This window comes from Nocardia puris (assembly GCF_003315035.1).
Taxonomy (GTDB): Bacteria; Actinomycetota; Actinomycetes; order Mycobacteriales; family Mycobacteriaceae; genus Nocardia; species Nocardia puris.
This window is the reverse complement of record NZ_QNRE01000016.1, coordinates 57,672-113,978: the sequence shown is the minus strand read 5'-3', so window position 1 is coordinate 113,978 and position 56,307 is coordinate 57,672. Positions and strand designations below refer to the sequence as shown.

The 56,307-nt window shown below is 67.3% G+C and carries 55 protein-coding genes and 3 pseudogenes (2 of these 58 running past the window's edge); 24 read left to right on the top strand and 34 right to left on the bottom strand.

All coding sequences use genetic code 11. The features are described 5' to 3' along the window. The 3 genes in view from mrf to rpmF are tightly spaced (at most 1 nt apart) and all read left to right on the top strand, a layout consistent with a single transcriptional unit that may run on beyond the window. Nucleotides 1–1,242, top strand: partial view of a ribosome hibernation factor-recruiting GTPase MRF gene (gene mrf, locus DFR74_RS29710; protein WP_411720311.1) — the 3' portion only. It extends 78 nt beyond the left edge of the window; only the last 1,242 of its 1,320 coding nucleotides appear in the window; its start codon lies off the left edge, out of view; its stop codon occupies nt 1,240–1,242. Continuing rightward, a complete protein-coding gene (locus DFR74_RS29705) occupies nt 1,239–1,505 on the top strand; it encodes a type B 50S ribosomal protein L31 (RefSeq protein WP_067510725.1) in 267 nt (88 codons plus the stop codon). The genes mrf and DFR74_RS29705 overlap by 4 nt, the downstream gene beginning before the upstream one ends. A 1-nt stretch (nt 1,506) precedes the next feature. Next, entirely contained in the window at nt 1,507–1,680 is a 174-nt protein-coding gene (rpmF, locus tag DFR74_RS29700) for a 50S ribosomal protein L32 (protein ID WP_067510726.1), read from the top strand. Nucleotides 1,681–2,387: 707 nt separating this feature from the next. Here rpmF and DFR74_RS29695 read toward each other — a convergent pair. The 6 genes from DFR74_RS29695 to DFR74_RS29670 all read right to left on the bottom strand — a co-directional run bounded on the left by DFR74_RS29695 (nt 2,388) and on the right by DFR74_RS29670 (nt 8,182). Beyond that, the gene (locus DFR74_RS29695) at nt 2,388–2,801 is read right to left on the bottom strand and encodes a hypothetical protein (protein ID WP_067510727.1); all 414 of its coding nucleotides are present in this window, start codon (nt 2,799–2,801) and stop codon (nt 2,388–2,390) included. Nucleotides 2,802–3,262: 461 nt separating this feature from the next. Next, entirely contained in the window at nt 3,263–4,081 is an 819-nt protein-coding gene (locus DFR74_RS29690) for an MHYT domain-containing protein (RefSeq protein ID WP_067510728.1), read from the bottom strand. Between the two features lie 10 nt (nt 4,082–4,091). Next, nucleotides 4,092–4,709 carry a GTP-binding protein gene (locus DFR74_RS29685; protein WP_067510729.1) on the bottom strand — a complete coding sequence of 206 codons (618 nt, stop codon included), beginning with the start codon at nt 4,707–4,709 and terminating at the stop codon, nt 4,092–4,094. Between the two features lie 28 nt (nt 4,710–4,737). Beyond that, nucleotides 4,738–5,112 (bottom strand): DUF742 domain-containing protein, encoded by a 375-nt coding sequence (locus DFR74_RS29680; protein ID WP_067510730.1) that lies wholly within the window; start codon nt 5,110–5,112, stop codon nt 4,738–4,740. 8 nt (nt 5,113–5,120) lie between these two features. Then, a complete protein-coding gene (locus DFR74_RS29675; protein ID WP_067510731.1) occupies nt 5,121–5,531 on the bottom strand; it encodes a roadblock/LC7 domain-containing protein in 411 nt (136 codons plus the stop codon). Next, the gene (locus DFR74_RS29670; RefSeq protein ID WP_067510732.1) at nt 5,528–8,182 is read right to left on the bottom strand and encodes a sensor histidine kinase; all 2,655 of its coding nucleotides are present in this window, start codon (nt 8,180–8,182) and stop codon (nt 5,528–5,530) included. The genes DFR74_RS29675 and DFR74_RS29670 overlap by 4 nt, the downstream gene beginning before the upstream one ends. 354 nt (nt 8,183–8,536) lie before the next feature. Between DFR74_RS29670 and DFR74_RS29665 the strand changes: the two genes are divergently transcribed. From DFR74_RS29665 to DFR74_RS29635, 7 genes are all read left to right on the top strand, one after another. After that, entirely contained in the window at nt 8,537–9,223 is a 687-nt protein-coding gene (locus DFR74_RS29665) for a response regulator transcription factor (RefSeq protein ID WP_067510733.1), read from the top strand. A gap of 9 nt (nt 9,224–9,232) precedes the next feature. Then, nucleotides 9,233–10,696 (top strand): HAMP domain-containing sensor histidine kinase, encoded by a 1,464-nt coding sequence (locus DFR74_RS29660; protein ID WP_067510760.1) that lies wholly within the window; start codon nt 9,233–9,235, stop codon nt 10,694–10,696. Nucleotides 10,697–10,763: 67 nt separating this feature from the next. Next, nucleotides 10,764–12,065: a S1C family serine protease gene (locus tag DFR74_RS29655; protein ID WP_084537807.1), complete on the top strand. Its 1,302-nt coding sequence runs from the start codon at nt 10,764–10,766 to the stop codon at nt 12,063–12,065. After that, entirely contained in the window at nt 12,065–12,631 is a 567-nt protein-coding gene (locus DFR74_RS29650) for a MogA/MoaB family molybdenum cofactor biosynthesis protein (protein ID WP_067510734.1), read from the top strand. Before DFR74_RS29655 ends, DFR74_RS29650 begins: the two co-directional genes overlap by 1 nt. A 68-nt stretch (nt 12,632–12,699) precedes the next feature. Next, nucleotides 12,700–12,822: a hypothetical protein gene (locus DFR74_RS38140; protein ID WP_407675187.1), complete on the top strand. Its 123-nt coding sequence runs from the start codon at nt 12,700–12,702 to the stop codon at nt 12,820–12,822. A 509-nt stretch (nt 12,823–13,331) separates the two neighbouring features. Further along, nucleotides 13,332–14,006, top strand: a complete 675-nt coding sequence (locus DFR74_RS29640; RefSeq protein WP_067510736.1) for an MspA family porin — start codon at nt 13,332–13,334, stop codon at nt 14,004–14,006. A gap of 65 nt (nt 14,007–14,071) precedes the next feature. Further along, nucleotides 14,072–14,749 (top strand): MspA family porin, encoded by a 678-nt coding sequence (locus DFR74_RS29635; protein ID WP_067510737.1) that lies wholly within the window; start codon nt 14,072–14,074, stop codon nt 14,747–14,749. 262 nt (nt 14,750–15,011) lie between these two features. Here the strand turns inward: DFR74_RS29635 and mscL are convergent, their stop codons facing one another. The 3 genes from mscL to DFR74_RS29620 form a co-directional block, all read right to left on the bottom strand. Next, the gene (gene mscL / locus DFR74_RS29630) at nt 15,012–15,419 is read right to left on the bottom strand and encodes a large conductance mechanosensitive channel protein MscL (RefSeq protein ID WP_067510738.1); all 408 of its coding nucleotides are present in this window, start codon (nt 15,417–15,419) and stop codon (nt 15,012–15,014) included. A gap of 547 nt (nt 15,420–15,966) precedes the next feature. Further along, nucleotides 15,967–16,653, bottom strand: coding sequence for a TetR/AcrR family transcriptional regulator (locus DFR74_RS29625; protein ID WP_067510739.1), 687 nt, complete (start codon nt 16,651–16,653; stop codon nt 15,967–15,969). Between the two features lie 334 nt (nt 16,654–16,987). Continuing rightward, a complete protein-coding gene (locus DFR74_RS29620) occupies nt 16,988–17,383 on the bottom strand; it encodes a RidA family protein (RefSeq protein WP_067510762.1) in 396 nt (131 codons plus the stop codon). 116 nt (nt 17,384–17,499) lie between these two features. On the opposite strand from DFR74_RS29620, the gene DFR74_RS29615 reads away from it, so the two are divergent. Beyond that, the gene (locus DFR74_RS29615; RefSeq protein WP_067510740.1) at nt 17,500–18,462 is read left to right on the top strand and encodes a helix-turn-helix transcriptional regulator; all 963 of its coding nucleotides are present in this window, start codon (nt 17,500–17,502) and stop codon (nt 18,460–18,462) included. Nucleotides 18,463–18,691: 229 nt separating this feature from the next. On the opposite strand, the pseudogene DFR74_RS37415 reads toward DFR74_RS29615, so the two are convergent. Then, nucleotides 18,692–18,993, bottom strand: a pseudogene (locus tag DFR74_RS37415) (ABC transporter); the annotation flags it as partial. 224 nt (nt 18,994–19,217) lie between these two features. Here DFR74_RS37415 and DFR74_RS36320 point away from each other — a divergent pair. From DFR74_RS36320 to DFR74_RS29580, 5 genes are all read left to right on the top strand, one after another. Then, complete coding sequence (locus tag DFR74_RS36320; RefSeq protein ID WP_157115844.1) at nt 19,218–19,838, top strand: hypothetical protein; 621 nt, start codon at nt 19,218–19,220, stop codon at nt 19,836–19,838. Between the two features lie 287 nt (nt 19,839–20,125). Then, nucleotides 20,126–20,599: a helix-turn-helix domain-containing protein gene (locus DFR74_RS29595; protein WP_198161766.1), complete on the top strand. Its 474-nt coding sequence runs from the start codon at nt 20,126–20,128 to the stop codon at nt 20,597–20,599. Between the two features lie 401 nt (nt 20,600–21,000). Continuing rightward, on the top strand, nt 21,001–22,476 hold the full coding sequence (locus DFR74_RS29590; protein WP_043736662.1) for a hypothetical protein: 1,476 nt from the start codon (nt 21,001–21,003) through the stop codon (nt 22,474–22,476). A gap of 126 nt (nt 22,477–22,602) precedes the next feature. Further along, the gene (sbcD, locus tag DFR74_RS29585) at nt 22,603–24,105 is read left to right on the top strand and encodes an exonuclease subunit SbcD (RefSeq protein ID WP_113975353.1); all 1,503 of its coding nucleotides are present in this window, start codon (nt 22,603–22,605) and stop codon (nt 24,103–24,105) included. 55 nt (nt 24,106–24,160) lie between these two features. Beyond that, nucleotides 24,161–24,772: an AAA family ATPase gene (locus DFR74_RS29580; RefSeq protein WP_051047265.1), complete on the top strand. Its 612-nt coding sequence runs from the start codon at nt 24,161–24,163 to the stop codon at nt 24,770–24,772. A gap of 12 nt (nt 24,773–24,784) precedes the next feature. Here the strand turns inward: DFR74_RS29580 and DFR74_RS29575 are convergent, their stop codons facing one another. Both DFR74_RS29575 and DFR74_RS29570 read right to left on the bottom strand, forming a co-directional pair. Beyond that, nucleotides 24,785–25,696 (bottom strand): dihydrodipicolinate synthase family protein, encoded by a 912-nt coding sequence (locus DFR74_RS29575; protein WP_157227590.1) that lies wholly within the window; start codon nt 25,694–25,696, stop codon nt 24,785–24,787. An 86-nt stretch (nt 25,697–25,782) separates the two neighbouring features. Further along, entirely contained in the window at nt 25,783–26,556 is a 774-nt protein-coding gene (locus DFR74_RS29570; RefSeq protein ID WP_067510743.1) for a class I SAM-dependent methyltransferase, read from the bottom strand. 112 nt (nt 26,557–26,668) lie between these two features. On the opposite strand from DFR74_RS29570, the gene DFR74_RS29565 reads away from it, so the two are divergent. Next, a complete protein-coding gene (locus DFR74_RS29565; RefSeq protein ID WP_043736653.1) occupies nt 26,669–27,172 on the top strand; it encodes an HIT family protein in 504 nt (167 codons plus the stop codon). Nucleotides 27,173–27,409: 237 nt separating this feature from the next. After that, nucleotides 27,410–27,769: a hypothetical protein gene (locus DFR74_RS29560; protein WP_043736650.1), complete on the top strand. Its 360-nt coding sequence runs from the start codon at nt 27,410–27,412 to the stop codon at nt 27,767–27,769. Between the two features lie 156 nt (nt 27,770–27,925). Here DFR74_RS29560 and DFR74_RS29555 read toward each other — a convergent pair whose 3' ends face one another. The 15 genes and pseudogenes from DFR74_RS29555 to DFR74_RS35660 form a co-directional block, all read right to left on the bottom strand. Next, nucleotides 27,926–28,627, bottom strand: a complete 702-nt coding sequence (locus DFR74_RS29555) for an HAD family hydrolase (RefSeq protein ID WP_043736648.1) — start codon at nt 28,625–28,627, stop codon at nt 27,926–27,928. Beyond that, the gene (locus DFR74_RS29550; RefSeq protein WP_051047264.1) at nt 28,624–29,994 is read right to left on the bottom strand and encodes a GDSL-type esterase/lipase family protein; all 1,371 of its coding nucleotides are present in this window, start codon (nt 29,992–29,994) and stop codon (nt 28,624–28,626) included. The genes DFR74_RS29555 and DFR74_RS29550 overlap by 4 nt, the downstream gene beginning before the upstream one ends. Continuing rightward, on the bottom strand, nt 29,991–31,715 hold the full coding sequence (locus DFR74_RS29545) for a carbamoyltransferase family protein (protein WP_170160820.1): 1,725 nt from the start codon (nt 31,713–31,715) through the stop codon (nt 29,991–29,993). The genes DFR74_RS29550 and DFR74_RS29545 overlap by 4 nt, the downstream gene beginning before the upstream one ends. 4 nt (nt 31,716–31,719) lie before the next feature. Then, nucleotides 31,720–32,871, bottom strand: coding sequence for a glycosyltransferase family 9 protein (locus tag DFR74_RS29540; RefSeq protein WP_043736645.1), 1,152 nt, complete (start codon nt 32,869–32,871; stop codon nt 31,720–31,722). Continuing rightward, nucleotides 32,868–34,142 carry a PLP-dependent aminotransferase family protein gene (locus tag DFR74_RS29535; protein ID WP_051047262.1) on the bottom strand — a complete coding sequence of 425 codons (1,275 nt, stop codon included), beginning with the start codon at nt 34,140–34,142 and terminating at the stop codon, nt 32,868–32,870. Before DFR74_RS29535 ends, DFR74_RS29540 begins: the two co-directional genes overlap by 4 nt. Further along, the gene (locus tag DFR74_RS29530; RefSeq protein WP_138456836.1) at nt 34,139–35,263 is read right to left on the bottom strand and encodes a cytochrome P450; all 1,125 of its coding nucleotides are present in this window, start codon (nt 35,261–35,263) and stop codon (nt 34,139–34,141) included. The genes DFR74_RS29535 and DFR74_RS29530 overlap by 4 nt, the downstream gene beginning before the upstream one ends. A 152-nt stretch (nt 35,264–35,415) precedes the next feature. Then, nucleotides 35,416–36,525, bottom strand: coding sequence for a hypothetical protein (locus tag DFR74_RS29525; RefSeq protein ID WP_138456835.1), 1,110 nt, complete (start codon nt 36,523–36,525; stop codon nt 35,416–35,418). A gap of 14 nt (nt 36,526–36,539) precedes the next feature. After that, on the bottom strand, nt 36,540–37,517 hold the full coding sequence (locus tag DFR74_RS29520; RefSeq protein ID WP_067510746.1) for an NAD-dependent epimerase/dehydratase family protein: 978 nt from the start codon (nt 37,515–37,517) through the stop codon (nt 36,540–36,542). Then, nucleotides 37,514–37,927, bottom strand: a complete 414-nt coding sequence (locus tag DFR74_RS38135) for an adenylyltransferase/cytidyltransferase family protein (protein WP_371852373.1) — start codon at nt 37,925–37,927, stop codon at nt 37,514–37,516. Before DFR74_RS38135 ends, DFR74_RS29520 begins: the two co-directional genes overlap by 4 nt. Nucleotides 37,928–38,044: 117 nt before the next feature. Beyond that, nucleotides 38,045–38,869, bottom strand: a pseudogene (locus DFR74_RS38130) (bifunctional heptose 7-phosphate kinase/heptose 1-phosphate adenyltransferase); the annotation flags it as partial. Between the two features lie 105 nt (nt 38,870–38,974). Continuing rightward, nucleotides 38,975–39,517, bottom strand: a pseudogene (locus DFR74_RS38125) (D-sedoheptulose-7-phosphate isomerase); the annotation flags it as partial. A gap of 92 nt (nt 39,518–39,609) precedes the next feature. After that, the gene (locus tag DFR74_RS29510; RefSeq protein ID WP_170160819.1) at nt 39,610–40,506 is read right to left on the bottom strand and encodes an SAM-dependent methyltransferase; all 897 of its coding nucleotides are present in this window, start codon (nt 40,504–40,506) and stop codon (nt 39,610–39,612) included. 153 nt (nt 40,507–40,659) lie between these two features. Then, complete coding sequence (locus DFR74_RS29505) at nt 40,660–41,637, bottom strand: nucleoside hydrolase (protein ID WP_054814844.1); 978 nt, start codon at nt 41,635–41,637, stop codon at nt 40,660–40,662. Continuing rightward, nucleotides 41,606–41,887, bottom strand: a complete 282-nt coding sequence (locus tag DFR74_RS36315; RefSeq protein ID WP_068048176.1) for a hypothetical protein — start codon at nt 41,885–41,887, stop codon at nt 41,606–41,608. The genes DFR74_RS29505 and DFR74_RS36315 overlap by 32 nt, the downstream gene beginning before the upstream one ends. 6 nt (nt 41,888–41,893) lie before the next feature. Further along, a complete protein-coding gene (locus tag DFR74_RS35660; protein ID WP_043737910.1) occupies nt 41,894–42,097 on the bottom strand; it encodes a hypothetical protein in 204 nt (67 codons plus the stop codon). A gap of 200 nt (nt 42,098–42,297) precedes the next feature. Between DFR74_RS35660 and DFR74_RS29500 the strand changes: the two genes are divergently transcribed. Beyond that, a complete protein-coding gene (locus tag DFR74_RS29500; RefSeq protein ID WP_043737908.1) occupies nt 42,298–43,077 on the top strand; it encodes an aminotransferase class IV family protein in 780 nt (259 codons plus the stop codon). A 66-nt stretch (nt 43,078–43,143) separates the two neighbouring features. Further along, the gene (locus DFR74_RS29495; protein WP_084537811.1) at nt 43,144–44,079 is read left to right on the top strand and encodes an SUMF1/EgtB/PvdO family nonheme iron enzyme; all 936 of its coding nucleotides are present in this window, start codon (nt 43,144–43,146) and stop codon (nt 44,077–44,079) included. Between the two features lie 29 nt (nt 44,080–44,108). Here the strand turns inward: DFR74_RS29495 and DFR74_RS29490 are convergent, their stop codons facing one another. Then, nucleotides 44,109–44,402, bottom strand: coding sequence for a hypothetical protein (locus DFR74_RS29490; RefSeq protein WP_043737905.1), 294 nt, complete (start codon nt 44,400–44,402; stop codon nt 44,109–44,111). A 38-nt stretch (nt 44,403–44,440) separates the two neighbouring features. Continuing rightward, nucleotides 44,441–45,259 (bottom strand): hypothetical protein, encoded by an 819-nt coding sequence (locus DFR74_RS29485; RefSeq protein WP_147265986.1) that lies wholly within the window; start codon nt 45,257–45,259, stop codon nt 44,441–44,443. Between the two features lie 480 nt (nt 45,260–45,739). Here DFR74_RS29485 and DFR74_RS29480 point away from each other — a divergent pair, with 480 nt between their 5' ends. Together DFR74_RS29480 and DFR74_RS29475 are read left to right on the top strand one after the other, a co-directional pair. Then, the gene (locus tag DFR74_RS29480) at nt 45,740–46,621 is read left to right on the top strand and encodes a helix-turn-helix domain-containing protein (RefSeq protein ID WP_198161767.1); all 882 of its coding nucleotides are present in this window, start codon (nt 45,740–45,742) and stop codon (nt 46,619–46,621) included. Nucleotides 46,622–46,623: 2 nt separating this feature from the next. Continuing rightward, nucleotides 46,624–47,034 (top strand): DUF397 domain-containing protein, encoded by a 411-nt coding sequence (locus tag DFR74_RS29475; RefSeq protein WP_051047393.1) that lies wholly within the window; start codon nt 46,624–46,626, stop codon nt 47,032–47,034. Between the two features lie 116 nt (nt 47,035–47,150). Here DFR74_RS29475 and DFR74_RS29470 read toward each other — a convergent pair whose 3' ends face one another. From DFR74_RS29470 to DFR74_RS29460, 3 genes are read right to left on the bottom strand one after another with little or no spacing between them, the layout of a single operon-like run. Next, nucleotides 47,151–50,198, bottom strand: coding sequence for a glycine--tRNA ligase (locus DFR74_RS29470; RefSeq protein WP_051047389.1), 3,048 nt, complete (start codon nt 50,196–50,198; stop codon nt 47,151–47,153). Continuing rightward, nucleotides 50,195–51,589, bottom strand: coding sequence for a radical SAM protein (locus tag DFR74_RS29465; protein WP_067510747.1), 1,395 nt, complete (start codon nt 51,587–51,589; stop codon nt 50,195–50,197). The genes DFR74_RS29470 and DFR74_RS29465 overlap by 4 nt, the downstream gene beginning before the upstream one ends. Nucleotides 51,590–51,615: 26 nt before the next feature. Next, entirely contained in the window at nt 51,616–52,620 is a 1,005-nt protein-coding gene (locus tag DFR74_RS29460) for a PqqD family peptide modification chaperone (RefSeq protein WP_067510748.1), read from the bottom strand. A gap of 401 nt (nt 52,621–53,021) precedes the next feature. Between DFR74_RS29460 and DFR74_RS29455 the strand changes: the two genes are divergently transcribed. Beyond that, entirely contained in the window at nt 53,022–54,242 is a 1,221-nt protein-coding gene (locus DFR74_RS29455; RefSeq protein WP_084537812.1) for a hypothetical protein, read from the top strand. Continuing rightward, entirely contained in the window at nt 54,239–54,973 is a 735-nt protein-coding gene (locus DFR74_RS29450; RefSeq protein ID WP_067510749.1) for a glycosyltransferase family 25 protein, read from the top strand. The genes DFR74_RS29455 and DFR74_RS29450 overlap by 4 nt, the downstream gene beginning before the upstream one ends. A gap of 13 nt (nt 54,974–54,986) precedes the next feature. Here the strand turns inward: DFR74_RS29450 and DFR74_RS29445 are convergent, their stop codons facing one another. Both DFR74_RS29445 and DFR74_RS29440 read right to left on the bottom strand, forming a co-directional pair. Next, on the bottom strand, nt 54,987–55,604 hold the full coding sequence (locus tag DFR74_RS29445; protein ID WP_232110915.1) for an acyltransferase: 618 nt from the start codon (nt 55,602–55,604) through the stop codon (nt 54,987–54,989). Between the two features lie 41 nt (nt 55,605–55,645). Next, a protein-coding gene (locus DFR74_RS29440) for an alpha/beta hydrolase (RefSeq protein WP_232110914.1) crosses the window boundary here: on the bottom strand, nt 55,646–56,307 show its 3' portion. The gene runs 103 nt beyond the window's last position; only the last 662 of its 765 coding nucleotides appear in the window; its start codon lies off the right edge, out of view; the stop codon is at nt 55,646–55,648.

Here is a 56,307-nt window from a genome sequence, read left to right as displayed (position 1 = left end):
CCCGCCGCGGCGGGCGTCGACCACGTCGCGGCGGCGCTGCTCGGCGACGGCACCGTCGTGGTCCGCCACGAGCTGAGCGAGCTGCGCGAAGGCATCGTGCGCCGCACGGTGCGCACCGCGACCCACACCTCCAGCGCTGTGCTGGAACTGGCGCACGGCTGCGTCTCCTGCACGCTGCGCGCCGATCTGCTGCCGCTGCTGTGCACGCTGGCCGCGCGGGATTCGGTGCGCCGCATCGTGCTCGCGCTGGATCCCGCCTTCGAGGCCGAGGCGATCTGTCAGGCCATCGAGGACGTGGTGGTCTCCGGTGTGGTGGGTCGCGTCGACGGCCCGGCCGGGCGCGACGTGCGCGTCGAGGCCGTGGTGACCTGCGTGGACGGCCAGGAGTGGCTCACCGACGCGACCGGTGAGGACACGCTGGCCGAACGCGGCCTGGCCACCGCCGACGACGACCGCACGGTCGCGCAGGTGGCCGTCGGTCAGGTCGACTTCGCCGACGCCCTGGTGGTCGCCACCCCCGCCGACCCGCTGGAGCGCGAACGGCTCGGCGCGGTGCTGAGCCGTCTGGCGCCGGAGGCGCCGGTCGGCTGGTTCGACGACTTCACCGCGCTGGGGGCTGCCGAAGCCGAGTCCCTGCTCGCGCGCATCCCCGCGCACGCGCGCCGCGGCCGCATCTTCGACGCGCACGCGCCGCTGCTGCGCGGCCAGCCGCCGCTCGGGTCCGAGTGCGGCGTCACGCTTTTCGAGTTCGCGGCGAGCAGGCCGTTCCACCCCGCGCGCCTGCACGACGCCCTGGACGTGCTGTTCGAGGGTGTGATCACCGCGCGCGGGCGCCTGTGGCTGGCCACCCAGCCCGACGAGGTGGTGTGGCTGGAGTCGGCGGGCGGCGGGCTGCGCGTGGGCTCGGCGGGGCGCTGGCTGGCCGCGATGGACGCCGAGGAGATCGAGGCGGCCGATCCGGATCGGCGCGCGCTGGCCGCGCTGCGCTGGGACGACACCTTCGGCGACCGCGACATCTCGCTGGTGATCCTGGCCCACGACGCCGACCCCGGCGAGATCCGCCGCGCCCTGCACTGGGCGCTGGTGGAGGACGACGAGCTGCGGCTGGTGGAGCGCGCGCCCGAGCGTGTCGCGCTGTGGGAGGACCCGTTCGGCGAGTGGCACGCCGACCCGTGCGAGGACGCGCCCGACCTGTTCGACGAGGTCGCGCCGCCGAATCATCAGAGAGGAGAAGGAAAGTGAAGGCAGGGATCCACCCGGACTACCGCCCGGTGGTGTTCGAGGACTCGAGCACCGGCAAGCGGTTCCTCACCCGGTCCACCGCGACCGGTGACCGGACCGTGGAGTGGGAGGACGGCAACACCTACCCGCTGCTGGTCGTGGACGTGACGTCCGATTCGCACCCGTTCTGGACCGGCGCGAACCGCCTGCTGGACACCCAGGGGCGCGTGGAGAAGTTCGAGCGCAAGTACGGCAGGCGCGTGCGCGCCGGGAAGGAGTCCTGAGATGGCGGTGCCCAAGCGCAGGATGTCGCGGTCCAACACCCGCAGTCGCCGGTCGCAGTGGAAGGCGCAGGCCCCGGACCTGGTGCCGGTCACCGTGGGCGGTGTGGTGCACAAGGTGCCGCGCCGTTTGGTGCAGGCCGTGCGCCGCGGCCTGATCGATCTGGACCGTCTCTGAATCGCGGACGGGCGGAGCGACTCACGGGCCGGCGGGTACACCCGCCGGCCCGTCGTCGTGTCCAGCCCTCCTGCCCGGCCGGTGCGGCCAGCGCGGCGGCGAGCTTGACGTACTCGTTGTTCGCCGGCTCGGCGATGGTCTCGATCTTCAGCTCGGCACCTCGTCGTGCTTCGCGGTGAGCCCCGCCGGCGCCGACGGCGGGGCGGCCAGGATCTCCGACAGCGACTTGTCCTCATGGGTCTTGTCGAGTACCACGTTGACTGCCGTGCGATCGTCCTTCGAGACGAAATTTGATGGGTGCCGCCGGGCGGACGAGGCCCGGCTCGCCTCCTACCGGGCGACGACAACTGCGCCGGTTCGTCGCGGGCGCCGAACGCGCGCAACGATCCTCGGGGCGTCGGGCGGGTCGGGGCAACCGACTGGCAATCGGTGTGTCGGGCGTCACATGCGAGGATGTGGTTATGATCGCGCGCCCCCGATTTGCCGTACTGTGAAATACATACTGAGAGTTGGTTTTTAAGCCGATTAAAAGTCTTCGTGCACTGATGATTTCGCGCGAGCGTGCCGGTACCCTCATCTGCGAGGGCGGGTTCCCCGGGTTTCCGGTGGAACCCGCTCATCGCCATTTCTCGGGCCTCTCGCCGAAATGTTTTCTGCCGGAACGTTATCGTGCCGACAGCCCCGGCCGGAATTCCGGCACGCGCGTGTCAATTCTCCGAGTTTCGCCCATTCGGCGCCGACGCCGCCTCGGCCCGGCCCGGCAGGTCCGGCAGCAGCGCCTCCAACCGCGCCAGCTGCGCCCCGATCAGCTCGGCGGGCCCCTCCACGAGCGACAGCGGCCACGGCCACCGCCTGCCCTCCAGGCGCCCGACCTCGGCCGCCAGCTCGGCCGCCGTGGCCTCCAGTTCGCTGATCTCCGTGCGCAGTTCGGCCACCTCCGCGCGCAGGGCCTCGGTATCGCCCTCCAGCTCGCCGATCCGGCGCAGCGCCGCCGCCAAACCCTCCACCAGGGTCAGGTGCCGCCCTTCGGCATCGGTGCCCAGCTGCGGCCAGCCCGCCAGTCCGGGGCCGCGCAGCTGGACCTGGATATCGCGCAGCACCGCGTCCTGCTCCGGCGTCATGTCCGGTTCCTCTCCTCGGAAGTTCTCACCGGCCGAAATCCGCTGTCCCGGCCACGTTCACAGCGCAGCAAGGCGCCTGCTGAATATTGCGCCGCGCCTGGCGTGTTTCGCCCGCCGAGCGTCGGTCCGCCGAGCGAGCGTTGTGCCGCGGGCGTCGGTCCGCCGGGCGGGGTGTTCCGCCCGCTGTCGGTCGGTCGCGGTGTTCCGGGTGCCAGGCGCGGTCTGCCGAGTGGAGCATTCCGCTCGCCCGGCATCGGTCTGGCGGGCAGCGCCCGCCCCTGTGTCCGGCGAACGGCTCACCGGCCGGACACCGCCGCAGTAGCGCACATTCGCGCGTTCGAGCACGGTGGCGGCGTCGGCGAGGTGGGCATCAAGGGGATGCGAACCCGCGGTACGGCGCCGAATCGGCCGTACCGCGCCCTGAAACGCATGGGCCCCAGTCCAATCCGCCGGAATCTCGATCAGCGGGTGAACTGCGGCTGACGGTCGCGCGCCGGGAAGGGCGCCGACTGCCGCGGGGGCTCGGGTTGCCGCGCGGGCGCGGCGACCGGGTCGGTCGCGGTGCGCCGGTCCGGCGCGACGAGCACCGCGGTGATCGGCACCGAGAGCGAGAGCGTGCCCACCACGAACATCGGCACCAAGAACGAGAAGAGGTCGTCACCCTCCGGGGTGGCGGCGCGCGGGTCCAGCACCATCTCCACACCGGCCATCCGCACGAAATGCGTTCCGGCGACGGCGAGGCCGAACAGCGCCGCGGCGCCCACCACCGTGAGCGCGGAACGCCTGCCCAGCGCGAACCACAGTGTGGCCACGGCGATCCCGATCGCCAGCAGGGTGGCGGCCAGGATCGCGAACACGTTGGTCTCCAGCTCGCCGCGGATCCGCACCGCGCTCATCCCCAGGGCCATGGCCAGACTCGACCCGACGCCGATCAGCACGCCGCTGCCCACCAGCCGCAGCAGCGCGGGGGCGCGGCCCGCCGTCACCAATCCGGCGAACACCGACACCACGGCCAGCACGGCCGCGGCGGTGAGCCGGGTGACGTCGTAGCGGATCAGCGTGTCGCCGGAGGGTTCGACGCCGAGCATCGAGACGAAGACCGCCAGCCAGGTGCCGATGCCGCCGATCGACACCGCGGCCGAGGCCAGCCACACCATCCGGAACTTTGCCGTCACCGACTTGGTGGACTGGCGCACGCAGATCAAGCCCATCAGGGCACCCGCCATCGACACCAGGATCGACAGGCCGAGCACCCAATAGCCCATGGAGAAGTAGATCAACTGCGAACCCTCACACCTGCCCGACCGGCTGGGCACCCTGCTCGGCCGCCAGCCGCTGGATCGCGTATTCCGTGACGGCGGCCAGAGACTGGCGCACCTCCATGGCGTTGCGCGCGTCGATGTCCACGATCGGCACGCCAGGGCGCACCGACAGCGCCTCGCGCAGCTCGGCCACCGGGAACCGGGGCGCGTCGGGGAATCGGTTGACCGCCACCAGGAACGGCAACCCCCGCGCCTCGAAGAAGTCCACCGCCGCGAAGCTGTCCTCGATGCGCCGGGTGTCCACCAGCACCACCGCGCCGATGGCGCCGCGGATCAGGTCGTCCCACATGAACCAGAAGCGGCGCTGGCCCGGCGTGCCGAACAGGTACAGCGTCAGGTTGCCCGGCAGCACGATCCGGCCGAAATCCATGGCGACCGTGGTGGTCTCCTTGCCCGGCGTGGCGGCCAGGTCGTCGATGCCGTCGGAGAAACCGGTCACCATCGCCTCGGTGCGCAGCGGGACGATCTCCGACACCGCGCCGACGAAGGTGGTCTTGCCCGCGCCGAACCCCCCGGCGACGACGATCTTGGTCGAGGCGGTCCGGTTGTCCTGCGGTGCGCCTGGGGCCTGCGGCGCCGGATGCATCGCGGGCGCCGAACCGTACGGCTGGGGGTTATAGGGCGCGGAGTCCACGCAGAGTCCTCTCCATCAGGGACCGGCGCTCGTCGTAGGTCGCCTGGTCGCTCAGGGTCGAATGCACACGCAGCGTCCCGGCGACGACGAGATCGCCGATCACGACCCGGACCAGGCCGAGCGGCCGCTGTAGCTGAGCCGAGATCTCGGCGACCGACAAGCGCGCGGTCGCGAGCCGCACGATATCGGTACGGATATCGCCGACCGGCCAATCGAAATGGGCAGTGTAGGAGATGGTCTCGATGACCGCCTCCAGGGGTAGGTCGACCGCGGGCTCGGTACGCCCCGAGGTCAGGGCGTACGGTCGAACACGCGTGGGTGGAGTGACCGGCCCCCCGCCGGCTGGGTTGGACATGGCACGCTCTAGACGGCGGTGCGGGCGGTGGCTTGGACCACCGAACCGACCCGGTCGACCAGCAGCGCCATCTCGTATCCGATGCGGCCGATGTCGTGCGTCTTGTTCGCGAGCACGGCCAGGTGCGAGCCGTTGCCGACCGTCATCACCAGCAGGTAGCCGCGCTGCATGTCGACGATCGATTGCATCACCTTGCCGCCGTTGAACAGCTGGGCCGCGCCCGCCGACAGGCTCGCCAGACCCGCGGTGACGGCGGCCAGCTGTTCGGCGCGATCGCCGGGCAGGTGCGGGCTGGTGGCCTGCAGCAGGCCGTCGGCCGACACGAGCACGGCGTGCGTGACACCCGGGACGTCCCGGGTGAAACGGGTGACCAGCCAGTTCAGGTTCTCGTCCGTCGTAGTGCCTGGTTTCTCGGTCATGCAAGCCCTCCGTCGTTGTACTGGGCGTCGGCCCGCCCGCTGCGGACCCCGCTGAGATGCCTGGTCAAGCTGTTGCGGATCTCGTCAGGATTCCGCTGGTTGGATTCGGTGGCCGGGGCGAGCCCGCCGGGGACCAGCTGGGCGCCGGGCTGGCGGATCGGCAGACCTCCGGACGTGCGTCCGGAGGTAGCCGGGTTGCTGGCCTCCGCGGCGGCGGCCCAGCCCACGTCGGCGGGGGAGGTCCAGGTGCCTTCGCTGTGCTCCGCGGCGGCGGTGGCGGGTTCGACCAGCCACTCCGACACCATGCGCTGGTAGATCGGCGTCGGCGATTCGCCGTTGACCGGTCGCAGCCCGGTGACCGTCGGCTGCGCGGCCGTCGCGGTGGGCGCCGCGGGGGCGGGAGCGGGCGGTTCGGGGATCGCGTAGGTCTCGGTCTCGGCCCACACGTCCACCTTCGCCTCTTCTTGCGCCGGGGCGGGCAGGGCGAGCGGTTCGGCTTGGGAGGCAGCGCCGTTGCCGGTGCGGTTGCGCAGCGGCCGCATGCCGCCGCGGCCGGGATCGGTGGTCTCCACGTCGAGGATGGCGGGTTCGCGCTCGGCCGGGCCCGCCACCCGGATGGCCGGGCGGCGCTGCGGCAGGCCGCTGGCGCTGGTCTCGAACGACGAGGTGTGCTCGGGCAGCGCCAGACTCGGCACCGGTACCAGCATCCGCGGCGGCGCGATCGTCGGCTCGGCGGGCAGCTCGTGCGGCGGCTGCGGCGCGGTGAGCTGCGGCGTCTTGTCCGACACCGGCACCGGCGAGACCAGCGTGCCCGGCAGGTGCACGCTCGCCGTGATGCCGGGCTGCTGCGCCATCGCCGAGGTGCGGCGCAGGTTGACGGTGATGTTGTGGCGCTTGGCGAGGCGGCCGACCACGAAAAGACCCATGCGGCGGGCGGTCTCGACGGTGACCTCACCACCGGAGGCGAGGTGCTCGTTGACGGTCTGCAGGTCCTCGGCCGACATGCCAAGGCCGCGGTCGATGATCTCGATCAGGTAGCCGCCGTCCACCGCGCGCGCCACCGACACCGCGACCGGGGTGGTGGGCGGCGAGTAGCGCAGCGCGTTGTCGATGAGCTCGGCGAGCAGGTGCTCGACGTCGACGGCGGGCTCACCCGGCACGATGCCGTCGGGCGCGGTGCCGATCTCGACGCGCTGGTAGTCCTCGACCTGGGAGACCGCGCTCCACAGCATGTCCGACAGCGGCACCGGCGGCAGGTGGCCGCGGCGCAGCGCGGTGCCGGCGAGCACCAGCAGGTTGTCGCCGTTGCGGCGCATGCGGGTGGCGAGGTGGTCCAGGCGGAACAGGCTCTGCAGGCGCTCGGAGTTGTCCTCGTCGTGCTCGAGTTCCTCGATGAGGGTGAGCTGCTGCTCCACGAGGGACTGGCTGCGCCGCGACAGGGTCTCGAACATGCTGCCGATCTGAAGGCGCAGACGGGCCTGCTCACCGGCGAGATGCAGCGCGGCGTCGTGGATGTCGTCGACGGCGCGGGCCAGCTGGCCGATCTCCTCGGTGGTGTGCACGTCGACGCGGGTGGCCTCGGGGGTGGCGCCGCCCGAGCGCACCACTTCGAGCTCGTTGGGGAGGTCGACGTGGGCGACCTGGAGGGCGCCGTGGCGCAGGCGGCGGATCGGCACGACGAGCGAGCGGGCGACCGCCAGCGCCAGCGCGAGACCGGCGAGCAGGGTGGTCACCACGATCGCGATATCGCGCAACACCACGCCGCGCACTTCGGCGGTTCGCGCGGCCAGCCGTTCGTCGATGGTGTCGACCAGGCTCAGCGTGGTCTGGTCGTAGGCGGTGGCGCTGGTGCGCAGCGAATCCGCGACGGGCTGGCTGCTGGCGGGCTCGCCGAGGTTCTGGCTGAACGCGCCGAGGCGCACGTTCACCGAGTCGATCAGCACGCTGGCGTTGAGCGCGGAACTCGGTTGCAGCTGGGCGAACTGGGCGAGCAACACGAGTTCGCCACCGGCGGTGGTGAGTACCGTGGGGCGCACCGCGGGGTTGCGGTCGGCGCCGGGCGAACCGATCAGCAGGTACTGCTGGGTGTGCAGCCGCCGCGCGTTGGTGGTCACACCGAGCTGCAGGAAGTACCGCTGGATGGTGATCTCCTCCAGCGAGGTCGAGCGCGCGATGGCGTTGCCGATGCGGGCGGCGACCTCGTCGGCCTGCTGGCCGATGGCGACGGGGGAACTGTTGCGTAGGCCGTTGCGCATGGCGCGGCCCGCGGTGAGCGCGGCGTCGAGTTCGTTGGTGACCTCGGTGGAGGCGCCGGTGGAGCGCAGCGCCGTCTGCAGATCGGCCGCGGCCTGGTCGAAACGGCCCGCGATGCGGTCGATCTCGGCGTCGCCCGCGGTCTCCTGGTTATCCCAGACGGTGGCCGTGGTGACCGCGAGTTGTTCGGTGGCCGAGGCGAATCCGAGCATCGGCCGGATGATCCTGGCCTGGTCGGTCGCGGCGTCCAGGTCGGCGATGGTGTTGAGCTCGTCGTTGATGCGCAAGACGGCGAACGTCGAGGCCAGCACCACCGGCAGCAGTAGTACGATCCCGACCTTGCGGGTGACGGACCAGTTCGACAGCCTGAATTGCCGGGAACGCGGTGCTGCTTCCATCCGCTTCCGTCGCCTCCACTCCGCGCGGGTTCCCCGGATGGTTAGTGGCTGTTCGCGAAAAGTATGGGACCAACCCGCTGAGAACCAACTCGAGGTCTTGTTTTTACCGCAGGGAACATACCCCGCCGCGTGGGTTCCGGCAATCCGGACTGTCCCGTTCGACAATTCCCTAATATGGCCACGCAGAACAAGATTCGGTCGAAATCTCAACCAACCCAGCGACCGGAAACCGCGAGCGCCGATGAAAGTCGCTGGTCATCGGTGGTGCTTCGGCGTGTCGTCGGCCGGACGGCGACGTGGCGTGTCGCACGCCCCTCTCAGTCGGCTCTCAGTCGGTGCGGTCAGACTGTTGTCATGCGCATTCTGGTAGTCGACGACGATCGCGCCGTCCGGGAATCGCTGCGCCGGTCGCTGACCTTCAACGGCTACTCCGTCGATCTCGCCGTGGACGGTGTGGACGCCCTGGAGAAAGCCGCCGCGCAGCGCCCCGACGCGCTGGTGCTGGATGTGATGATGCCGCGCCTGGACGGCCTCGAGGTTTGCCGGCGGTTGCGCAGCACCGGTGACGATCTTCCGATTCTGGTTTTGACGGCGCGGGATTCGGTTTCCGAAAGAGTTGCCGGGCTCGACGCCGGTGCCGACGATTATCTGCCGAAACCATTCGCGCTCGAAGAATTGCTGGCGCGGCTGCGCGCCCTGCTGCGCCGCCGGGCCCCCGACCAGGGCGACACGTCGGAGGCCATGCGGTTCGCCGATCTGTCGCTGGACCCGGTCACCCGCGAGGTGGCCCGCGACGGCCGCTCGATCAGCCTGACCCGCACCGAGTTCTCGCTGCTCGAGATGCTGATGGCCAACCCGCGCCGCGTGCTCACCCGCAGCCGCATCCTCGAAGAGGTCTGGGGCTACGACTTTCCCACCTCCGGCAACGCGCTCGAGGTCTACATCGGCTACCTGCGCCGCAAGACCGAGGCCGAGGGCGAGCCGCGTCTCATCCACACCGTGCGCGGCGTCGGCTACGTGCTGCGCGAGACTCCGCCGTAGGCGCCGGTGATGGCACGAGGTTCCACCCGCCCGCACAAGATCGCCCCGGTCGGCAGGCCCGATCCGGCCGAGATGCGCCCGCCCATGCCGCTCACCCGGTCGGTGTCGCTGCGCTGGCGCGTCACCCTGCTCGCGGCGTCGGTGGTGGCGATCGCGGTGGCGCTCACCTCGATCGCCGCGTACGCGATGGTGGCGCGCGCGCTCTACGCCGACGTCGACGCACAGTTGCGGGCGCGCGCGTCGACGATGATCAACAACAATTTCGAGAGCATGGGCTTCCAGTCGATCATCCTGGCCGGCCTGTTCTCCAACGACGTGGGCGTCGCGCTGATATTCGCCGACCACAAGCCCTACATCCCGCCGCAGCACACCGATCCGCCGCTGGGGGAGGAGGAGCTCGCCGTCGCCGACGGCACGCTGCCCTCCTCGCTGCGCACCGTGCGCAACCAGCGGGTGCTGGCGGTGCGCACGAACTCCGGTGCCACGCTGGTCATCTCGCAGCGCCTGGAACCCACCAGGGAAGTGCTCGACCGGCTGGCCTGGCTGCTGTTCGTGGTCGGCGGCTGCGGCGTGGTGCTGGCCGCGGCGGCGGGCACGGCGGTCGGGCGCACCGGGCTGCGGCCCATCGCCCGGCTCACCGCCGCCACCGAACGCGTCGCCCGCACCGACGACCTCACCCCGATCCCGGTCACCGGCGACGACGAACTCGCCAGGCTCACCGAGAGTTTCAACACCATGCTGCGGGCGCTGGCCGAATCACGCGACCGGCAGCGCCGTCTCGTCGCCGACGCGGGCCACGAACTGCGCACGCCGCTCACCTCGCTGCGCACCAATATGGAACTGCTCATCGCCTCCGGCAGGCCCGGCGCGCCGCGCATCCCCGAGGAGGACATGGCCGAGCTGCGCGCCGACGTGGTGGCCCAGATCGAGGAGCTGTCGACCCTGGTCGGCGATCTGGTCGACCTGGCCCGCGAGGACGCGCCGGAGACCGTGTACGACCGGATCGATCTCGGCGAGGTCACCGAGCGCGCGCTGGAGCGGGCGCGGCGGCGGCGCGGTTCCGTCGAGTTCGTCGCCGAGCTGCGCCCGTGGTTCGTCTACGGGCACGAGGCCGGGCTGGAACGGGCGGTGCTCAACGTCCTGGACAACGCGGCCAAATGGAGTTCGCCCGGCACCACGGTGCGGGTCACCATGCGCGAGGCCGGGCGCGGACTGCTGGAACTGGCCGTCGACGACGCCGGGCCCGGTATTCCGGCCGCGGAGCGGGAGCTGGTGTTCGAGCGGTTCTACCGCACCACCGCCTCGCGCTCCATGCCCGGATCGGGGCTGGGCCTGGCGATCGTCAAGCAGGTCGTGACCAAACACGGCGGCACCATCAGCATCGATACCTCGGAGCGCGGCGGCGCCCTGATCCGTATCGTGTTACCCGGTGAGGGCGACGGTGCGTCCGCCGCTCAGCTCTCGGAAAACTGATAGCACGGTCTCAGTCGGCTCTAAGCCGTCGTCGGCACGCTGGTCGGCAGACGTGAGGAGAACACCCATGACCGAGGATTTCCAGGAACGCCGCGGGGAACACTCGGCGCCCGGCCATCCGCCGACCGAGCGGATCCCGGCCGATCAGTCCGCGTGGCACCCACAGCAGCCCGCGGAGTACGGCGCGCCGGGCTACCCGCCGCCCGCCTACGCCGCTCCCGCCTTTGCCACGGCCCCCGCCGCACCGCCCGCGCGTAAACCGGTGCGCACCGGTCTCGTCGCGGGCGCGGTTGCGCTGGCGCTGGTGAGCGGCGGTGTGGGCGGCGCGGTCGGTGCGCTGGTCGCCGGGAACGATTCCGGTGGCGCGCCCGTCACCAATGCGCTCGATGCCCCGCGCCCCGGGGTGAATACGGTGGCCAACGCGCCCGCGGGCTCCACCCAGGCGGTGGCGCAGAAGGTGCTGCCCAGCGTCGTGATGATCAAGGTCGCCAGCAACCGCGCCGAGGGCGAGGGCTCGGGCGTGGTGCTCTCCTCCGACGGACTCATCCTCACCAATAACCACGTCGCGGCCGGCGGCGGCGCGAACGCCAGGATGGAAGTGGTGTTCTCCGACGGGAGCAGCGCGACCGCCACCATGGTCGGCGCGGACCCCGTCTCGGACCTCGCGGTGATCAAGGTCGAGGGCAAGACCGGGCTCACCCCCATCGAACTGGGCACCTCGCAGAACCTCCAGGTGGGTCAGCCGGTGGTGGCCATCGGCTCGCCGCTCGGCCTGGCCGGCACCGTCACCACCGGCATCGTGTCGGCGCTCAACCGTCCGGTGTCGACCAGCGGCCAGGGCAGCCAGAACCCCACCACGCAGCCCGTGATCGACGCCATCCAGACCGACGCCGCCATCAACCCCGGCAACTCCGGCGGCGCGCTGGTGGACGGCGAGGGCAAGCTGATCGGCATCAACACCGCCATCGCCACGCTGGGCGCCTCCGAGCTGAGCGGCCAGCAGAGCGGTTCCATCGGCCTCGGGTTCGCGATTCCCGTCGACCAGGCCAGGCGGGTCGCCGACGAGATCATCAAGACCGGCAGCGCCACCTACGCGCAGATCGGCATCAAGGTGCGGCCCCAGGCGGGCGCCGCGCTGGTGCTCGAGGCCGTACCCGACGGACCGGCCGCCCGCGCGGGCATCCCGGCGGGCGCCGTCATCACCAGGCTCGACGACCGTCCCATCGATTCCGGCGAGGCACTCATCGCCGCCGTCCGTTCACGTCAACCGGGAGACAAGGTGCAGATCACCTATACCGACGAACAAGGCAACAATCCGAAGACCGTCGAGGTGACGCTCACCGGCGCGCCCGCGGACGGGGGCCGCTGATGCGACTGTCCGAAGCCGGATTCACCGCTGCCGCCGCCGGACTCCTCGGCGCAGGCGCTACGGTGAGCACCATGGAAATCGATGCTCCTGTGGCAGGGCGAGCACTGGTGGTTGTCGTCGACGATCGGACCGCGCACGGAGGGGTGGACTCGCTGGGCCCGCTGGTCACCGAACTGCTGACCGAGGCGGGTTTCCTGGTGGACGCGTCGGTGTCGGTCCAGGCCGACGAGGTGGAGATCCGCAACGCGCTCAACACCGCGGTCATCGGCGGTGTCGATCTGGTCATCTCGGTCGGCGGCACCGGCATGTCCCCGCGCGATGTGACGCCGGAGGCGACCTCGCAGGTGCTCGACCGTGAACTGCCCGGCATCAGCGAGGCGCTGCGCTCCTCGGGCCGGGTCGCCGGATCGCTGGACGCCGGCCTCTCGCGCGGGCTGGCGGGCATCTCCGGCAGCACCCTCGTGGTGAACCTGCCCGGAACCCGCGCCGCCGTCCGCGACGGGATGGCAACTCTGTCGCCGCTGGCCAGCAAGGTCATCGGCGAACTGTCCGGGTTGGCGGACTGATCGCCACCCCCGGCGAAACTCCCGACGTCCCTCGCGAGGCAACGCGCCGCGCGAGGGACGTCGCGCGTTTGGCGCGCATCTTCGGCGACACGCTGCCCGACACGACCGCCGACGAGCGCGACACCGATCCGCGCGAGAACGGCTCGGGTGACGACTGGCTGCGGTCGCAGGTGCCGCCCCATCACGGATGACCAGTTACTACTGATTCAGTCCGTAGATGACTCGGGAGAAGCGGTGATCTTCCCATTAGCTGGGCGATGAGCCGCGATGTCGGCACGGTCGAATACTGTGCTGGCGCGTAGCGCTCGCTTGGCATTCTTGCGCCGTGAACCGCTCGATTCGACGGTTTCAGATGCGTTCGCCGCCGGTTTATGCACGTCAAGCGATATCAACATCTGTTTTCATGTGATTTACATCACGTTGAACTTTATATTTCTTTGCGTTGCCGAGTCGTTACCCACCGTTTAATCTTCGCCACGAGCCACCCACACCACACGGTCCCTTCGGGCTCGGAAGCGGCACGTACGACGCCGATCCGGCGGAGCCTGGCTCGGCTCCGGGGCCGGCTCACGCTTTGCGCCGAAATAACAACGGGTTACACGTTGGCAACAAACAGGCGACAAACTGAGCTGGGCCTGAGAGGACCACCCGTCCAGCCTCGACGGTCGAGGTTGACTGTTTGAACCTGATGAGGGGAAGTATGAGCGAGAACCGCACCAACGGTTTGCGTCGCGGAGCCCGCGCCGCGGGCGTCGGCGCCGCCGCGGCCGTTGCCATGGGCCTGCTGTCCACCGGCGCCGCCAACGCCGATACCTTCGTGCCGTTGCCGGACGGCGAGAAGATCGGCCCTGGCGTCACCATCACGCGCACCGGGGAGAGCGCTCTCATTTCGCCATCGATGGCCGCCAACGGCGCCGGACGAGTCGTCTGGGTGTCCGGCAAAGCCACCGCCGACGTCACCGTCACCCCCGAGGGCGAGGTGGGTCCCTACAACGGCCCGTCCGGCGCTCCCGGCAGCAACAACTCCTCGACGCACGGTGCTTCGCAGATCAACACCGGCTACATCGTCGGCTGCCAGGTCAGCATCGGTGACGACGCGATCAGCCTGGGCATCTCCGGCGTCATCGATCTCAGCAGCGGTGGCCTCGGCGGCTCGGTCGGCCTGAGCCTGGGCCCGGGTGAGGTCAAGTTCGTGCAGATCAGCGCGAAGGACATCCTCAAGCCCGGCGTCTACTCGATCGAGTACCAGGACGCCGAGATCGAGATCCAGGGTTGCGCGGGTTACGCCCAGGCGCGGGCGTACACCGTCGTCGAGATCATCGGCGACCACTACTCGAAGACCTCCCTCTACGGGGCGCCGTTCAGCATCGGCTGACGTCTGTCGAATCCACCGAACATTCTTCTCGCTGAAGCGAATCAACCCTCGAGGGGTATCAACCAATGAGCATTCGTAAGACCGTGGCGCGGCTCGCCGGTGCCGGCGCCGCCGCGACCATCGCGATGGGCCTGTTCTCCGCCGGCGCCGCCAATGCCGACACCTTCGTGCCGCTGCCCGGCGGCGAAATCACCAAGACGCTGAGCGATGGCACCGTGGTGACCATCCGCATGGTCGGCGAGTCCGCCACCATCAGCCCGTCCATGGGCTCGACCCCGGTCCACCGCAACGCGTGGGTCTCGGGTTCGGCGCAGGTCGAGCTGTCCGGCACCGGCGGCGACGTCGGCGGCGCCATCTTCCCCGGCTACGTCGTGGGCTGCCAGGTCAACATCGCAGGCGGCGGCGTCGACGGCGGTGTCGAGGGCTCGCTCGACTGGAGCGGTGAGACCGTCACCGGCGGCGCTGGTGCCAGCAGCGGCGGCAACCTGTCGCTCGGCCCCGGCCAGGCCACCTCGTTCTACGTCCTCGACCTGGAGCAGGCCGACGATTACGGCAGCGAGTCGCACAAGAAGCGCAACAAGTTCAAGGGCAGCAGCGGCTCGGTCACCTGGGCCGACTCCACCATCGGCCTGTCCGGCTGCGGTGGCTACGCCCAGGCGCGCTCCTTCGTGAGCGTCGAGGTCGAGACCGACAACGTCATCAGCTGGGTCACCCTGTGGGGCCAGCCCTTCAGCCTCGGCTGATGATCGCGGGCTAGCCGCCCGGAGATGATGTGGGAACGGGCCCGTCGCGCGAGCGGCGGGCCCGTTGTCTATCTTCCTATAGTTTCGAACTTCGGGTTAGGCGTACCTCCGCCTTCGCTCCGGCCATGCGCGAGGTTTTTCGGATGGGCTCCGCCCAGCTGCGCCCGATATGCTTGTAGCGGTCGTTCGGAGGGGACAACCCGGACGAACCGAAGGGAGCGGGCCGTCGAACCTCTGCTCGCGGCCCGCTCCCGCTCTCGGATCAGAACTCGTGCTTGCCGCCGCCGCTCTCGCGGCCCTCGGCGAGCAGATCGCGGATCTGGATCAGGATTTCGGTGTCGCTCAACGGTTCTTCCGGCTCGCCGCCGAACCGCTTCTTCAACCGCGTCGCGGGCACCACCAGCACGAAATACAGGATCGCCGCGATGAGCACGAAATTGAGGATCGCCGTGATGATCGGGCCGATCTCCACGAAGGTCGCGGGCTTGTCGGCAACCAGGTAGAAACCGAGGCCGATCTCGTCGCTCCCGCCGAACACGGCCAGCAGTGGATTGATGATGCCGTTGCTGAACGCGGTGACGATCGCGACGAACGCGGTACCGATGACGACCGCTACCGCCAGGTCGACGACGTTTCCGCGGAGCAGAAAATCCTTGAATCCCTTGAGCATTGCCGATCTCTCCTCTTCCCGTGGAGCTGCGGTCACACTCGGCCGAATAATGGCGCCGGGTATCGAGAGATGCTAGTTGACCTTGGTGGTTATTGTCCGGCGAACATATTCGGCGTCGAGGAATTCGGGTGGGCGCGCGTATGTCCGCTCGGTGAACTGAGCGTGGGCGGGTGGTTGGTCAGCCGCTGGTGCCGAGGGGCGGTTCGCTCGGGCCGGCGCCGAAGGATTCGCCGCCGCGTGCGTTTGTGGCGGGTGTCGATGCCGACGGGATGCCGTTCCCGTTCGCGCGGCGCGGGCGCCGCTCCGCTCCTTCATCGCGGAGGTTGTCGGCGAAGATCGATGCCGGTCGGGCCGGGGGCGGTGTCAGGGTCGCGTAGTCGTCGATGATCGATGAGTGGGCCGGTGCCGGGCTGGGCCGGTTCGCTGGAAACGCACGTGGCTGACGGCGGACCTGTGCAGGGGAGACCGTAGCCTCTCGCGCACGATCGACTCGGCGTTCAGGAGGGTTCCCCCGGTGCGCCGAGGTTCGTGCCCGGGCGTGCCGAGCTCAGTCGTTACGAGGAATGCGTAAGGCGTTGATCCACAGCCGGTTCGCCGTGTCGATCAGGGCGTCGAGCGGGGCGGGTTCGGCACCGTCGTAGCCGGTGACGAAATGGGTGTAGGCGAGGCGGCTGACCATCCCCGACAGGGCGCGTGAGGCGAGCATCGGATCGAGTTCGGCGTCGGCGAGCCCGCGTTCCTGCAGGTTCTCGATGCTACGCGCGTTGCGCAGGACGAATGCCTCGGCGCGCCGCCTGCGCAATGCGGCGAATTCAGGGTCGATCGTGGCGACCTGTTCGAGCAACCCCATCAATTTCGCGTTGCGCTGATAGGCGAGGAAATAGGCGCGGTTGCTGGCGGCGATGATCTGCGCCGGGTCCGCGTCCTCGGCCACCCGGGGCATGCCCGGGTGCATCATGTCCTCCTGCGCGACCTCCAGCACCGCGGCGAAGATCTCCTCCTTGCTCGCGAAATAGGTGTAGAAGGTGCCCGCGGAACACTTCGCCGCCTTGGTGATATCGCTGAGCCGCGTGTCGAGATACCCGCGCTTCTCGAAGACCTTCCGCGCCGCGGCCACCAGCGCCGCCCGCGTCCGCAGCCCCCGCTGCGTGCTGGGCAACTCCCGCAACAAGGACGACCGCGCCATCGACGGCGGCGCCTCCTCCTCTTCGACCTGCGGCCCACGAGTCTCCATGCAGCATTTATACGCGAGCGCATCGACAGGGTTCCCGACTCCGACCGTCGAACCGGTGCCGCCGATCAGTCCGGCTGCACCGGAAGCGGGTGGGATCCGACGGGCGGGCGATGCCGGCGATGATGCGTAGTGCGCCCCTCCTCCGCGAGCCGGGCGCTGAACGACACCGAACCGCCTCCTCGCCGACTACCACCCCCGGTTGACCACATGGGTCGATCGATGTCAGCCGGGCCTGGTCGCGAAGCCCGATCACGGACAGGGATGCGAGATAGTGCGGCCGTGCCGGACGGCCGGTCGCTCGTGCCGGATGATCCGGCACGAGCGGCCGGCCGCGTCACGCGACGGCGGTTCCCTCGAGTTCCACCATCTGGCCCGGAATCGCCAGGCGTGTCACCCCGAGCATCGTGGTGGTGGGCGCCACTCCGGCGGCGCCCAGCCGCGCCGCCAGCACGCCGTAGTGCTGGAAGAGCAGGTCGACGTCGGTCGTGTAGACGTTGAGCCGGACGAGATCGGCGACCGACATGCCCGCCTCCCGGAGCACGGCCTCCACGTTGTCGATGCTCAGCGCCAGTTGCGCCGACATATCGCCCTCGTGCTCGGGCTTGCCTTCGCTGTTCATCGCGGTCTGTCCCGAGATGTAGAGGGTCCGGGTCTGCCCGGAGACGACCTCGCCTTGGTTGAACCCCAGCTCCACCGACCAGGTGACCGGATTGACCGCCGTGCGTTCGATGCCCACATCAACTCCATTCGCTCGAGTACGTCCGTCGATCGGGTCGTCGACGTCGTGCCGATGAGCTTGCCGACAAATCACGACACCCTGTGTCGTGTATTCGATAGGGTTCTCGTATGCGCGCCGACCGCCTGGTCTCCCTGGTGCTGCTGCTGCGTCAGCGGGGCCGGCTGACGGCGGAGGTCCTGGCCCGCGAGCTGGAGGTGTCCACCCGCACCGTGCTGCGCGATATCGAGGCGTTGTCCGCGGCGGGCGTCCCGGTCTACGCCGAGCGCGGCAGGCACGGCGGTTTCGCGCTGCTGCCCGGCTTCCGCACCGAGCTGACGGGGCTGAATCACGAGGAGGCCCTCGCACTGCTGACCGCCGGTTCGGGGCAGGTGTTCGGTCTCGGCTCGGCACTCGCCTCGGCCATGCGCAAGGTGGTCGACGCGCTGCCCGAAAGTCAGCGCGCCGCCGCCGGTGATGTGGCCCGGCGATTCCTCGTGGAGCCGGAGACCGACCTGCTCGCCCGCCGCCTGCCCGCCGAGGACGTGCCCGGCGACGCGATGGCGGTGGTCCGCCGCGCCGTGGTGGCCGGCCGGAAGCTGCGCATCCACTACACGGCCGTGGACCAGTCGCCGCGCTGGCGCACGGTGGACCCGATCGGCCTGGTCACCGTCCGCGACCAGGGCTACCTGCTGGCCACCAGATCCGGTGCGGATCGCACCTACCGCCTGTCCCGCATCTGCGCCGCCGAAGAACTCCCGGAGCCTGCCCGGCGCCCGGATCGCGTCGACCTGAACCAGATCTGGCGCGAACGCGCCACCCGCTTCCGCACCGGCGGCGACCAGCTCACCGCCCAGCTCCTGCTGAACCCGACCAGACGCGACGAACTTCTCACCACCGTCCTCGCCGTCCTCTCCGAGACCCTGGACCCGACCGGCCGCCTACGTCTCGAAGTCATCTTCCAGGACGCCCGCCACGCCGAATGGGCGCTGTGGCAACTCGGCCCCGACGCCGAAGTTCGTGCCCCGCAAACCCTCCGGGCGGCCTTGCGCGCTCGCGCCCTCGAAATCGCCGACCTGTACGAGGTCCGCTGACAGCCCGACCGGGAAGTCACCGGACCGAGCCCTACACACAACCCGTCCGAGGGCGCCGCGAATCGACCGCGGATGGCCGGCCCGGATCCGCCACGGCCGCCTCGACCGGCGATCGGTTCCGTCCGTGGTAGAAGACGCGTCGCGCCGACGGCGGATCACGCAGTGACATCGCGGCAGGTCACGCACGGTACCTGCCGTAGCTGGCGCAGGCGATGTATGGCGGATCGCGTCCGGCAGTGTCGGCGTATCGCAGCCGGACGTGGCTGCCGGGGATGCTGCGCTCGAGTTCGTCGGCGGTGCCCTCGGCGACGATATGGCCCCGGTCGAAGACCGCGATCTTGCGGCCAGCTGATCGGCTTCCTCGAGGTACCGGGTGATGAGGAAGATGGTCACGCCGTCGGCGGTGAGCACCCGGACGATTTCCCGCATGGTCCGGCGGCCGCGCGGATCGAGCCCGGTGGTCGGTTCGTCGAGGAAACACCTGGTTGCGCGGATTTCCCCAGGGCTGAGCGACGCCAGATCCGCCTGTCGCTCCCGCGCACTTCCCCGCCTGGGAGAAGCGAACTCACCTGCGCGTACGCTCCGATGGGCACCCGCAGGCAGAGTAAGGACTCCTGCCGTTCACGGCGCATTCACCTTTGGACGGTACTCAAGGCCAGGAGCGCTCCGCTCGCCCAAGTACTGCTGATGAGGGATTATTGATGAGGGCACGTCACGCCAAGGCAACTACTGGCATGTGGTCAACCGCGGTCGCGGTGCCACTGGCCACCGCGGTCACCTCGGTCGGCGTCGCATCCGCGACTCCGCCCGATTCGATCACAACCCCTGACCAGATCGCGTACACGGCTCCAGCGGCCGCCCAGCCCATCGCGATCGCCGATGCCGTGACGAGCCCGCAGATCGCAACCACCGTGCTACCTCCGGCCGCCACCGACGCAGCGGCCGCCATTGCCCAGTCGATGGATGTGGCGCCGGTGGCAGCCGCGGCCGCACCGGCCGCCGCCGCACCGGTCAGCGAGCAGGATCAGCAGGTTCCGGCCTACCAGGACGGCGGGCGCGCGGCGATCGATAACGCGGCCGCGATCGGCGCCGGCGTCGGCACGGCAGTCGGTGCGATCGGCGGCGGTGTCGCGGGCATGGCCGCGGGAGCGGCACTAGGCGGCCTCATCGGGCTTTCGCCTGCCTTGACCGTGGTCGGCGCTCCCACTGTCGTCGCGACCGTCCCGGCGGGCGTCATCATCGGCGGCGGTATCGGCTTGGTCGTCGGCGGCGCCGCCGGAGCTACCGCGGGCGCCACGGCTGGCGCCGCCGCCGGTGCAGGTATCGGGGCCGCTGTCGGCTGGGCCTTTCCCTCGAGCGTGCCCCGCGTGCTCTGACCTGCACACTGCGGAATCAAAGGGTTCGGGCGCACCATAACTATGGTGCGCCCGAACCCTTTGCGCGTGCGAGCCCAGCCGATCCGCCGAAGCTGAGGACACTCACGGAATCACGGAGCACTCGGAAGGGTCGGTCCCGGCCCGGCTCTCGCCGGCAACCGACCCCCGCGCGACTTCGAGTCGGTTGCCGCCGCTCTCGACCAGGACGTGCAGGCGAGTGTGGGCAGCTCAGTAGGGGACGCTCCTGAAAAACGAAAACACCGCCCGGCCTTTGCGCTGGTCGGGCGGTGTTTCGTGAAGTGGACCTTGGGGGACCTTACTACAACCCTAAAAGCGCAGGTAGAAGCCCTGAAACGCAGGCGGAAGCCCTGGAAAACCTGATCCAGAAGCTACCCGACCCCACAACATCGGCCCCACCGCCTGTGGTGAGAATCAGACCCCGGCGGGCACGGCAACTCGACGCCGATGAAGTCGCGGAGCTGATCACCGGCTACCAGGCCGGAGCAACCGTGTATGAACTGGCTGCCCGATTCGGTATCGAACGGCGCACAGTCAGCAATATCCTCCACCGACACGAGGTACCGATGCGCCGCCGCGGGCTGTCCCCCGACCAGGTCGACACCGCCATCCATCTCTACAAGCTCGGCTGGTCACTCGCCCGGGTCGGCAACCATCTCGACGTCAACCACACCACCGTCCTGACGGCACTTCGTCGGCGCGGAATACCCACGCGGGATCCTCATGGGAGAGCGCGAGTGTAATCGGTGGCTACGCTATCGCCTCGTAAGGAGAGGTGTTCCGAGACTGCGGCCCGGATGACCGGTCGGTGGCGGATCGTGGCGATGAGCCCCTGGGGTAGAGATGCCATCGGCCGATGGAGCCGGGCTTTATCGAATGAGACGCGGACGGCCCGGCCAGCTCCGATTCATCGCCGTCCGCGGCTGGTTCGACGGCCGCCGGGCCCCGCCGGAGCACGGCGACCGCCGACGAGAAACCAGAACAGGCGGCTGGCCGAACCACCACCAGGCCGACCCGCTACACCGGGCGCTGTCATCGAAACAGATGTAGCGCCGGACTGCCGTGGCGGGAGAGACTTTCGGCGTGACCGGCACTGAGGGGCTGGTACTGCCCCACGACGCGCCGGAGCATCGCTTCATGAGGTATGTCCGTGCACCACATGGCGAGCATCGGCCGTTGTATCCACTCGTCCCGGCGACGCGGCCCGCTGCGAGTCGGCCTGGATCTGTCGACCCTGGGGGCCGAGCCGCCCGATATCGCCGACTTCGTATCGGTGCTGCGACGGCGCCCGGAAATCGAGCCCGCGTTCCTCGTATTCGGCGAGCAACACGACGATCTGACCGAACCGTGGAGGCAGCGCCTCGATTGCGCGATCGTGCATGTCGTGGACTATCACAGCTTCGGCGAACTGGAAAAGATCGCCGACGCGTCGCAGGTCTGGGTGACCACCTACACCGCAGGCGAGCAGACCTTCGGCGGCTGGTGCCCGTTCTTCGGCGTCTACGCCAACCTCGACGCCCTACAGTCGGCAGAATCCGACCTCACCGAGGAAGACCGCTACCGCGCCGCAGCGCTGGCGGCCGTGGCCCTCAAACTCGGGCTAGACGTTGTGGTGACCGAGGCGCCGACCGCGGGCCGACCCGAAGTCGCCGACAACGATATCGCCGCCATGATCACCCCTCCCGACCTGCTACCGATATTCGGTCACTATCTGCGCATGACGGGAAACCTGAGCCTGCGGTACAACCGAACGGGCGTCATCGTCTACGACGATCTGCGCGCCGGATCGGTCAGCGGGGTCTACCACATCGGGATCGAGAGCCACATCCCGCATCTTCGCCACCTGATGGTGGCCGCCCTGATGGGCAGGCACACCGATGTCGTCTCCGACCTCGGCTCGATCTCGGCACGGGCCCAGCGCGCGCTGCGCGCGCTCGACGAGTTGCTGGCCGCACTGTCGACCCACAACGGGCCGCACACACCTACCGCCGATACCACCGAGCGGGTCAGCGAGGCATTCGACCGCGAACTGCTCTACCTGACCGCAGTATTCGACACATTCGGCCGACTGTTCAGACGGCTGCACGACGGCCGGGGACCGAAGAGGAACGAACCCAAGAGCCTGCACTCTCTGCCCCTAATCACCAGCCACATCGTCGAGAAATACGCCGCCGGTGAGATCGTGGACCGGATCGTCGAATACAGAACCTACGCCTACATCACCTCGACACTGCGCAACTACATCCATGAGGCCGTACTGCCGACTGGGCCGGTACCGAGCCGTGGATACGGCAGCGCTACCACCATCGCCGTAAACCTCGACCTGCTCGACGACGTGAAACTCACCCAGCAACAGGTCGCCAAACTCGGCGTCTGGAAGGCCAGCACCACGGTCCTGTCGGCCGAACCGACGACCGTCGGCGACTTGGCCACCTTCGCGGTCACCTTGATGACCACGGCGCTCGCCTACGTCGACACAGTGATCGAATTGATCCTGTTCCACCACCCCACCGACCCCACCGCAGACGCCCACCCACTCCTCGGATGCGCGCCAAAAGACCTCCATATACCCGAGCCACGCCCGGACGAATTGCTCATCCGCAGCTACTTCGGCTGGTAATCGGAGCAGCGAAACGGCCGGCGCCTGCCGCACGAAGGCCCACCGCTGGAACTCCTTGCGGGTACCCCTGGGCACTGTGACCCCGGTCCGCGAGAGTTGTCAGTGGCGCGGAATATCCTGTCGCGCATGCGGATCCTGCACACGTCCGACTGGCATATCGGGTTCCGGATGCGTGGCATGCCCTTGCTGGCCGCTCAGCGGGTCATACTCGTCGGGGAGATCCCAGCACTCGTAGAGGAGTGGGAAGTCGATCTCGTGGTCGTCGCTGGCGATATATACGACAGAACCGATCCATCTGAGGCCGAGGTTGCTGTGTGTCAGGACGCGTTCGCCGCGATCCGAGCTGCTGGCGCGCAGCTGCTGATAATAGCAGGTAACCATGACTCACCGATCCGTCTGGGAGCCGGAGCAGTGTTCTCTGCCGCAGGCGGGTTGCACTTGGTGACCAGCGTGGCCGGCATCGGCAGGCCGGTGTTGTTCGACGACGAGCACGGGTCTGTCGCGGTGTACGGGGTTCCATGTCTGCAGTTCACTGGATCCGCGCTCGGTTGTGGTGCGGGCCGGTCGCACGCCGATCGCTGGCTTACCGCGATGACGCGAGTGCGTGCGGACCTGGCGGGCCGTCCGGAAGCGCGTTCGGTGGTGGTCGGTCATGTTCCAGTGGCCGACCCCACCGAACGCGGTCCGGAACGGTTGCGGGTCGGTAGCCGTCACACGGTCCCGGTCGAGGTGTTCGCCGGAATCGACTATGTCGCGCTCGGTGACCTACACTGGCCGCACGCGGTCTCCCGCGCGGTCCGCTACTCGGGCTCGCCTCTGCCCTATGTCTACGACTTCGGCCCGCGGCCCATCGATTTCGACCCGCCGAAATCGGTCTGCATGATCGACCTCGGCGCAGACGGGCTGACCTCGACCACCGAAGTCCCTCTACTCATGCCGTCTGGACTGGTCCGGGTCGAAGGCACCCTCACCGAGCTCACGGCCGCCACGCGGTCGCTGGACTACGTGCACGCAACGCTGACAGACGCCTTTCGGCCATCCGGGGCATGGAAGCAGCTACGCAGGCGGTTCCCGTTCCTGGTTCGCGCGGAATGGGTCGATCCCGTCACCGCGAGCGTGACTCCACTTCATCCTGATGAAGCCGAACCACACGCGTCCCTCGCCACAAGCATGCCTGTGACCGGCGAGCTTTGGCGCGGGTTCTACGGCGAAATGGACCAGCCGTGCCTACGCTGCGGCGCGCACCCTGGACGCCCCTGCTTCCAGATTCGCAGCGCCATCGGCGCCTCGACCATCAACACCTTCCATCGCGAACGCGGACTCGACGCCGCCGAACTGGCTCGGCTCGGCTATCAACCCTACGAGGTCGACGACCACGGCACCCACCGCCAGCTGTGGCGCACCGAAAGCCAGTGGCCAGTACACCGGGACGGCTGCCACACCCTACCGCCGACGCCGGCCGAACGGCCCGGCCTTGCCGAAGGTCGCCCGAACCGTCTTGGGATCTGCGCCGCACCGGGGTGCGCGGCGCCACTGAAACAGCGCCGCGGTGGCAGACCAGCACTGTACTGCTCCGGCAAATGCCGTGTTCGCGCCCACCGCGCACGCACACCGGTTCCCGCAACGTGACCAGCACGCGGCTTGAATTCGCCAGCGCAAGCAAGTGTGATGGAGTCCATCGGTGATGAAAGAACAGCAGTCGACGTCCCTGGCCGCCCTGGTCTGCGAGCAGCTCGACCAGGCGGCGGCACCGATCCGGAGCACTGGTGCGATGGTGATTTGCGGATTCCCCGCATCAGGCAAGTCCTCGGCCGCGCGGTGGCTCGCCGCGGGGATGGGCGCGGTCGTGTTGGACAAGGACACACTCGCACCGGCGTTGGAGGAGTCGGTAATGACGCGGCTGACCGGCGATCCGTTCGATCGCGATTCCGACACCTACCGCGAGGTCGTTGCGCCGGGCATCTACGACAGCCTCATCCGTACCGGCCTGACCGTGGCCACCCACCACCCGGTGGTGCTGGACGCACCGTTCCTGTCGACCATGCGTGCGGCAGGCGCCGCAGGACTTCCGTTGGGAGTTTTCATGCGACAGCACACCGAAGCTGAGGCGGACCTGCCGGTCGTGACCGTGTGGATAGACTCGCCCACCGAACAGGTTCGACAGCGGATGATCGCACGGGGTTCTGCCCGCGACGCACCCAAGTTGGCGGACTGGACTGGGTATCGGTCCGGTGTTCTCGATTCCGGAGTTCGGGAACTGGCCCGCACAGTGTGCGATCTCGTGATCGAAAACTGAACCGGATTCTGATCAGTACGCCGGGTTGTCACGGTGGAGTAGCGGAAGTATCGATCTCATGACCGTGTGGATCTCTCGCGCATGTTCGGGTGATGCTGAGGTCAGCGGTGGCCGGACTAGGGTCGGGAACCCGGGCAGCCGGGTCGACACCGCGGCTTTGGCGAAGGCGACATCGCTGATGGGTAGTCGTTTACGGGCGTCGGTGTAGCGGTCGAATTCGTGTTGCCGGGCCTGGGCACGCTCGATGTCACCGGCCGCCACCGCCGCTGCGACCGCTACCGGCAGCTCCGCGACCGGCCCTCCGGCGCCGGTGACCACCCCGGCCGCCCCGATCTCCGCGATCCGGGCCCCGATCCGGTCGTCACCGAGATACACCCGGAAGTCGGGGCCGATCTGCTGATACTCGTAGGTCAATGAGCGGTCCTTCCCGGAGTCTTTGATCCCGGTCAGCTGCGGAAACTCTCCGGCCAGCTGCGCGGCGAGCCGCGGTGGGATTGGTGCCTGGGTGTGGCGTGGGAAGTTGTACAGCAGTGTCGGGCGCAGGCAGTGCGGCAACACTGCGCGGAAGTAGGCCCCGATCCCGGTTTCGGCAGCCTCGGCGAAGAAGAACGGGTTCATCACCGCCAGCGCATCGGCGAAGTCGCTGGCGTGGCGCGCCAATTCCACGGCATCACCGACCGCGCATGCACCCACGTGCACGACCAGGACACCGCTCCACCTGCTTCGGCAGTGCTCGGCGACCTGGATCCGCTCGCGCACCGTCAGACTGGCGAATTCCCCGGTGGTTCCGTTGACCAGGACCGTCTCGACACCCGCAGCCCCAATCAGATCCAGATAGTCGCTCAACGCCGAAAGATCCAGGTGACCGCCACGTTGGTACGGCGTTACCGTAGCGACAATCGGACAGGAGAAGGATTCGGTCACGGCCCCCAGCCTCCCACGCTCTCCGCAGCGCATCGTGCGGACGAGAGGCTCGGCGAACGCCTCGGGACGTACGCCGTGCGGAGCATCTACTGTGCGCGGGGTGCGATGAGGTGGAAGAACCGTGCGGTATGGGTGTACGGAGCGCGGTGGGACAAGGTGAGTTCCAGCCGCTCGAGCTTGCTGTAGAAATCCGGGTCGGACTTGCGGGAGTCGTCGACGATGAGGTCGCAGACACAGCGGATGCCGTACCTCCCGATAACGCTCAGCTCCGCCGTGCGCAGGTCCGCCGCGACCCGGTCGGCATAGCAGGCGTGAGTTCTGGTGTCGTACGCGCCGCTGTACCGGGTGGGGCTATCCAGCAGCCACAGTGCTTCGTCCAGATCCAGGCCACGCACCGCACTCAGCAGTGGGTCGGTGTCAGCGTTGGGTGCTATCAGCGACAGCACCCCAGCCGGCCGAAGCTGGTCCGCCAGCATGGTTGCGGTGCGTTCCCTCTCCGGAAGGTACTGAAGCACGTTATGCAGTAGCACGACATCGAAGCCGTCGGTGCCCAGCGTGGCGCCGAGGGAGTCGATATCGGCCGGGTATGTGGTGATGTGGTCGCGGACGCCACGCTCGGAGGCGATCGTGTTCGCTTCGGCGAGGGACTGGGGTGAGGGGTCGGCGATGGTGACGTGGTGTCCGCGTCGAGCGAGTTCAACCGCTTCCACACCATTGCCACCACCGACATCGAGGATCTCCAGTCCTCGCTCGGCGGGCAGGTGCCGGACAAGGTTCGCCATCGCCACCGTGTACCGCAGCCTGCCCCATGGGCTGGCCTGCCATTGCTGGAACTCGCCCAACTTGTCGTCGAACATCATTGATTCAGCTCCTTCTGCTCACCGCGACCACCCCGATCAGGCGGCACCGCGCCGCGTAATTATCGTGCCGTTCCGGCGCCTTCGTGAGCAGGATCGGCGCAGAATCGTTGTCATGGAACGCATCTCGTTCGACATCGACGACTATGAACGGCGGGTTCGCTCGAAACCGTGCTTCATCTGCGCCATCGTCGCGGGACAGCACGACTCGAAGCTTGAGCAGATCGTTGCTGAGGACGATGAGAACATCGCGTTCCTGTCCCGGTATCCGACCCTGCCCGGCTACGTGCTCGTTTCGCCGAAACATCACCATGAGCATGTGGTTGACGACCTGGACGAAGACGAATATCTGCGACTGATGAGAATGGTTCGCCGCGTTGGGAGAGCACTGCAAACGGTGGTCCCCACCGAACGGCTATATATCGCCAGTCTCGGCAGCCAACAGGGCAACGCTCACCTCCACTGGCACGTTGCCGCCCTACCACCTGGAGTGCCCTACCGCGAACAGCAATTCCATGCCCTGATGGCGGAAAACGGAATACTGTCCTGGTCTCTGGAGCAGGCAGTCGAACTCGCCGGCCTCATCCGCGCCGCCTTGGCTGCCGACGGCACGAACTGAACCACCATGCGTCGAAGAATTCATATCCGCAGGTAGCTGAGTAACCGCCAAGTGTAGGACCAATCCCTAAATTGTTTTCCGATGGACTCGCGAAAAATATTGCTGTGGAAATCTTTTCGCTGAATTACCTATTGATGGTCTCCGGGCGCACATATAGCGTCGTATCCGCCAGAATTGAGACGCCCCGGCTGGTGGGCCAACACCAGACCGGGGCAGGTACGGAGAAAGGGCTCCGCAATGCAAAGTGTAATCATCTCGGTCGGGTCCGAGGTCGAAGTCGAGGCACCATACGACCGCCGTTTCCACGACGCGGCGGACGAACTCGGTGGCACACCCACCTCGGATGGTGAAGCGTGGCGCTTCTCCCGCAACGACGAAGAACGTGTCCGCCAACTATGCAGCACAATCTTCGGAGAAGACCAGGGCACGACCCCGGCGACGGACCAGCCGCTCGACCGCTCCGAAGTCGGCACCAGCGAGGCTTCGGAACTGCCTGTTGTGAGCACCCATCAACGGCGGGCGGACCTGCTCGACCGTCTCGACATGCTGCTCGACGAGGTCGCTGAGGTACATACCGCCCTGCAAGCGCTGAAGTAGGGGCTGGCCTGCCACACAGAAATCAGAGGGCTTCGACCGGTGGCCGATCAATCCACCGGCCATCGGTCGTCGGCTCTCTTCTGATGCTTCGTGTTCTTGCTGCTGCTCGGTTGAACGCTCCGGTTTGCATTTGGCAGCAGGTCTACGGTGGCTCGTTCAGGCGGACAGCTCTTCCAGCCGATATCGGGTCCATTCGATGGCGGCACCGCCGCATCGTTCGAATGCCGCGCAGTTGTCGGCGCGGTCGTCGATCAGAAGCGCCTCGCCGAAGGAGAGCCCTGCGGTGGTCAGCCAGGAGCCGAAGAAGGCTTCAGGGTCTTCGGATTTCAGTACGCCGGTGTCGCTCGAGCTGATGATGTCGTCGAATACGGCGGCAGCCTCTTTCAGCGTCTCCGTGCCTGATGGTTGTTCGTTATGACTGGACGTGACGGCGTGAAAGGTGCTGGTGAACGCGTCGATATTGTCGGTCGCCAGGACAACGGTCGAGTGGTACCGGGCGTCACGCAGTGCTCGGAGAAGCGACTGGTTTACGGGCATGTGGGCGATGTCGTGTGCGAGTTGCGTCAGGAGCTGGTCAACATCGAGGCCCGAGTGCGTGGCAGCGAGGTTGGTGAGGATGTCGCGGGAGCTGCGCTTTCCGCACATCCATTCGCGGCCCTCCCGATTGCCTGTCGTGAACAGCCGGTCCAGTTCTCGATTCAGAACAGCGTAAAGGGAGTGATCCGGATCGTCGGTAATGCTGTGCCAGAACGGTTTCCGGCACAGCACTCCGTGCCAATCGCAGAAGACGACGCGAGGAGGGTCCGCACTTCGCATAACGTCTGCGATGGTCTTGATCGCCGGGTGGGCGAGGGTCACTGGGCGTATTCCCGAGCCGCGGTCGCGCGGTCGAGCCTGTCGAGGGTGAGCAGGCCATCGAGGACTCGGTGGGCGGTGATGGCTTGGTCGGTGATGTGTCGAACGGTTTCGTCGCCTTGTTCGGAGAGGTGCACTCCGTCGGCCCACACGCTGGGTGCTTCGGCGGCTGGGGCCGTGGGGGTGGCGGGTGACCATCCGAAGCAGGTGGCGACATAGGTGATGTCGTCCCAGATGTCGACGAAGACCGCGTCGTGGTCGGCGGCGGCGCGGCGGGCGCGCTGGTTGTATTCGGTCAGATCGCCGTTGGCGGCGGCGACGTCGATGGTGGGGTCCCAGCCGATCGGGGGTTCACCGATCACGACGATCCGGCGGGCGCAGGCGCTGAGGAGCCCGAGGGCGGTGCGGATGTTGGTGTCGTATTCGCCGATGCCGACTGCTTCGCTCATCCGGCCTTGGTGGTGTCGCCAGACGTCGTTGAGGCCGACTCCGAGGACGGCGAGGTCCCATCGGCCGCCGGCGTCGACTGCGGCTCGGAGGTTGGTCAGGACGTCGCGGCTGGTTGCTCCTCCTTCGCCGTGGTTGTCGGTGGTGAAGGTGATCCATGGGTAGCGGGTGGACCATCCGGTGGTCAGGACATGGACGTAGCCGCGTTTGCGCCATTCGGTGACCGTGATCTGTTCGCCGATCTCGGGGAGATCGGCTTGGACTGCGAGGCGGGGGTTGTGGGCTTCGTAGTGTTCCATCAGGGATGTTCCGAACCAGCCGATCCGCAGTTGGGGTCGGGGGTGTTCGGGGTCGAGGGGTCCGGGGTGGCGGGCGGTGACGCGGGCGGGCGCGCCGACGGCGGTGGTGTTCGGCGGCACGGATGCGGTGACGACGGCGTTGGCGCCGATGCGGGCGTTTTGGCCGATGGTGACGCCGGCGGTGATCGAGACTTTGTTCGCGACGATCGCGCCGGGCTCGATGGTGACTGGAGCGGTGTCGAATCCGCTGGCCCACGGGGTGATGGGCTCACCCGGGGTGAGGGTGTCGGGGGTGCGGGCGCGGTGGTTGTGGTCGTGGATGTCGACCATGTTGGAGATTCCTGCGCCGCGTCCGATGTGGATGCGGGTCATGGCGGACAGGACGACGTTCTCGCCGAGGGCGGTGTCGTCGCCGATGGTGATGTGTCCGCCGGTGTTGGCTTGCAGGGTCGTGCCGCGGCGAATGCTGACACGGTCACCGATGGTGATGGTGGCGTCGGTGTCGACGACGAAGTCGACGTCGTCGGCGATGTCGCAGTCGGCGCCGATGTGTACCGCGTCGCCGTAGCGGGCGCGGACTCGGTCTGTGAGGGCAATCGAGTCGGTGTCGGTCACGCTGGTCATGATCCTTTTCTCGGTGGTCGGTGCTGTTGATGGGTGGGTGCCGATGGTGGTGTGGTGACGAGGTAGTCGCCGATCACGAGGGCGTCCAGGCCGAGTCGGGCGCCGCTGGCGAGTGCGTCGGCTGGGGTGTCGACGATCGGTTCGCCGGGGCCGTTGTAGCTGGTGTTCAATACGACGCCGATCCCGGTCTCGGCTTCGAGGGCGTGCAGGAGTCGGGCGTATTCCGGTTGGTGTGCGGGGTCGACGTGTTGTGGGCGCAGTGTGCCGTCGGCGTGGACGACGCCGGGGATCTGTTGGCGTGCTCGGGGTGTGGCCTCGTGGGCGACGATCATGAATTCTGCCGGGCCGTCGGGTGTGGTGGTCCAGCCGGTCGGGTCGAGCATGCTCGGTGCGAGGGGCCGCCAGAGTTCGCGGTGTTTGATGTCGCGGTTGATGCGGTCGCGCAGTCTGGTGGTGCGGGGGTCGGCGAGGATGCTGCGGGCACCGAGTGCCCGTGGACCGGCTTCGGCGCGGCCCTGGTGCCAGCCGATGACCTTGCCCTCGGCTATCAGGCGGGCGGCGGTCGCGGCGATATCGGGTGGGGTGGTGAAGTTCGCGCCGGCATCGTGCAGGGCGGTCTCGATGGCGTGGTTGTCGTAGGCCGGACCCAAGAAGGCGTGTGCTTGGCGAGGACCGGGCACTGTGTGGTCACCGCGGCGGTGCGCGACTTCCAGGGCTGCGCCGAGAGCGCATCCGGCATCACCGGCGGCCGGTTGCACGAACAAGGTGTCGGTGTCGGGGGTGCGGGCGAGGATGCCGTTGGTGGTGCAGTTGAGCCCAACACCGCCGGCCAGACACAGCGCGGTCGCGCCGGTTTCCTCCAGAGCGGTGGAGACGACGCTGATCAGGCAGCGTTGCAGCAGGAATTGGGCCGATGCTGCGAGGTCGGCGGCGAGGCTTTGGTGGGCGTCGTCCGATCTTGGTGCTTGGCGCGGGATTCCGGCGTCGGTGAATACCTTGCGGTAGGCGTGGCGCAGGGCTCGGTAGTAGGTGAGGTCGGTGTAGCCGGCGGTGTGGTCGGCCTCGGGTGCGAGGCCGTAGGGGGTGAGGTCGAGGTGGTAGCCGTCGCGGGTGGGGTGCAGGAAGTTCAGGTCGATGGTCGGTTTTCCGTAGGCGGCCAGGCCCATCAGTTTGCCTGCGTGGGTCCAGTCGCCGAGCCCGGCGTGTTCGGTGGCGAATTGGTAGAACCAGCCCAGTGATTGTGTGAACGGGAAGGTTCGCAGGCATCGCAGACCGGCTCGGGTTCCGTGATGGATGCTGGTGGAGACACCGTCGCCGGAGCCGTCGACCACGATGACCGCGGCGTCGGCGACACCTGCGGGGTAGAAGGCGCTGGCGGCATGGGCGAGGTGGTGGCCGACGATGGTCAGTCGACGTGGTCTTTCCGGGCCGGTGCCGAGCGGTCCGAGGAGTTCAGCGATTAGGTCTGGGTCGGTGATCTCATCGGCGGGGTTCGGCCAGTACGGGTTCCAGGCCACCGCGATCTCGTCGATATCACCGCACCGGATTCCGGCCTGGGCCAGGCACCATGCGGCCGAGGAGGCGGCCGAGCGGGAATCGCGGTGATGCTTGATTCGGGAGAACCGTTCCTCTTCGGCGAACGCGACGGGTTGGCCGTCGGCGACGAGGCAGGCGGAGGCGTCGTGATGGTAGGGGCCGCCGAGCCCGAGCACGTATCCCACGCGGTCAGCCCTCCCGCACGGCGGCTGTGGACAGTGAGTTGCGGACCGCGCCATGGACGTCGGCGACCGTGATGGTGTCCATGCAGCCGCCGATCCCGCCGCAGGTGACCCGGTGTGCGCACGGGGAGCACGGCAGAGTCGACCGCAGCGCGGTGACATTGTCGGCGTGTTTGGGGATGACTTCGGCGCCGTTGCTCGGGCCCAGGAGCAGCACCACCGGCAGGTCGTAGGCGAGGGCGAGGTGGAATCCGAGGCTGTCGCCGGTCACCATCGCGTCGCAGAAGTCCGGGACCGCGGCGAATTCCTGCAGGGTCATGGCGTCGTGACGCACTCGGCCCACTCCGGTGTCCAGTTCTCGTAACAGCTGGTGGCAGGTGCGGGCGTCGGCGGGGCCGCCGGTGATGACCAGCCGGTGCCCGTCGCCGAGCAGTCGCCGCCCGAGGTCGGCCCAGTGACCGGTGGGCCACAGCTTGGTCGTCTTGGAGCCGCCGACGTTAAGGCAGACCCAGCCGCCGCTGGTACCTAGCCGCGCGGCGACGCGGGCTTTGGCCGCGTCCGGCACCGACAGCTGGTAGGGCTCGCCGGTGTAGATGTAGCCGGCGACCTCGAAGTACAGCTCGGTCCACGTCTTACTGTTTCCGCTGGTGCGGAAGTCGTTCCAGGTGTTCATGGCGAAGAAGTGCCGGGCCGCTGTGCCGATCGGATAGAGGCTGTTGTTCTCGCCGCCGTAGGCGAGGCCGGCGTGGTGCTCGGCGCTGATCCGGGGCACGAGCCCGGCCACGGCGGGGTGGCGTTCGAAGCTGTAGACGGCGTCGTAGTGTTCGGCGAGCACTGTGTGGGCGGTCTCGGTCTCCCAGGTCAGGACGCGGTCGACGTGCGGGATCATCTCCACGATGGGGGCGGATTCGGCGCCGACGAGCCAGGTGATGTGTGCGCCGGGGTGTTCGGCTTTGATGCGGGCCGGTAGTGGGGAGGCGATGAGCATGTCGCCCATCCGTTTGAGCATCACGATCAGGATGCGGTGGGTCACCGGGTCATACAGTGTGCACCCTGGGCAAGGACGCCAGTGCTTGCACGGCAGGCCGCCGATGAAATGACGACAGTCGGGTCGCCAGAAGAAGTCGCTGGTGGTCAGTGGCAGATCAGTGGCGTTCATGAAGTCCTCTCTTCCTGCCGCCACGCTCGGCGCAGCACCTCCTGCGCCGTATGGTCGGCCGCAGCGGCGTCGCCGATGCCGTAGCGGATGCGCAGGTCTGCGACGTTGCGGGCGACCTGTTCAGGGTGATCGCGGTGGATGAGTACGCGCGCCATGAGCGCGGCGAGTTCGTCGAAACCCGCGGCGTCGAGACCGGCGAAGGTCAGTTCCTGTGCTCCCAGCCGCAGGCCGGGCTCGGGCAGGTAGGGCAACGGGATGGCGTTGACGACGATCCTGGCCTCATACAGCAGCCGTGAGGCAGTATCAGCCGGGCACGTGGGAGCGATGTCGATCCACACCTGGTGTGATCGGGTGTATCCGTGGTCGGCCGCGCACACGGTGAACCCCTCTGCAGCGAGGGCGTAAGCCAGGCGGCGGGCGTGGGTGACGGTCGCGGTCGCGTAGTGGGTGGCATGGGCGGTCATCCATGCCGTCGAGATCGCCAGCGCGGCGACGTCGGCGGGGTGATGGTGCGATATCCATCCGGCGGCGTGGGTGTCGATCTGGTGGGCGAGGTTCGGATCGTTGGTGGCCACGATGCCCTTGCCGACCGGACCGGGCCAGGTCTTGTGGACGCTGCCACCGAGGCTGTCGGCGCCTTCGGTTAGGGGGTTCTGGAACGCGCCGCCCGCGATCAGGCCGAGGGTGTGCGAGCCGTCGTAATGGATCACCGCGTCCTCGCCGACCGCGGCCCGGATGCCGGCGATGTCATGGGGGAACAACGCCATGAACGAGTCGAGGTACACCAGCACGGGCCCGCTGGTCCGGCGGGCCTGGGAGGCCAGCAGCTCGAGGTCGACGCCCATAGTGGCTGGGTCGACGGGCAGGGGCTGCCAGTTCAACCCGAACCTGTGTGCGACGAACTGTGTCGAGCCGTGACCGCCATCGGCTTCGGCGAGGCTGAGCACGGTGTGTGCCGGCCCGGCCAGCGCCGAGAGCGCCACCGTCATCGCCGACAATCCCGAGACGGGTTTGGTGTTCACATGCTGGGCGCCGAGGAGTTCTCCGATGGCGTGGGCCGCTACCGATTCCAGCTCGGCGAGTTCGTCGCGTCCAGGCCACGCCCAGTGCGTGTCCTCGGCGCTGCCGAAGCAGTAGCGGACGGCGGCAGCGCTCACATACGGCAGCCGGGCGTCGGCGGGCATCTGGTTCTCGCTGGCGATCAGATGAAGCCGGGCTGCTGTCGCGGTTTCGAACCGGGCGAGCCGGTCGACGATGTCGTCGATGTTCACCGGCCAGCCACCTCCCTTGTGCGTATGCGGGCTTCGACCGGCCCCGCTGGCGCCCGGACCGGCTGGAATCGGCCGACCTCTGGTCGTCGGGCCGGCAGGTCGATCCAGTGTTCGGCCAGCACAGCCGCCGCCAGCAACAGTGTCGTGGCCTCGGCGAACCCGCGACCTGCACAGGCGTGCGGGCCGCGTCCGAACGCGAGCAGCCCCGCGGCGCGGCGCCTGCCCTCGGCACTGCGAAAGCGTTGCGGGCAAAACGCTTCCGGGTCCGGATATTCCTGCGGTAGAAGGTGGGTGACGGGAGCGCTGTAGGCGACGTGCCAGCCTGCTGGGACCAGATAGCCGCCGAGCGTCACCGGCGTAGTGGCCCGCCGGGTCGCGATCGTGTTGGGTGTATGGACTCGGGTGCACTCGGTCAGCACGTGCCGCAACTGCGGGATAGCGCCGTGCTGGAGCACCTGCAACGGGTTCTCGACCAGACTGCGGGCTTCAGCGGTGAGCGCGGTGGCGAGCTGGTCGTCGAGCGCGCACTCGACCAGCAACCAGGTAACCAGGCTGGCGGTGGTTTCTCGCGCGGCGATCAGCAGGGCCAGCAGATGATCAGCCAAGCTTCCGCCCGGGGCGTGACCGGCGGCGACCAGCTTCGAGGTCACCGACTCGGCCCTGCCCTCTATGCGCACTGCGGGCGATTCGAGCAGGGCGCGCAGTTCCTCGGCGGCGGCGAGTGCGGCGGCGTATGCCGGGTCGCTGCCGGTCGTGCGGGTCGGTGGGAGTTCGGTTCCGGCGACGAATCGGTCGAACAGGTCCGGCACCCGCTGTGCGATGGGGTCGTCGACGGCCAGGCCGATGATCGCGGCCAGGCACACTGCCATCGTGTAGTCGCGCGCCGCCTGATAGAGCTCGATGGTCGGCAGGGTGGCCCATTGGGCGACATGGCGGTGCGCAATAGCGCCGATTGTCGGCAGGTAGGCGGTGACCGCACCGTGGCGCAACCCGGTCGACAGGAAACTGCGCGCCCGCAGGTGTTCGGCACCGTGGAGGGTGAACACCGCTCTGCGGAACAGCGCCTGCACCGCCGCAGTGTTGTACACCCTCAGCGTGCCTGCGCGTTCCTGGTCGAACATCTCCCGCACCGAGTCCGGCCCGATGCAGAACACCGTCGGCGGCCCCGTCGTTGAGCCGACACCAAAGACGGGGCCATGCCGAGCGTGCGCAGCAGCCAGAATCTGCGGCAGGTGCGACCCTGGTGGTGGTTCGGCGATGGTAGGTGGCGGTTTCACGGGGTGGCCTCGCCGACGTCGAGGGATGCCGCGGTGCGGGCAAGGATCGCGTCATGGTCGAGGTCGACCGCTCGTATGTCAGGCCGGCAGTCGCAGGTGACGGGCAAATCGGCGAGGTCACCGGTGACGCTGTAGGACACCAGCCCGTCGACGATGCCGTTCGCGCAGCGCTCGCAGGAGTCCGGGTACACCGAGTCGAAGTCTGTGCCGCGCATGTTGATACAGGCCACCCGCACCGCCGCTTTGGCGTGCGCGCCGCGCACGGCGTCGACGACGGTCCACAGGTTCGGCGCCTGGTAGTGCCCGCGTTGGTAGAGCCACCACGCCACGGTGTTCGGTGCCAGCCTCGTCGGGCACACGGTGACTCCGCCGATGCCGAGCGAGGCCACGTACTCGGTGGAGGAGATCACGTCGGTGATGGCCTCGCCGTCGGTGAGGAACGGGGGCTTGATCATCAGGTACACCTTGGGAATTACGTGGTGTGCCTGCATCAACGCCACCGCGTCTTCGAACGACTCACGGGTGATTCGGGTGTTGACCAGGGTTTCGCGGACCAGCCGGTCGGCCGATTGCAACCCGATTCCCACCTCGAGCTCGACATCGCCGAGGGCCTCGACGAAAGGTGCCAGGGTCTCGGGCGTGAGGAATTGGGGCAGGCTTTCGACGACCAGGCGGCGCACACCAGTGACCGCGACGCGGCGGGCGATATCGAGCTGGACCTCGGCCGGTACCTCGCGGCGGGCGAAGAACGACCCGTCGTTGTAGAGGGCGAGCATGTCGTAGTCCGGCTCGTCATCGGTGCGTGCCAGCAGCGTGGCGACCTGCTCGCGCAAGCCCCGGGGGTTCGCGCCGTGCAGGCCGAAGTTGTTGTAGTTGGTGAACGGACACATGGTGCAGGTCGGCACCGAACAGCCGCCCGACATCAGGATCGCCTTCTTGCGGCCGTAGGTGGTGCCGTCGGCATCGCGGACGGTGTCGTAGCTGATGTACCGCGGCTCTTGGAGGTGCTCGACCGCGGTCACCTCGCGCAGCGACCGCGACAAGGCCGTGAGCCGGTGGCGTAGCGCCTTCTCGCCAGCGAGCACGCCGGTTGTGCTGGTAGACATTGCGTTTCCTCCGATCACAGGGACTTCACAAGCTCGCCGACGCCGAAGGTTTCGGCGCGGGCGTGGTCGAACAGGTCGCGGGCGTACCGGTGGATCACCTCGGTGTCCACCGGCTCCAGGCCAGGCAACGCGGCGCGCAGTCGCCGCATATCGGCGCACGTCCAGTACTGGTAGCAGTCACGGATCGGGTTCGGCACCCCCACCAGCGGCACCGGTGCGCCCGCCCACTCCGTACACCAGCCCAGCAAGGTCTCGAACCGGATCGCGGTCCCGGAACCGAGGTTGTAGACGCCTGCGACCTGCGGGGTATCGAGCAGCCGCACCAGCGTCGACACCAGCACCTGCACCGGCAGGTAGTCCCGCGCGGCGGTCAAGGTGTCGTCGAACAACCGGACCGGCCGCCGCGCCGCCACGGCCGTGACGATCTGCCACAGAATCGAGGCCATCGAGCTTTTGGATTCCTCGCCGGGACCGAAGACGTTCGTGTAGCGCAACCCCACGCAATCCAGGCCGAACACCGCCGCGCGGCGCAGCATCGACTGATCCAGGACGAGTTTGGATTTCGCGTAACAATTCAGGGGGCCCGAGCAGCGCCCACGATCCTCGGTGTCGGATTCGCGGGACGACGCCCCGTGCGGCACCACGCCGTACACGCTGCCCGAGGAGGCATACACCAGTCGTGTCCCGGAGTCGGTGCATGCGCGAGCCAGCCGCAGCGGCACCGTGGCGTTGGCCCACCGCAACCGCTCGTCATCTGCGGCGAGGGTGTCGCTGACCGCTGCCTGGTGCACGACCACCGCGAACTCCCCTCCAGCGATCCGAGCCAGCACAGCTGGGTCGGCAGCGTCCACGGTGATCGATTCCCACGGCCACGCCGTAGCCGCGGGATTCTGGTCGACTCCGGTCACCGTCCACCCGGCCGCATGCAGACCGGTGGCAACATGCCCGCCGATGAACCCGGCCGTCCCGGTGACCAGCACGGAGCGGGTCATGGCTGCATCACCCGCCCGGCGACAGCGCGTTCGATCAGCTCGCTCGTCGACACCCCTTCCAGGTACGGGCCGACGACAACTTGGCCGCCATGACGTTGCACCACGGCCGTTTCGGGTAGTTCGGTCGCTCCGTAGTCGCCGCCTTTGACCCACACATGCGGACGCAACCTTTCCAACAGCGCAGCCGGGGTGTCCTCGTCGAACACCAGCACCGCGTCGACGAAGGAGAATGCTGTCAGCATCGCCGCCCGCTGCGCTTGCGGTACCAGCGGCCGGTTCGGTCCCTTCAAATTGGCCACCGACGCGTCGCTGTTGAGCAGCACGATCAAGCAGTCGCCCATGGCGCGAGCGGCCTCCAGCAGCTGTCGGTGCCCGTCGTGCAGCACATCGAAACAGCCGCCGGTGGCCACCACCCGGCCACCGGCTGCGTGCACCCGATCGGCCACAGCGAACCCGTCACCCGCGCCATCCGGTCGCGGGTGGTTGCCCGCCGTAGCGCGTTGCCCGGCGACGTAGTCGGCCGCCGCTGTGACGGCGCGTTGCACAGCTGTCGACATTGTGCGATTACCGATCAGTTCACCGAGCAGCCTCACGGCGAACCGATCACCCGCCCCGCAGGTATCGCCTTGCTCCCGGCGTGGGGCCGGGAATACGTGCGCGGGATCGGTGTCGGCACCGACCAGGACAGCGCCATCGGCGCCTCGGGTGACCACCGCGTACTGGCATCGCCATCGTGATCGAAGGCTGCGCGCCCGGCGGACATCGCTGTCGAGGTCGCCGGCCGCTCCGTCCTCGGCGGTGAGCAGATCGGCTTCCTCCGCATTCGGGACGATGACGCTCACCCCGTCGGTCGGTGCCGGGCCGTGACGATGGGGATCCCACACCACCGGCACACGCCGCGCCACGGTGGCCAGCAGTACTCGCAGTCGTGGTTGGGCGGCTACCCCGCGCCCGTAGTCGGCGACGAGTACGCCTTGTGCCTCGACAAGGGCGTGCGCGACCTCTGGGGGCGGATCGCCCACCGGCACCGCCGGATCGGAGTCGTCGACCATGACCAGGGTCTGTCCGCGTGCCCGCATCCGGATCTTCACCGGGGTCGGCGCCTCGATGCCCAGATCGATCACCGACACCCCCGCCTCGGTGAGGTCGCTGAGAATCCGCAGGCCGGGCTCGTCGGCGCCGATCGCGGTCACCAGCGTGACCTCGCAGCCATCGTGGGCGGCAAGGATCGCGGCCAAGCCTGCCCCGCCTGGTCGCCACTGCCGTGACACCGCGCTGAGCACCGGCACTGGCGCTTCCGGCGATACCCGCGTGACCTCACCGCACCAGTCACAGTCGGCCAGCACGTCACCGACAATCACCAGGCGCCGAGCGTGCTCAACCGTCGGCGGCGGGACGGACTCGGCGGTCTCTGCTTCGGTCGGCTGCGACGTCGACGGGGCGGATGCCAAAGCCGCATCGACCGCCGCACACAGTTCGTGCGCGATCAGAAGGTGGCATTCTTGAATGGTTGAGGTCGCCGACGAATCGACTGACACCACCTCGTCGCATACTCGCGCCAATACGCTGTCAGCGGGACCGGTCAAGGCGAAGGTGAGCATCCCTAGCTCGTTCGCCTCTGTGGCGGCAGCGATCACGTTCGTGCTGCACCCGGAAGTGGAAATCGCGATCAACACATCGCCCTCCCGACCGTGTGCACGGACCTGCCGGGCATACAACTGGTCGAAGCCGTAGTCGTTGCCGATCGCAGTCACCACCGCGGAGTCAGTGGTGAGCGCGAGCGCAGCGAGTGGGTTGCGCTCCGTCTCGAACCGGCCCACCAACTCAGCAACCAGGTGCTGCGCCTGCGCGGCGCTTCCACCATTTCCGACGGCTAGCACTCGCCCGCCGCGCCGTAGTCGGCTGGCTACCATCTGGCCCCACGACCGGACCTTGTCCAGATCGGTGCGTTCCAGGGCTTCGGACAACTTCGCGACGCGATCCGCGCCGGATTCGTTCATCTGTCTCCCCGCCTCGATCATGGTTACGGATCTCCTTGTCCATCAGCACATTTGATGCTCATTTGGGTTGGCGTTCGCCGGGGCTCACCTCGTCATCGCAGTCGCCCGACGGCGGCGCGGCAACACAGGTCGTCGGCCTGCGGCGGCTCCCAGCCGAGGTTGCGGGCACGACGCTGGTCGACGTCGTGGGGTGACCACCAACGGTGTGGCGCAACCAGCCCAGGTTCGACGAGGTCATAGCCGGCCAGCAGTGCCGCGACCTCGTCGCGACTGCGAGAACGGAATTCGATGCCGAATCCGGTGTAGATATCGGCCGCGCGGTCGACGGGGCCGGGATCAGCGTCACGTGTGATATGGCTGAGTGCCAGGAACGAGCCGCTCGGCAGCATGGTCGTGACCGCGTCCACGACCATGCCCGGGTCGGGCAGGAATTCGGCGACGAACGACAGACACACCGCGATCGGCTCGCTCGGATCCATGGCAGCGGTGATCTCGGTGACGAGGGCGTCGGTGTCGCTCAGATCGGCGTGGACGAATTCAGTTTGTTCGTCGGCGAGAAATACTCGGCCGTGGGCGGCGACCACCGGGTCGTGATCGACGTAGACCATGCGTGCGGTCGGCGCGCAGTTGCGGGCTACCTCGTGCAGGTTCGGCGAGCATGGGTAGCCGCTGCCGAGTTCGACGAACTGCCGTACCAGCTGTTCACTTGCCAGGTACCGCACGGCCCGCAGCAGCCACAAACGTGTCGCGCGGGCCGCGACCAGAAAGGCGCGGGAGTGGGTGATCAGCTTGTGACCGGCCTCGAGGTCCACCAGATAGGCGTCTTTGCCCGCACCCAACAGGACGTCGTGAATGCGTCCGCTGTGTGCCTGAGACGGATCGAGCACGATCGCCTCATTGTCTGCGCGACGGGGACTAGTCATCTGAGCTCGCCTCTCCGATTTCACTGGCCGCAGTCCCGAGCTGTTCATCGATTCGGTTGCGGACACCGCAGCTCGGTGAGCAGTACTGGTGCAGCGTCTGGGCATGCAGGGCCTGGCCGTAGGTCAGTGCGCCGGGGTCGGCGAAGCAGTCGCCGATATTGGATTGGGTGTGTGTCAAGGTGGCCGGGTTCAGGTGCCCTCGCACCAGGCTGTCGGCCATTACCGGGTACCGATCGGCATGGCGTGCCCGGTGGCCACGGGTCGGGTGTTCCCCGGCTTATGCCCGATCAAGGCGGGGTCGTATCGCATCCCGACCTCGAGAGCATGCTGCACCACCGTGGTGACCCACGCCCGAAACGCCGCATAGTCCGCCGCCACCGACATGGACAGGGCCACACCGTCGGGGTTGTCGTACATGCGCGCGTCCGGCGCCACCGTCACGTGATGGGTGGCGAACTCGACGAAGCCCATCCCGGCCGCAGCGGTCACGGTCAGCGGGTCGGCCGCCATCGACGCGGAACGTTCCCCGGCGAACCATCGGTCGTAGCCCGCAGCGACGAGTTTCGCCCACTTCGGCGCGTTGGCCGCCGCGAGCAGCTGATACACCTCGCTGTCCGCGTCGATCGCGGTCTCGGGGGTGAAGGTGACATCGGAGGTCACCAAGGCTACGTCCAGATCGGGCGCGGTCAGCACCGTCCGGGCGCTTGCGGGGTCCATGCGCAGGTTGTGCGAGGCACGATCGGGCCGTCTGTACAGATGGGCGAAGCCGCCGCCCATCTGCATGATCGTCAGCCGCCGCGCCAACCCCGGTGCGTCGGCGTAGAGGTGGGCCAGGTTGCTCATCGGTCCCTGACCGATCCACGCCGCACGCCCGGTCTCGCCCAGCACCGCGCGCACGGCGTCGATTACCGACCCGGTCACCGGCGCCGAGACTGGCGGGAATCCGGCGGGCACCAGACCGTCGCACACCCATCGCGCTTGCGCGCCCTCGATTTCCGCGCCGGCGACCACCACGACCCCGGTTCGCCCGCACAAGTTCAGCAGGAACCGCGCCAGCCTTGCGCGTTGACCGCCGCCGAATTCGTCACTGGTCACCACCAGCCGCAGCGGCAGCGCCGCCGCAGCGAGGATGAGCGCCAGCAAATCGTCCGGGTCGTGCCCGACATCAGTGCAGATAATGGCGGGCATGCGGTCCATCGGCCGCATGCCAGGCCGCATCGGTGCTCGTATCGAGTCCATCAGTGTGGTCGTCCCTTCTGCTGGGTAGGAAAAGCCGCTGGTACGGAAGTTGTTTCATCTCGTCGGTCGCCAGATCGTCGACCGTCACACGCGCCAGTCCCTGTCGTGTTGCTTCGGCGGCGAATGCCTCTGCGGCACACCGCTCTGCTCGGTAGTGCTGTACCGGCACTCCCGGGATGTCGAAGTCAACGACCAGGCGGCGCTCCATGGCGGATCAATCGGCCGCAGGGTCGCCGGTCCATAGCGGTAATTGCTCAGCGACCCGTCGCATCGTCGCCTCGTCGCACGAGAACGACCGCGCTAGCGGGCCGCCGGACTCGTCTCGGGCGACGATGACCGTTGCCAGCGCCTCGCCCAGCCGCTCGAAATGCGTGGGCAACGTCGCTCCTGGATTACGCTGCGGCAGATCGTCGGTCATCACTGAACCCCTTGCGCATGTATCGAGCGGCCTGGCCGGGCACCGAACCCGGCCCTGCCCTCGGTGGTTTCCATGAACCTCAGAATCGGTGTGCGGGCGCTTGGCCGGAACTGTCGCTTCACGGCGTTGCACTGACGTTTCGCTGACGTTGAGCACCCAGCGCTGCTTCCAGGCAGGCCGGTCGATGACAGACTGGCCCCATGGAACTCAACGGGTCGCCAATCACCGAGTCCGATCTCGCTGCATTGGGTTTGGTCGGGTACGGGCACTTCACGTCCATGCGGGTCGAGAACCACGCTGTTCGCGGACTCAGCCAGCACATGGACCGACTCATCCGCGACTGCCGCACCGTGTTCGACACCGAGCTCGACCCCGACCGGGTACGCGAACTCATCCGTCACGCGCTGCCGGACACGGCGTCTCCGGTGGTTGTTCGCGTCACTGTGTTCGACCCGCACCTCGGGCTCGGCAAACCTGGAGCCGACGCCGACCCGCAGATCCTCGTCACCTCGCGGGAGGCTCCCGCCGTCCCGCAGGCCCCGCTGACTTTGCGGTCGGCCGTCTACACCCGCGACCTGCCCAAAACCAAGCATGTCGGGTTGTTCGGCAGTCTCTACCAGCGTCGCCTCGCGCAACGCGATGGCGCTGATGACGTCCTGTTCACCCTGGCCGATGGGACCATCACCGAGATCGCGACCTCCAATATCGGTGTGATCTCCGATGGCCAGCTGATCTGGCCGCAGGCCGAGGTACTTCCCGGCATCACGATGCGCCTGCTCAGCCAGACCCTCGATGAGGACGTCGTCGTCAAACCCATCACGCTGGCCGAACTGCCGCATGTCGACGGCGCGGTCGCGACCAACGCAGCGGTCGGCGTTCGCGCCATCGCCCGCATCGACAACGTCGACCTGCCCGTCGACCATGAGATGATCGCCAGGCTCCGGACAGAGTACGAATCCATTCCCCCGCAACGCATCTGACCTGCTTTGCGCCACTATTGTGACTAGGCTCGGAACCCACCGCTCGGGGAAGGGAGCACACAGGCGATGGGCATCGTGGTCCGCAGCTGGACCGGCGCCGAAGCGCGCGCACTGCGAGACGCACGGCGAATGAGTATCACCGAATTCGCCGCACACATCGGCGTCAATCCTCGGCTGATCTCCCGCTGGGAGGCCGGCGGCAAGAACATCCGCCCCCGCCCGGTCAACCAAGCAGCACTCGACACCATCCTGGCGCGGCTGGGCAGCGACGAACTGACCCGGTTCGTCGAAGCGATATCCCCGGCCGTCCTCAGCGACGCCCGCGATACCGACGTACCTGAGCAACGCACCGACACCCGCCATCCCGCTGACGGCAAGCTCATGACCTGGATTCCCGAAGGGATCTACCTCGCGGGGCCACAGGACCAACCCGTATGGGTGGCTGGGTACTGGATCGATGTCTTCCCGACCACCAACGCGGATTACGCGAGATTTGTGGCGGCCCAAGGGTATTCCGCACCCCACCACTGGGGCGGTCCGGCTCCGGCCCGTGAGATCGCCGATCACCCGGTGGTCTGGGTGAGCCGGGACGACGCCGCCACCTATGCCCGATGGGCCCAGAAGTCCCTGCCGACCAGCCAGCAGTGGGAGAAAGCTGCTCGAGGTACCCGCGGCAACGTCTGGCCCTGGGGAAACCAACCGACCCCAGCCAAATGCAATATTCGCGGTTCCGGCCCTGGCACGACAACCCCTGTCGCGACCTACGCCAGCGGTGTCAGTCCATTCGGTGTATACGACCTCGTCGGCAACACCTGGGAATGGACCGCCACCGAAACCACCAGCGGCCGGTACGAACTCAAAGGCAGTGCCTTCACCAGCCCCTTCGACCGAGGCGAACCGTCGGCATTCAACGACGCCGCGCATTCGATGCTCGACGACGACACCGGATTCCGATGTGTCGCAACCGGCCTCGCGAACGAGGCGGACCAAGTCGACCGATAGCGGATACTCCGTGTGGCCCGCGAGAGATGTCATCGGATCTCCCGCAGGCGATCGGGGCGCGATATCAACCGCGTCCTGCCTTCACCCTGGGGCCAGCACACGCCCCGATCGACCGACCACACCTCAGCTGTGCGCCGGGCGGCGGGAATCCACGCGCCCAAGTGGGCTTCCGACGGAATCATCACCAAATCGACCGAGTCGGGCAGATTCGCGAGCAGCCGGACCAAGCCTTCGCTGGAGTCGCGAAACACGATCTCGTCCAGCTGGATGCGGTGCACGCGCGCCAGCGCCCTGATCCCCGCAGCCACCGTTTCGGCCGCCACCCCCGCGATATCGCGACGGACGATCCCCAATGCCCGCCTCATGATGCTCGCCCCGCCGCCAGCGGTGACTGACCAGGCTCGATCGGCAGCCGGATCCAAGAGATTCGGGCGCCCCCGCGTAGCGAGCGTCGGCCAGCCGCTGCCGGGCCAAGTACGTCGGGACCGATCGGTTCGAGAGAAAGCATCGGCGACCGAAGAACCTGCACCTCCAACGCCGGGCCCCGAAGCAACAGCCACACCGTCAGAACGATCGACTCGGTCAGATTCGGCAGCGTGGCTGTGAGATCGGCGAAGATCGGCGGATTGCCGCCGCTGTCTGCGGGTATGAAGTCGGACAGAGCAGATAGCACGAAGTGTTCGACGTCGTCGACCATGTGCCGCAGCCTGGCTCTCGACAGGGTATTGAGGATGTCCATGCGGGCCTCCTCCACTACAGTCACCGAACCGGTCCGCAGCAGGAGTCGAGCCAACGTGCGCTCACGCGGCAGGACGACGCTGCGGCGAAATCCGCTCAGCACAACCGACCGGTTGCTCAGGTCCAAACACCACACACGCAAGCCGTCGACGGCATCGAGATCGTGGAGGAACTTCGTCCGCTGCTGACTACGGCCCGCAGTCAAATGCGCTTCGGACGGAACGGCGACATCGCGGGCACCGGTCGATTCGATGGCCCGCATCAACTGCCACAACGCACCGGTCCCCGCGCCCGTCTCGCAGAAGAGGGCCGCGATATTGAACCCGTTCAGCCCAGCCAGATCCCGCAGTCGATGTTCGACATCGCTCTGGTGGTCACCGAGCAGTTCCTTGCGCAGGTACCCGTACATCAACGACGGTTCTCGGTCCGCGTTCGACAACACCCGCGCTCACCTCCGCTCGCCCGGTAGCCAGATCCGCGCACGACGCGGTGGGAGATCAGGAATGGTGCAGGTGACACCCAGTACAACCGCGAGTTCATGGACGGTCAGCCCCAGCGCGTCAGCACCGAAGCGGATATCTCTCCAGCGGGGATCGCCGGGTGGAGGCGCAGCCTGTAGTGCCTCACCCGCATGAACAGCCGCATTCGCGGCCAGGGTGTCCACCGTCCTGCCCTGCATCCACGGCAACGTCCACGACTGTTGCCCGACATACCACGCGGACAGCCGGTCAGTATCGGCTCCAGTTACAAGTTGCATGGCTGATCACTCCTGAGATCACTCGAACACTCGCTGAGTGCGCGGTATTGATGTGTTACTCATGCCACGACATTGAGAGTAATGTAGCTGGTATATATACCAGCCGCAAGGGATGGGGCGATCCACCCTGAGAGGCGGGATAGGGTGCTAACGCACGATCGATGAATGGAGGCCGCGATGACGACGCCAGGATGGGACCGGTCAGATCCGAATGCCCTGCGGTTCCTCATCGGCCGGGAGTTACGCGACGCTCGGGAACGAGCCCGCATGTCACAGCGCCAGGCCAGCGAACACCTCGGCTGCACCCAGACAAAGATCAACTACCTCGAATCGGGCCGTAATCAGCAACAACCTGACGAGGTAACTCACCTACTCAAGCTCTATGGCGCCGACGACGTCCACATCACACGCCTCGCCGCGCTCGCGTCCCAGGCCGACCAGACAATCTGGTGGGCGCCGTTCGGCGACGCCTTCCCGAACTGGTTCCGCACCTTCGTCGGACTCGAAGGGCTCGCGACCTCGGTATTCACCTACGAACAGACACTGCTCCCAGGACAGCTCCAGACACCCGAGTACGCAATGGCGCTTCTTCAGAGGAACCTGAGAGTTCCGCCGATCGATGCACCTCAGGTTGTGGAGGCGCGGATGGCACGACAACGCCTCACCGCAGCAAACAACCCGCTGCGGTATCGCGCCGTCCTGGAGGAAGTCGTACTCGATCGCCTGGTCGGCGGTTCTACGGTGATGCGGCCGCAACTCGAGCGCCTACTCGAACTGCAGGAACTCGACAACGTCGAGCTGCACATCATGCCGCTCAGCGTCACCGTCCACGACGGACTCGACGGCGACTTCATGCTGCTGAACTTCGACAATGCCCAATCGATCGGATATGTCGAATACCCGGCTGGCACCCTGTACATGCAGGAACAGGACCAGGTGCAGTTGTATAAAATGGCAGCTGACCGGCTCTGTGAGGCAGCGCTGTCGGAGTCCGACTCCGCTGAAGTCATCAGAGCCCGAATCAGCACCCTGACAGACAAGGAGTGACGGTGAACACCGGCACCCGCCTCGAATGGCGGACATCCAGCTACAGCAGCAACGGCGAGAACTGCGTCGAGGTCGCCCCCTCCGCCGGCTGGCGGACATCCAGCCACAGCGGGGCCGGTGAGAACTGCGTGGACGTCGCCCCCCGCGATAGTCGCGTCTACCTGCGGCACAGCAAGCACCCCTCGCACGGCACGATCACCTTCGATCTCCACGCATGGACCGCGTTTATCGACGAATCGCGCAGCGGCTCGCGCAGCGCCAACGGCATCGTCAATGTCCGCAAGGACGGAGCGGACACCCTCGTCCAGACTGCGGATGGCGCGATCAGGCTCCGCTTCGACGATGGCGAATGGACCGCCTTCGTTGCCGGAGCCCGCGACGGCGAATTCGATTTCCTGCCGAACACGAATTGACGGCGGCGGCCCGCGCGGCGGCAGCGGTAACTCATGACGGAAGCTCTGACCGTCTGACAATGACGTCGCGATCCGCCATGGCTCCAGCCGCCTGCGCGGTGCCGGGTCGACGAGTGTCATCCATCCCGCTTCTGCAGCATTTGGTGGACTTCTCGCCAGTCGATTCCGGCTGGAGCTTTCGCCAGGATCGCGGCCAGTAGACCCAGCCGTGCGGTGCGGTCGGCGGGGTCGTCGGCCATGACCAGGACATCGTCGAAAAACGTGGTCAGTGGCTCGATCAGGGTGTGGCCGTGGGGGATCCATTCGGTCAACGGCTTGCCATCGGCAACAGGCACCGAACCCATCACGGTCAGGAGCTGCTGCTCGGCGGGGCCGATGAGCCTAGCGGGGTCGTAGGTGGTGGGCGCGGCGGGAGGCAGGATCCGCATGATCCGTTGCAGTCCTTCCACAAGGTCGGCGAATCGGTTGTCCTCGCTGGCTTCGCTGATCTGGTCGATCAACATGTCCGCGCGATGCGGGGCCTCGGCGGAGGGACGGACTGCGGCGATGAGTCCTGGACCGACTGCTTCGTCGCGGAGTCGCTGCTCGTAGCGGGTGGTGATCAGTTCCTCAGCAGTGGACAGGACCGCGGGGTCGATGGTGAGGCCCTGGCCGCGGAGTTGGTCGGCGGCGGTCCTGAGGCCGATTGGGATGGTGACGTCGGCGAGTTCGGGGTGGTCGCGCAGGATTGCCAGGATTCCGGCTGCCGCGCGGCGCAGGCCGTAGGGGTCGGCGTTGCCGGTGAGTTTGGCGCCGACGGCGAGCATCGCGACCAGGAGGTCGAAGCGGTCTGCCAATGCAAGGAGCGCGCCGGGTGTGGTGGTGGGGAGGTCGTCTCCGGACGAGCGGGGCAGCTCCATTTCCCACAGTGCCGTGGCCACTGGTTCGGATTCGCGGGACTTGGTCGCGTATTCGCGCGCCATAGTGCCGGCGAGGGAGGTCATTTCGATCACCATTTGGGTGGCGAGGTCGAACTTCGCGAGGGCACCAGCGCGGGTCAAGGTGGCCGCGTCAGCAGCAGGGAGGCCACTGCGGGTGCCAAGTATGGAGGCCGCTGTGGCAATGCGGTCGGCGCGGTCAGCCATGGTGCCGACCTTCTCGTGGAACATGAGTGCCCCGAGCCGGGCCCGGAACTGGTCAGGGGCGATGGTCAGGTCGACATTCCAGAAGAACGCGGCATCCTCGAAGCGGGCGCGGAGCACGTTTTCGTTGCCGCCGCGGACGACGTCGGCGTCGCAGTCGCCGTTGGCCATCGTCACGAAGACCGGCAGCAGGTCACCCGCGCCGGAGCGGACCGGGAGGTAACGCTGATGCTTGCGCATCACAGTGATGAGGATTTGTTCTGGCAGGTCGAGGTATTTCGGGTCGAAATGGCCCAGGATACCGGTCGGGGATTCGACGAGGTTGGTGATCTCATCGATCAGGTCGGCGTCGCCGTCGACGTCGATCCGGCCGTTCGCGGCCTCAGCCAGAGCGGCGGCCGAGGACACGACGCGTGCGCGGCGCTCGACCGGGTCGACGACGATTCCCGCGGCCTCGAGTACTGGGAGATAGTGGTCGGCGGCAGGGAGATCGAACGTCGGTGTAGCGGACTGGCGGTGGCCTCGGGTGCTGCGGCCCGCTACCAATGTGCCGGCGGTGATCGGGAGGATCTGGTCGCCGAGTAGCGCGGTGAGCCATCGGATAGGGCGGGAGAAACTCAATTCCGGATCACGCCAGCGCATGTTCTTGTCCGCCCGCAACGACAGGGTGAGCCGGGACAGGACATCGGTGAGTACCACTGCCGCCGAACGGCCGGCGCGAGTGCTCTCGACCGCGACGTGCTCGGCACCGCCGACTTCGATCCGTTGCAGATCATCGGCCGAAACACCCTGCGCACGAAGGAAACCGGCGAGAGCCGGAGTGGATTTACCGTCGGCATCGTAGGCTGCGGCGACCTTCGGGCCCCGGCGCACGTTCACGCTGTCGGGTTCCCTATCGGCGATGCCCTCGACTCGCACGCCGATCCGGCGTGGGGTCGCCTGCACGGTGATCTCACCATGCGGCAGGGCAGTGGAATCAAGGAGTTCGATGAGTGTGGCGCGCACGCTGGAAATGCTCGCGGTCACGACATGCGGCGGTAGTTCCTCGGTGCCGATCTCGAACAGCAGCACCGATCCGGGTGCTGAAGTGATCGTGGCGGGATCGACGGGAGAAGTGGCCAGCGGCGGCGGGGCGTGTACTCCGCGCGGATACCCGGCCTCCGCACGTAAGTCGGTCCACAGGGCGGCGATCTCGCGGGATTGCTTGCGCATCACCGCGAACCACTTCGCGCGCTCGGCTGTACTCACCGCACCGCGCGAATCCAGAATGTTGAATGCGTGGCTGGATTTCAGGACATGTACATGCGCAGGGACCGGCAGCCGGGTGGTGATCATCCGGTCGGCTTCGGCCGAGTACGCGGCGAGCAGGCCACGGGTGGTGTCGATGTCGGCGTCGTCGAGGTAGTAGCGCGACATCTCGTACTCAGACTGGCCGAACACTTCGCCGTAGCTGACGCCGGGCGCGTAGGCGATGTGCTCGAAGTGTGTGACGCCCTGGATCGCCATCAGGATCCGCTCGAGGCCGTAGGTGATCTCGACCGGGATCGGGTCGAGGTTCTGTCCCGCGACCTGTTGGAAGTAGGTGAACTGGGTGATCTCCATACCGTCGAGCCAGACTTCCCAGCCCAGACCCCACGCCCCGATCGCCGGCTGAGCCCAGTTGTCCTCCACGAACCGCACATCGTGGGCATCGAGGTCGATACCGAGCGCGGCCAGCGAACCCAGGTACAACTCCTGCGGATCACCCGGTTCAGGTTTGAGTATCACCTGGAACTGGGTGTGGGTCTGCAAGCGGTTCGGGTTCTTACCGTATCGAGAGTCGTCGGGACGTACGGATGGTTCGACGTAGGCGACGTTCCAGATTTCCGGACCCAGCACACTCAGCAGCGTGGCGGGGTTCATCGTGCCGGCACCGACCTCGGTGTTGAACGGCTGACCCAGCAGGCAACCTCGCTGCGACCAGTACGCCTGCAGACGAAGGATCGCTTCCTGCATCGATACGGGGACGGAGGGGTTGTCGTTGTGGGCAGTTGCCGTGGTCATCCGGAAATCCTATCGGTGGCGAGAGCGGGCATTCCGAGCGCTACTCCGGTCGCTGGAGCGAAGAAGCTGGGCAGGTGGCAGCCGCCGCGGCAGGCGTCGGCGACTGCGCAACCGGTGCAGGTTGGCCTGGTGGCGACCGCTGCGTGCACGGCGTCGGTCAAGGCGGGCCATGCTCCGGCGAGGGGTTCGGTGTGCAGGGAACCGAAGTAGACGTTGGAGTGCGGACAGTTCCGCAATCGGCCGTCGTAGGAGACGCTGCCCCACACCATTCCCGATTCGCAGTGCCCGGATATCTGCGACAGCCGCAATCCGAGGGTTGGGTCGTCGGACCGTAACGGGGTGTCGGTATCGGAGGTGCACACCTTCTGCGCGCAGGGCCACGCCACCGTCATCCCGGGGCATTCGGTGGCAAGGAGGTGGTCGATGCGGGTGATCAGCGGCATGGTGACCGACACCGGAATGCCGTAGCGGTCGTCGTGGCGGCCGGTCGGGACGTAGCGCATGACGCCGAACTCGCGCACCCCGAGCGCATGCACATCGCGGATGACGTCCAGCGCACCGTCGATGTTGCTTTTGACCAGTGTCATCTCCGCGACCACGGTGATGCCGGCGTCGATCAGCAGTCGCATCGCGTCGATCGCGCGGTCATAGGCGCGGGGATGGCCGGTTAGTTCGTTGTGGGTGTCGCGGTCGCCGTGGATCGAGACGAGGACACAGCGCACGTTCGCTGCTGCCAGCCGCTTCGCCCGTTCGGCGGTGAGGAAGTGGCCGTTGGTGAACACCACCTGGTACAGGCCGCGGCGTCCACCGTGTTCGAAGATCTCCATCGCATCGGGGTGCAGCAGTGTCTCACCGCCGCTGTAGCGGATGACGAAACAGCCCCGGTCTGCGCATTCGTCGAGGATCGAGCATGCCAGCTCGGTCGGAATATGCTTTTCCGGCAATGCTTTTACCGCGCGCCGGACCTCGGCGTCGCTCATGTCCGGGTCGATCTTCCACACGTTGTAGCAGAATCCGCACGCCCAGTTGCATACGGCGGTGAGCTCGATTTCCAGCCGCAGCGGGAAGTCCAGCTTCGTGTCGAACCGCTTGTCGACGCCCAGCAACGATCCGCGGCCGTCGTCCTGGACGGCTGCTGGCTGCGGGGAGGTCAGGGTGGCGACCAGGTCGGCGGCGTCGGCGGCGACGCGTGAGGGGGCGGCGTTGTAGCGCTTCGCGATATCGCCGATGACGGTGTCGTCATCGGCGCCGGAGAACATCAGGGACACCATCGATTCGGCGACCGCGTTGCGGAGTCGATGGAAGGTGCCGGTGTGTGGGTCGAACAGCAGGCCGAGGTCGGCACGGTATCTCAGCTGCTGGGTCAGGGCCCGGGACAGGGTGGCGGGCATCGCGATGCTCCTCGAATCGGGGACGGTCAGACGGGTGAGAGCCGCGCGAACAACGTGGTGACGTCGTCAGCAACGCGCTCCGGCGGCACCTCATAGGTTTGGGCGAGCGTCTGCGTGATCTGCTCGAGGTCGAGACCCCGGTAAGCCAGCCGCACTGCCTCCGCGGCGGTGGTGTTGACCAGTCGTTCGCAGCGGTCGCGTTGCCAGTCGTGCAGCAATTGCTTGCCCGGGTGATAGCGGTAGTGGCGCAGGATCCACTGCGGCGACCCGGTCGGGGCTTCGTCGATGGCCCGGTAGATTGCGCGGGCCTGGTCGATGTGGTCAGCGACCGACGGTCGTTCCAGCAGTCGACGCGCGTAGTCGCGCACGGCGGGGTCGTCGATGCCGATATGCCAACCGCGGAGCTGCTGGAAGTAGGTCGACACCATCACATCCGCGAGCCCGAAGTCCCCGACGAGGAACGGACCACCCGAACGGCCCAACAATCCGGACACGACGTCACACAGCCACCGTGCCTGCCCCACCGCGCCGGGCCCAGGAATGCCGGGGGCGGTACGGAGCGAGCGAGCGTAGGACGCGCCCTCGCGCAGGTACGGCAGGTCGTGACTCGCCCAGGCGGAGATAGAGCGGACCAAGGCCCGCTGGCGTCGCGTGGTGCCCATGAGGCTGGGACCGGAGTCCGGTGCGATTTCATCGAGGTATTCGGCGATCGAGACCACATCTCCGGCAACGGCTCCGGTCTCGGTGTCGGCCAGAATCGGGACCCGAGGCAGCAGCGACATCGCGGAGTCCTCCAGAATGCCTTCGACATCGGCTTCCGCGAGTTCGTCGGCATCACACGCGCAGCCGATACCGGCCTCGCGTTCGTCGGTCCCGTCGCCGGCGAACAGCACCCCGTCCGGACTTTCCCGGATCGGCCAATCCAGCTCCACGATCCTTTCGGCCACTGGAAGGCCCTTCTCGGCCACCGCGACTCGACCGCGCATCGACCATCCCGAAAAGTGGAGATCACCCACGTACAAGGTCAGCATTCGACCACCCCTTGTTGTTGCCGCCGGTCCCTGGCCGACCACACCGCGGCCGACCAGGGTTGTCATCTCAGTCGCACTGGCGGCTGATCATCGTTTTCGTCTCCACCTTGGGGGCTTCGTACTCCCCACGCTCGGCCGTGGTGGTGGTTTGCTCCGACATGACTTTTCCCTTCCGTCGGTCTCCTGGACGGTGGCTGGAGTGCACGAATCCTGCTACTTCCGAACAGGTTTTCGATCAGCCACGATTCGAGTGTCTGTCGACTGCGGTGTATGTGCTATCCCTGCTGCATCCCGAGTTTCTGGACACCCTGGACTGGATTGGACATTTTCTGGACACAGGTAGTACGGCCGCTCGGGAAACCCGATGTCGCATTCGCCTTCGCTGGACATAAGGTGGACAGATGCTGGCGCCGCCCTCTATCGACCAGGTGAAGGACAGCTTGAGACGGGTGCGCCGCGGACTCGGATTGGCGCGGCCCACAGCACTGCTCACCATCATCGGCGAACCTGTGCAGGCATATCTGTGCCGCGACTCCGACGTCGAGCCTGGCTCTGCCGAACACATCGAACATCTCGCCGCAATCCTGCGTCAGGCGATCGGTCAGCTCACTGAGAGCGAGCGGGTCTACGCCGAAGTGGATTTCAACGTTCGACCTGACCACAGTTACCCGACGCTCACCGACAGGCAAGAGTCCCTGGCCCAGCACCTCAAGTGCGCGGTGAAGACCGTGCGCCGCCGTTCCGACCAAGCCCTCGACACCCTGGCTTATCTCCTGGTAACGATCTCGTCGGCTCCTGACGGGGCACAGACGCAGGCCATCGACCGCAGCCCGAGCCACCACGGCCGGGCCAGCAAACAGGATCCCTACGATGCTGTGCGCCGGTTCTGGGGCCTGCGTCCTGGCGGTGGCGTCGACATTGTCTGCTCCGAAATCCCCGTGGACGAACGTCCAGAGTATGCGTCACCACAGGATCGGAACTACCTGCGGTATGCCAAGTTCGCTGACTTGGACACATTGATCTTCGTCCGTACCCAACTGGCGCAACTCGCTCCCACCGCGGTTGTGCGCGACTTCGCGCCCTCGGAGTACTTCGATACCCAGGTCGAGGTTCTCGTGGTGATCGGCGGCCCACCGTGGAATGCCAAATACCGGGAGTTCCTCCCGCAGTTACCCTTCTACTTTGATGCGAATCCGCTCGGTGAGGACGACCCTCTCGTCGTACCCGAACTGGACAATCGCTGTATGGCTCCACGGTGGACACCCGGTGGCGAGCTGATCGAAGACCTCGCCGTGCTCACCCGGCTCACCGTGCAGGGAACCACCGCGCTACTGCTGGGCGGGTGCCTCACCCTCGGGGTCCTCGGCGCGGCCCGCGCACTACTCGATCCACGACGAGGACCCACCAATGTCGAATACCTCTCCGACCACGTCGGTCAGGATGACTTCGTCGTGGTCACCGAAGCCCGTCGCGTCGGCGGCATCACCGACGTCGCCGACCTCACCGTCATGGAGCCCCTGCTGCTCATGTCCCGCCCCCACGGCGCGAACTGGGGAGTCGTGATCGACAACACCAAACGCTTCACCTGCCATCACCGCTGCTCCCCCGGGCAAACGGCGTGACGAATCTGGACGACATCGCCACCTATGTCGTGAATCTGCCACGGCGGAAAGACCGCCGAGCATGGATCAGCGCCCGGCTACCTTCGGCAATGACGGTCACCTACACCTCGGACCTCGACGTGGTCATCGACGGCCGGCAACTCGCCACCAGCGACCTCCAGGCGCTTGGAATCAAGCTGTTCGACTGGCAAATCGACTCCGACAACCCGTGGTGGAATCGACCGCTCAAATACGGCGAAATAGGCTGCACTCTCGCTCATCTCGCATGCTGGAACCACGCCGAGAAGCACAGCGCAGCCCCGTACACTCTGATCCTCGAAGACGACGCGACCCTCCCACCGGAATTCGCACCACGCCTTCTCCAGACCCTGAACCTGATCGACGAAGTCGATATCGCATTCGACATGCTGTACCTCGGGCGCGACCTGCTCCGGCCGGAAACCCCTACGCCGGTTCCCGGGATCGTCCACCCCGGCTACAGCCACTGCAGCTACGCCTATCTGCTCACTCGCAGTGGCCTGCGTACCGCACTGTCCACCGAACTCACCGAGGCCATCGTGCCGGTCGACGAGTTCCTTCCCGCCCTCTACACACCACATCCACGACCCGATGTGCGGGCACGGTTCGCACCGCGACTCACCGCGCTAGCGTTCGATCCGCCGCTGGTCACACAACGACCGAAGGACGACGCCGGCAGCGACACCGAGAATTCCGACTTCATTCGGTGGTGATGCGCGGCTTCGATCACCGCATCGGTCGCGGTGCCGTCCAGTGTTCGATCAGCGCCGAAAGACGTTTACCGGGCCACTCGCCGATCGGCGTGTGAACATTGACGCCGGTGACGACGTGCTCACTCGGCACGTTCTTGGTCACGACCGCGCCGGCCGCGACGTAGCTGCGAGGCCCGATCCGGACGCCGCCGACCACTCGTGCACCAAACCCGACCACCGAATCCGCCTCGACCACGGGCGGTTCTTCATCCACTCCCCACCAACCCAGATGCGGACTCGTGTACTCGTGGACCAGCTCGCCCATCACGGTCGCGCGGTCACCGATCACCGTCGCATCGCAAACGAACCCAGCGACACACGCGTCCGCGCCGATCGTGACGCGATCACAGATGTAGGCGCCGTGGACGACCCGGGTCCGGTCGCCGATCACACACCCGTACCCGATCCGTGCCCGGTCTTCTACCACGCACTCCATGCCAAGAGCTGTGCCTTCCTGGATGATGACCTGGTTGAACAGCAGACTCCGATCTCCGATCACGACAGGAGTACCCGCCGACCATCGCCCACGTTGAGCTTCCCGCAGACGCGTTTCCTTCGGGCATCCCAGAACGCAGTGCTCGCCGATGATCACATCATCACCGAGCCGAATCGGCCCGTGCAGGTCCCTGGGAGTCACGAGGCGGGCGCGACCTGGCCGACCAGCCAGTCAACCGTCTCCGAGATCGCCTGATCTTCGCGCTCCCGCGAGTCGAAGCCGTGATCCGAACCAGCGATGGTACGCAGCGCCGTATTCGGCCTCGACATCGCGGCCCGAGCGGAAATCTCGTAGGAGACCGCGGTGTCACGGTCTCCATGGACGATCAGCGACGGCACGGTGCTGTCGAGGAATCGTGCCAGTGGGTCGTAGTGGGCGAACTCGCTGAACAACACGCGGCCGAGTTCGAATTCCCCGTCGACCACCAGGACTCCGGTGTCGTGCAATAGTTTGCGCTGCGACGCGCCGAAGTTCTCTTCACCCCACGCCAAATCCGGCTCCAGGAACGTATGCCGCAGGTCGAGGACAGGATTCCACAGCACCAACCGATCAAGCCCATCAGCAAGCCACGGCAGCGACAGCACCGTGGACACGGCCCCGAAACTAGCCGCCACAATCGAAAACCGGCCCGGAAACCGCCCCTGGAGGAACTGCACCGCAGCCTCCAGATCCAGGCACTCGCCAGCAATGGTCACTCCGCGTTGCGTCCCACCGCTGTTTCCATGCCCCCGGAACGAGAACCGCACGACATCAAATCCCACAGCGGTCAGTCGCTCGGCCAAGCGGACGAACATCCCAC

Bases quoted from the DNA above. Each gene is read 5' to 3' on its own strand.
- DFR74_RS29625 (WP_067510739.1), bottom strand. From the start codon at position 16,653: ATGGAGACTCGTGGGCCGCAGGTCGAAGAGGAGGAGGCGCCGCCGTCG.
- DFR74_RS29525 (WP_138456835.1), bottom strand. From the start codon at position 36,525: ATGTCTACCAGCACAACCGGCGTGCTCGCTGGCGAGAAGGCGCTACGC.
- DFR74_RS29570 (WP_067510743.1), bottom strand. From the start codon at position 26,556: ATGATGTTCGACGACAAGTTGGGCGAGTTCCAGCAATGGCAGGCCAGC.
- DFR74_RS29675 (WP_067510731.1), bottom strand. From the start codon at position 5,531: ATGACCGAGAAACCAGGCACTACGACGGACGAGAACCTGAACTGGCTG.
- DFR74_RS29580 (WP_051047265.1), top strand. From the start codon at position 24,161: ATGAAAGAACAGCAGTCGACGTCCCTGGCCGCCCTGGTCTGCGAGCAG.
- DFR74_RS29540 (WP_043736645.1), bottom strand. From the start codon at position 32,871: ATGAACGCCACTGATCTGCCACTGACCACCAGCGACTTCTTCTGGCGA.
- DFR74_RS29520 (WP_067510746.1), bottom strand. From the start codon at position 37,517: ATGACCCGCTCCGTGCTGGTCACCGGGACGGCCGGGTTCATCGGCGGG.
- DFR74_RS29590 (WP_043736662.1), top strand. From the start codon at position 21,001: ATGTCCGTGCACCACATGGCGAGCATCGGCCGTTGTATCCACTCGTCC.
- DFR74_RS29655 (WP_084537807.1), top strand. From the start codon at position 10,764: ATGACCGAGGATTTCCAGGAACGCCGCGGGGAACACTCGGCGCCCGGC.
- rpmF (WP_067510726.1), top strand. From the start codon at position 1,507: ATGGCGGTGCCCAAGCGCAGGATGTCGCGGTCCAACACCCGCAGTCGC.
- DFR74_RS29530 (WP_138456836.1), bottom strand. From the start codon at position 35,263: ATGTTCGACCAGGAACGCGCAGGCACGCTGAGGGTGTACAACACTGCG.
- DFR74_RS29695 (WP_067510727.1), bottom strand. From the start codon at position 2,801: ATGACGCCGGAGCAGGACGCGGTGCTGCGCGATATCCAGGTCCAGCTG.
- DFR74_RS29460 (WP_067510748.1), bottom strand. From the start codon at position 52,620: ATGCTGACCTTGTACGTGGGTGATCTCCACTTTTCGGGATGGTCGATG.
- DFR74_RS29480 (WP_198161767.1), top strand. From the start codon at position 45,740: ATGGAGGCCGCGATGACGACGCCAGGATGGGACCGGTCAGATCCGAAT.
- DFR74_RS29670 (WP_067510732.1), bottom strand. From the start codon at position 8,182: ATGGAAGCAGCACCGCGTTCCCGGCAATTCAGGCTGTCGAACTGGTCC.
- DFR74_RS29465 (WP_067510747.1), bottom strand. From the start codon at position 51,589: ATGCCCGCCACCCTGTCCCGGGCCCTGACCCAGCAGCTGAGATACCGT.
- DFR74_RS29685 (WP_067510729.1), bottom strand. From the start codon at position 4,709: ATGCATCCGGCGCCGCAGGCCCCAGGCGCACCGCAGGACAACCGGACC.
- DFR74_RS36315 (WP_068048176.1), bottom strand. From the start codon at position 41,887: ATGGAGCGCCGCCTGGTCGTTGACTTCGACATCCCGGGAGTGCCGGTA.
- DFR74_RS29615 (WP_067510740.1), top strand. From the start codon at position 17,500: ATGCGCGCCGACCGCCTGGTCTCCCTGGTGCTGCTGCTGCGTCAGCGG.
- DFR74_RS29565 (WP_043736653.1), top strand. From the start codon at position 26,669: ATGGAACGCATCTCGTTCGACATCGACGACTATGAACGGCGGGTTCGC.
- sbcD (WP_113975353.1), top strand. From the start codon at position 22,603: ATGCGGATCCTGCACACGTCCGACTGGCATATCGGGTTCCGGATGCGT.
- DFR74_RS35660 (WP_043737910.1), bottom strand. From the start codon at position 42,097: ATGACCGACGATCTGCCGCAGCGTAATCCAGGAGCGACGTTGCCCACG.
- DFR74_RS29470 (WP_051047389.1), bottom strand. From the start codon at position 50,198: ATGACCACGGCAACTGCCCACAACGACAACCCCTCCGTCCCCGTATCG.
- DFR74_RS29660 (WP_067510760.1), top strand. From the start codon at position 9,233: ATGGCACGAGGTTCCACCCGCCCGCACAAGATCGCCCCGGTCGGCAGG.
- DFR74_RS29495 (WP_084537811.1), top strand. From the start codon at position 43,144: ATGGGCATCGTGGTCCGCAGCTGGACCGGCGCCGAAGCGCGCGCACTG.
- DFR74_RS29635 (WP_067510737.1), top strand. From the start codon at position 14,072: ATGAGCATTCGTAAGACCGTGGCGCGGCTCGCCGGTGCCGGCGCCGCC.
- DFR74_RS29505 (WP_054814844.1), bottom strand. From the start codon at position 41,637: ATGGACCGCATGCCCGCCATTATCTGCACTGATGTCGGGCACGACCCG.
- DFR74_RS29665 (WP_067510733.1), top strand. From the start codon at position 8,537: ATGCGCATTCTGGTAGTCGACGACGATCGCGCCGTCCGGGAATCGCTG.
- mscL (WP_067510738.1), bottom strand. From the start codon at position 15,419: ATGCTCAAGGGATTCAAGGATTTTCTGCTCCGCGGAAACGTCGTCGAC.
- DFR74_RS29560 (WP_043736650.1), top strand. From the start codon at position 27,410: ATGCAAAGTGTAATCATCTCGGTCGGGTCCGAGGTCGAAGTCGAGGCA.
- DFR74_RS29455 (WP_084537812.1), top strand. From the start codon at position 53,022: ATGCTGGCGCCGCCCTCTATCGACCAGGTGAAGGACAGCTTGAGACGG.
- DFR74_RS29680 (WP_067510730.1), bottom strand. From the start codon at position 5,112: ATGTCCAACCCAGCCGGCGGGGGGCCGGTCACTCCACCCACGCGTGTT.
- DFR74_RS29640 (WP_067510736.1), top strand. From the start codon at position 13,332: ATGAGCGAGAACCGCACCAACGGTTTGCGTCGCGGAGCCCGCGCCGCG.
- DFR74_RS29500 (WP_043737908.1), top strand. From the start codon at position 42,298: ATGGAACTCAACGGGTCGCCAATCACCGAGTCCGATCTCGCTGCATTG.
- DFR74_RS29650 (WP_067510734.1), top strand. From the start codon at position 12,065: ATGCGACTGTCCGAAGCCGGATTCACCGCTGCCGCCGCCGGACTCCTC.
- DFR74_RS29550 (WP_051047264.1), bottom strand. From the start codon at position 29,994: ATGACCAGCGTGACCGACACCGACTCGATTGCCCTCACAGACCGAGTC.